The following is a 56211-nucleotide window of genomic DNA, read 5'->3' as shown; positions in this document are numbered from 1 at the left end:
GTATGATCTGTGATGATTTCATAGAGATGCATGGTGACAGAACAGTAAAAGACGATAAAGCCATTATTGGTGGTTTCGCGACTATTGCCGGTGAAACGGTAATGATCATTGGACATCAGAAAGGTAAAAATACCAAAGAACGTCAATATCGTAATTTCGGTATGGCTAATCCTGAAGGTTATAGAAAAGCATTGCGTTTAATGCGTCTTGCAGAAAAGTTCAATAAGCCAGTCATTTCCTTTATTGATACGATGGGTGCTTATCCAGGACTGGAAGCAGAAGAACGTGGACAGGGGGAGGCAATTGCGCGTAACCTATTAGAAATGTCGGTTCTAAAAGTGCCGATTCTTTGCTTTGTTATTGGTGAAGGTGCATCAGGTGGTGCATTGGGTATTGGTATCGGTGATCGTGTATATATGTTAGAGCATACCTGGTATTCTGTAATCTCTCCTGAATCTTGCTCGTCTATTCTATGGCGTAGCTGGGATTTCAAGGAAAAAGCAGCAGAATGTCTGAAATTGACTTCTGATGATATGTACAAAAATCAATTGATTGACGGCATCATTAAAGAGCCACTAGGCGGTGCGCACCAGAATCCTGAAGCCATGGGTGAAACGATCAAAGAACAGATCTTAAACGATCTAAAAGAGATTAAGAAACTAAAAACGGATGCCATGATCACCAAGAGAATTGATAAATTCTGTGCAATGGGTGTGGTAAACGAGTAAAATACCATCATATAGATAAAAAGAAAGGGTCGTAATTTTAATTACGACCCTTTCTTTTTATCCTGTTTATTTGATGTCTGGCTGGAGCATTAAAGATTAGTACAGCAATGATGACTATCATTGTAAAGGCTCAATATAGTTTGGTCATAAAAATGCCCCCAAAAAGTAAAACACTTTTATGGGGGCATTGTATTTTGAAACAGTTCTTTTACTAATTATTGTGCAGGGAAGAAAGGAGAGAATCTTGCTTCTAACAGATTAAACTTATCGGCTAGTTCCTTACTTAATTTTTCCTGTTTATTTTCAGCAGTAGTTCTGGCCATAGAATTCAGAAAGGATAGTCCTAACTGAACATTTTGTCCGCCTACAAACCTTTTCTTGCTTTCAGAAACATCAGCTAGATAAGTCAGTTCTTTCATGATGTAATCTGCTGATTTTTCTATTAATGCATTTGCTCTTTTGGTATCTTCCAATTGATATAGGTTTTCTGCCATGAAGTAAGCACCCATCATTGAGCGTATACCATAGAATTTCTCTGGCATTACTTCAAAATAACGGTTCACTACTTTTTGTGCATCTGCTTTTTTACCTTCTTTCAGTAATCCGCTAATGGTATTGTTGAATACATTGGTAAAGATAGAAATGTCATCTGCAGATTGTGGATCCAGATATTTCGCATTCTTCACATTACCCCACACAAATTTGTTCATCACATTGTTGTATAAGACTGGCGTGTTGATTAGTTCATTTCTAGAAACCGCAGTGTCTGCTTTTAAAGGCATTAAATGCAAAGCTAAACCTTCATTGTAAAGGTATTTATCCAAGCCATTGTATTGCTCTGAAGGCACTGTACTTGCGAAATAGATTGGTCTTTTCCAGTTGTTATGAACCAGAATGTCAAACATCGCTAATGTTCCTTTAGTCACATAGTTTTTGTTGAACGTCCATTCTAGTGCAGGGGCGATTTTTGCAGAATCAGCAGGGCTAACCACACCATTTTTAAGTACTGCTTCTTTATCAACTGTAATTTTAAAATTCTTAGTAGGAATGAAGTTTACCTTTCTACCATCATTTAATGGAAGTTTATCTTCGCTGTTTTCAGAAAGTAGCAATTCAAGAATATTCTTCAGTTCAATGTTTCCTGCGATATCCGCATTTTGGTAATACATCACATCTCTAACGCCCTGAACATACTGTGACTCGTTCATAGAGATCGGAAGGGGCTCAGATTCGTTCATTTTGCGTTTCATACCATTGATGTACCAATCGGTATCAAACAAACTAAGGTTAACTAATCTAATGTCAGGTCTGATATTTTCTACCTCTTGTGCATACCATAGTGGATAAGTATCATTATCACCATAAGTAAATAGGATGGCATTTGGGGCACAGGACTGCAGGTAATCTACTGCAATATCATGTGCTACCATTTTAGTAGAACGATCATGGTCATCCCATCCCTGAGCGGCCATAATTACTGGAGCGGCAAATAAACCGACAACAGTGGCTACAGCAGCACCGGTGGCAGGGTTAATTTTCTTAAATACCCATTCACGCAGGGCGAGTACACCAAATCCGACCCAGATGGCAAAGGCATAGAATGATCCCGCATAAGCGTAATCACGTTCCCTTGGTTCCATAGGTTTCTGATTCAGGTACAATACGATGGCCATACCGGTAAAGAAGAATAGTAAAGCTACAATTCCTGCATCTTTCTGGTTTCTTTTGAAATGCCAGATTGCACCTAACAAGCCCATAATTAGGGGAAGGAAGAAGAAACGGTTGTAAGCATTACTTTCTACAATGGAAGGAGGAAGGTTTTTCTGGCTACCAAGGTGGAGTGCATCAATTGGTTTAATACCACTTAACCACTGACCTTCATATAAGCTACCCTGTCCTTGGTCGTCATTCTGTCTACCTACAAAGTTCCATAGGAAATACCTCATGTACATTTGTCCGGTTTGGTACGACAACAAGAAACCTATGTTGTCAATTAAGCCTGGGAAATGATCATCACTAAAGCCCATCATGTCTTTATAGTAAGCCACATGTCCAGGATCATCACTATACATACGTGGGAAAGGCGTAATTCTATCATATTCGTAATCCGATTTCTTACCGGCTACTTCATACTTCTCTGCACCTTTTCTATATAATGTCTTTCCTTCTACTGAGTTTATAGCTTGTGAGTTATAGTTTGGACCGAATAATAAAGGTCTGTCTCCATACTGCTCTCTATTCAAGTATCCTAAGAAAGAGAATACATTGTCTGGGGCACTGTTGTTTAAGTTAGGATTTGCTTTTGCACGGATGATGATCATCGAGAAAGAACTATATCCAAAAAGAATTAGCACTGCGGAAAGCAAGGCCAGGTTAAGAATCTTTTTCTCATGTTTAATGGAATACCTGATTCCCCAAACAAAACCACCGATCAGTAAAATCGCAAAGAAAAGAACGCCTGTTCCAAATCCCATTCCTAAAGTATTCACGAAGAATAAATCGAAATAAGCACCAAATGACACGACATATTGGATGATACCATATTGAATTACGGCAAGAATCAAGATTCCTACGATACCTGCTTTAATTGTTCCTGCGGTAGTTGGATTTTTAGTTTTCTTGAAATAATAGACAAAGGCAATCGCTGGAATAGTTAATAAGTTTAAGAGGTGAATCCCGATGGATAGCCCCATAATATAAGCGATAAACAACAACCAACGGTCTGCACGAGGCTCATCCGCATGGGCTTCCCATTTTAAGATGGCCCAGAATACGATGGCAGTAAATAGAGAAGAAAGCGCATATACTTCAGATTCTACAGCTGAGAACCAGAAACTGTCGGAGAAAGTATAAGCTAAAGCACCTACTATACCTGCACCCATAATGGAGATCAGGTTAGATTTGCTTACTTCTTCATTTTCTTTAACCAGTACTTTTTTCGCTAGCGCGGTGATGGTCCAGAATAAGAATAAGATGGTTGCGGCACTGGCAATGGCCGAGCCTACATTCATAAAGTAAGCGACTTTACTAAGATCACCAAAAGCAAAAAGGGAGAAGAACCGCTGTATCATTAAGAATAGTGGGGCTCCCGGTTGGTGTACTACCTGCATTTTTAAGGCTGAGGCGATAAATTCACCGCAATCCCAAAAGCTTACTGAGGGTTCTAATGTTAGAATGTAAGTCACTGTAGCAATCAGAAAACAAAGCCAGCCGGTAAGGTTGTTGATTTTTGAATAATTCATTTCTTAATTAAATAGTTATTAAAGTCGCGCTAATTAAATGCAGCCGAAAATAAAGAATAAGATTGATAAACTCACAAAGTAAGGGGGAGTTTAACAAATTTAACACCGCATGATGTGGCGTCTTTTCAGTTTATCAAATTCTCTGCTACTATATATGTCGGTTTTCAGGTGTGGCGAATCTCTATATTTTACCCTATTTTAAAATAATTTATACTTGTCTAAGATAAATGCAGGTGCTTTTTTAGGAAATGACAAAGACACTCAAATTTTTTAAAAAAAAAAGTGATTTTTTTTATCCGGATCAACTTCCTCATTTTAAATAGTTTATTTCCTTTCTGAATTAAGTGGGCGATTTTTTTTAAACTTTTTTTGCGGCAGGATTTGCAGATATCAAAAATGTGCGTACATTTGCATCAGATTTCAGAGCAACAATTATCCGCTTCGAAATTAAAATTGAAAGATTGCCCGATAGTATAAAGGTAGTACAACGGTTTTTGGTACCGTTTGTCTAGGTTCGAATCCTGGTCGGGCAACAAAACATATTCGGATTGTGGTTTATTTCACAATCCGATTTTTTTTAACCAGCATTGATACACCTCTAATCATGCCATTGCAGTTCAATCCAGTTAAACTTTTTGCCGGAACAGGTACAAAAGACTTAGCAATCAAAATTGCCGAAAGCTACGGCAAGCCTCTAGGCGATGTCACCTTGAACAGGTTTAGCGACGGCGAATTCCAACCTTCTTACGATGAAACAGTACGAGGTTGCGATGTCTTTATCATCAATTCTACTTACCAACCAAATGATAACTTAATGGAGTTGTTGTTAATGATTGATGCGGCAAAACGCGCATCTGCTCATTACATCACTGCAGTAGTTCCTTATTATGGTTTGGCCAGACAGGATAGAAAAGATAAGCCACGTGTAGCGATAGGCGCTAAATTGGTTGCCAACTTGTTAAAATCGGCAGGTATCCACAGAATCATGACGATGGACCTTCATGCTGCTCAGATCCAAGGTTTCTTCGATATTCCTGTAGACCACTTAGATGGTTCAGTGATTTTCGTGCCTTATATCAAAAGCTTAGGCCTGGAGAATCTAACGATTGCTTCACCGGATATGGGTGGTTCTTACAGAGCGCGTACTTTTGCGAAGTTTTTCAATGCAGAGGTTGTAATTTGTGATAAGAGACGTAAACGTGCCAATGAAATTGAGTCGATGTCTATCATCGGTGATGTAGTTGGTCTGGATGTCGTTTTAATTGACGATATTTGCGATACCGCAGGTACCTTATCTAAAGCAGCAGCGCTGATTATGGAAAAAGGTGCGAAAAGTGTTCGTGCGGTATGTACGCACCCGGTGTTGTCAGGTAAGGCTTATGAAACGGTAGAAAACTCTATGTTAGCAGAGTTGATCGTTACAGATACCATTCCTTTGAAGCGTCAGAGTGATAAAATCAGGGTATTGAGTACTGCTGAGTTATTTGCAAAAGCAATTGCTAATGTAAATGAACACGGTTCTATCAGTGACCTGTTTAGAGTTTAATACTAATAATAAATATATATAAAATGAAAACAATCGCAATTAGCGGTTCTCCAAGAGAGAACGTAGGGAAACGCGATGCTAAAGAGCTTCGCTATGAAGGTAAAGTTCCTGCAGTATTGTATGGTGGTACAGAGCAAAAACATTTTGCTGTAATTACTACTGAATTAAAGGATGCTATTTACACTCCAGAAGCAAACTTTGTAGAAATTGACATTAATGGTACTAAAACTAAAGCTATCATTAAAGAATTACAATTTCACCCACTTACTGACCTATTATTACACGTAGATTTTCTTCAGTTATTTGATGACAAAGAAATCTTAATGGAAATCCCAGTTAAATTAACCGGTACTTCTCCAGGTGTTAAAATGGGTGGTAAATTAGTACAGAAATTACGTAAACTTCGTGTGAGATCACTTCCAAAAGATATGCCTCAAACAGTTGAAGTTAGCATTGCGAAATTAGAAGTTGGTAACTTGTTCCGTGTACGTGATATCGCGAAAGCTGATTACACAATCACTAACACTCCAGAAGACACTATCGTTTCTGTTGGAATGTCAAGAGCTTTAAAACAAGCTGAGAACGAAGCTAACAAGAAATAATTTCTTTTTAGTCCAATCTAGGAAAGCAGTATCGGTAACGGTACTGCTTTTTTTTGTGGAATAAAATGATTCAATAGCTGTTCTCAGCTAAACTATTATATTTGCAAGAGATGAAATACTTAATTGTTGGTTTAGGGAATATAGGTCCGGAATACGCGCATACCCGTCATAATATTGGTTTTGATATCGCCGATGAGCTGGTAAAAGAGCTTGATGGCTCATTTTCTAATGTCCGTTTGGCTTACTATTCGGAGGTTTCTTTCAAAGGGAAAAAGCTTCATGTGATCAAACCGACCACTTATATGAATCTGAGTGGAAAGTCTGTAAACTATTACATGAAGGAATTGAGGATTCCCTTGGAAAATGTATTGGTAATTGTAGATGATCTGGCTTTGCCTTTAGGTAAGCTTAGGCTGAAGATGCAGGGGAGTAGTGCGGGTCATAACGGCTTGAAAAGTATTGAAGAGCTTTGCGGTGGACAAGCTTACCCGAGGTTGCGTTTTGGTATCAGTGATAACTTCTCCAGAGGCAGGCAGGCGGACTACGTACTGGCTCCATTTGATAAAGATGAGCAGTTGGAGCTTCCGGCATTAATTGGTAAAAGCGTGGACCTGATCAAAAGTTTTGTGACCATCGGTCCAGCTTTAACAATGACTGCATTCAACAAATAAGTTATTCCTTATTAATTGCGTATTTCCTGATTTTTTGGTGGAGGACATCCAGCTCAAATGGCTTGCTGACCACATCATTTGCACCAGCATCAATGGCGGTTTGTTTGTCCGTTTCTAGAACTGCTGCAGAGAAGGTGATAATGGGAATGTTTTCTTTTCCTTTTACAAAGCCTTCACGAATGAGTTTTATGGCATCTAAACCGTTCATTACCGGCATGAAGGTATCCATCAAAATCAGGTCGTAATCTGCCTCCTTCAACTTTTCTAAGGCATCTTTTCCATTTTCTACAACGTCAGGAACCACTTGCCAGTCTTTTAATATTTTTACAATCAAAAACTTATTGATCGGATTGTCTTCCGCTACCAATATCCTTAAGCCTGAAAAGTCCTCTAATGTAGGTCTGATGGTTGTTTTAATTACTACCGTATCTTTTACCACTTCGTACCAATTACTAAAAGAGAAAGTGCTGCCGCTTCCTTCCTCACTGGAGACTTCCAGACTGCCCCCTTTTAGTTTTGCCAGGTTTTTGACAATAGATAGGCCCAGGCCAGTGCCACCAAACTTTACGGTAGTTTGTTCATCGGCTTGTTCGAATGTTTCAAATATCTTCTCAATATTATCTTTGGCAATGCCGATGCCCGTATCAATTACAGAGAACTTAATTTGTAGGTTATTTCCTTTTCTATCGATAATCTCAGTTTTCAAATGCACACTCCCCTGATTGGTAAATTTAATAGCATTTCCAATCAGGTTCATTAAGATCTGGTTCAAACGGAGAGAATCTGCCAATACGAAGTTTGGAAGGTCTGCATCCAAATCCATGGTCAGGCTGAGTTCTTTTTCCATGGCACGAATGCGCAGTAGGTTCACTACAGAATTACATATTTTAGAAAGGTCGGTTTCAGATCTATTGATTTTAAACTTTCCGGATTCAATTTTCGATAAATCAAGGATATCATTGATTACTCCTAAAAGAGAATCTGAAGAGATCTCCAGCAGGCTCAACATTTCCTTTTGTTCTGGGCTTAGGTCTGTTTTGGCGAGCAGGTTTGCCAATCCGATGATTCCATTTATTGGAGTCCGGATTTCATGGCTCATATTGGCCAGGAAATTTTCTTTAATACGTTTTCCTTGTTCTGCTTGTTCCTTAGCTTTGATCAATTCCTTTTGGTAATCCATCAATTCCTGATTCTTTCTTTTGATCTCCCGTTCCGTTCTTACCAGGCGAATAAAGGAATCTACTTTTGCAGAAGTTACATAGGGATCCAATGGTTTGTACAGATAATCTACGGCACCAGAATTCAATCCTTTTACAGCATACTTAGTTTCCTTGGATATTGCAGTTACAAATATGATCAGGATCTCTTTGGTCCGGGGATTACTTTTTAAGATTTCTACCAGCTCAAAGCCATCCATTTCCGGCATTTGAACATCCACCATTGCAATTGCAATATCCATTTCCCAGGATATCCTAAGTGCCTCATTTGGGTTGGTGGTGGTAATGATATTGATGTCTTGCCTTTGTAACAGTGCCTCGAGTGCAATGATATTCTCAGGTCGGTCATCAACAATTAATATATTAATCTTTTCCATATTAGGTCTTTGTGAGGGATAATTATAAAGGCCCTTAAGCTATTTTTTGGTAAATGTTATTCTTCTTATCTATGATCTTAAATCGACCGGTTTCGGTGCTTCTTAAGGTTTCTTTGGCTCCCAAACAGAGGAAGCCGAAATTTGCTAAACTGTTGTAAAATAATTCGATTACTTTTTTCTGTAAATCGGTATTGAAGTAGATGAGAACATTGCGACAGGAGATCAGTTGAAATTCATTAAACACCCCATCTGATGCCAGGTTATGTGCCGAGAACAACAGGTTCTTTTTTAAGGAATGATTGATGGATGCGGCTTCATATCTTGCGGTATAATAATCAGAAAGGGTATGGATTGCACCGGTCTTTTGATAGTTTTCGGAAAACTGCTTCATCTTTTGTAGATCATAAATGCCATTTTTTGCAAAATCCAGCACATCATTATTGATGTCTGTCCCATAAAAGAAACTCCGGTCATAAAGCTGCTCATCTGCAAAAAGAATGGCATAGGAATACACTTCTTCTCCTGTGGAGCAGCCCGCATTCCAAACCTTAATCCGCTGGTAAGAGCGTAGGTAAGGGATGATATTTTCTTTAACCGACCGGTAAAATGAAGGGTCTCTAAACATTTCAGTTACATTCACAGTAATTTCAATGAGAAAAGACTCAAAATAATCGTGGTCGTTTGTTAGCAAAGTACGTAAGTCAAAAAGACTTAGTTTTTGCAATTGCATAATTCTGGTCACCCGTCTTTTTAAAGAAGCTGGCGAATAATCGCTAAAATCAAAGCCATGAATGTTCTTTATAAAATCAATGAGTTCTGCCAACTGATCATAGCTCAGGTATTCTTCTTCTTCTTCTTTATCCATATTAACTTAACCAGACTCTTAACATTGATAACAGTTTGTCCATATCCACAGGTTTTGAAATGTAGTCGTTAGCTCCGGCTTCAATACAACGTTCCCGATCATTTTTCATTGCTTTAGCGGTGAGGGCAATAATTGGTAATTTGGCAAAGCGTTTTTCAGTTCTGATAGCTTTCATGGCTTCATAACCATCCATTTCAGGCATCATAATGTCCATTAATACCAGATCGATCTGTTCAGATTCTTCCAGTTTTTCTAAAGCTTCCCTTCCGTTATTTGCGATCACGATTTTAAGGTCATATACCTGTAAGGCGCTTGATAGTGCAAAAATATTCCGCATATCATCATCAGTGATTAGGATGGTTTTGTCTTTTAAAACCTTTTCCATTGTGGAGACACTTTTTCCTTTTCCAGGCTTAGGTTTTGCCGGGCCATCTTGTTTCAGCTTATTGATAAACAGGCTTACTTCATCAATCAGGCGGTCGTTAGACTTGTTTGATTTTAAAACCATCGCATCTGTATACCTCATGATGTGTGCCATTTTTTCCTGATCTAATTCCATAGCAGTATTGATAATGACTGGAATATGGGCATGCAAAGCTTGAGATTTAATCTTGTCTAGTAAGTCGAAGCCTGAAATGTCCGGAAGTTTTAAATCCAGGATGATACAATCAAAAACCTGATCATTTAAAAGATCAAGGGCTTCTTTTCCGGTAAATGCTTGTTTCACATCTACTCCTTTTTCCGTGAGTTGTTGTGTCAATTCCCTGCTTTGTAATTCCTGATCTTCGATCACAAGTACGCTCTTGAAATTGTACTTCAGGTATGCTGCACTTAATAAATTAAAGGCTTCATCTAATTGCTCTTTTTCCACGGGTTTTTTAAGGAAGCCAATTGCTCCTTCTTTTTTAGCTTTACTTGCTTTTTCATTTCCTGCCGACATCATGTGTACAGGGATATGTTTCGTTCTTGGATCCGCTTTCAGTTTTTTAAGGATCGTCCATCCATCCATTACAGGAAGCATAATATCCAGTACAATTGCATCCGGTAAGTGTTCAAATGCCATGGCCAAGCCTGTATCTCCGCTATGTGCAAGTATTGGGTGGAAACCTTTTTCTATGGCATAATCGTTTAATACATCGGCAAAGACCTCGTCATCTTCAATAATCAGGATAGTTTGCGATTCGTCTCCATGTTTTTCCTGCGGTTGTTGTGCTTCAAATGCTATTGCAGCAGGAGTAAAGGTTTCTTGTTGAACCGGGTTTACCTGGTCTGGAAGCTGAAAATCATTGTTTCTTGGAATATACAAAATGAAAGTGCTGCCTTCATTGGGTTTACTGCTCACCTGGATTTCTCCGCCCAGTAAGTAAGCAAGTTCCTTACTGATAGATAGTCCAAGACCAGTTCCACCGAATTTTCTGCTTGTAGAACCATCCGCCTGCTGGAAGGCCTCAAAAATGAGCCTTTGTTTGTCTTCAGGGATACCAATACCAGAATCTTTGACGGTAATACCGATAATCTCTTCCTTAGTATTTCTAAGACGTTCAGAAAAATACAGCACATCCTTAGCAGGTTTGCTCATGCTTAAGGTGATGTGGCCATATTCAGGAGTAAATTTAAAGGCATTAGAAAGCAGATTTTTCACAATTTGCTCTACCCTGGACTGATCGGTTACGATATCTTCCGGGAGATCTGTTGCTAATACAGTGCGGAAGTCAATTTTCTTACTTCTTGCGAGTTCGCTAAAGAGCGATTCCATACTCTGACTGATGGCAGCTGGTTTTACCTTTTCAATGCTTAGGTCTACTTTTCCAGATTCAATTTTTGATAAATCAAGAATATCATTGATCAGGCTCAGTAAGTCGTTGCCCGCATTGTGAATTACCCCAGCATATTTAATCTGGTCTTCATTTAAGTTTTCCGGTCTATTTTCTTTTAATATTCTTGCCAGGATGAGGATACTGTTTAAAGGTGTCCTGAGTTCATGACTCATATTGGCTAAAAACTCTGATTTGTACTTGCTGGATACTTCCAGTTCTTCAGCTTTTAAGCTGATGGCTTCCCTGGCCTGGTTGATCGAGATGTTACGTTCTTCCAGTTGTTGTGCTTTTTCTTCCAGTTCTGCATTGGTTTGACGTAATTCCTCTTGCTGCACTCGCAGTTCCTCTTCTGAAGATTGTAACTGATCTGTTTTATATATCAGTTCTTCATTGGTGGTTCTTAACTCTTCCTGCTGACTTTCCAGTTCTTCTGCCTGTTGTTGGGTTTGTTCAAATAAAGCTCTGAGTTTTACCCTTGCCACAGCACTGTTAACGGCCAGTCCGATACTTTCGCTGATGGTATTCAGGAACAGGATAGTTTTTTCATCAGGAGTCTCCTGTAGACCAAGTTCAATAACTGCCAATGTTTCTTCTTCAAACACGATTGGCACCAGATAAATACTTTGTGGAAGTGTACTCCCCAAACCAGAACGGATTTTCAGGTAGTCTAAAGGTACATTTTTGAATAATTTCGGTTGTTGTTCCACTGCAGTTTGTCCAACAAGACCTTCTCCCAAATGATATTGGCTAATTTCTCCTTTTTTAGGCTGATAGGCATAACCGCCAGTATAGCGGTATAGATTCCTTGATTTGCTGAGTAGGAAAAATGCAGCTACCGGAGCACCAATATAATTACTAATGCGTGTAACGATATTGGCCGATAGTTCTTCGACCTCTTGTTCTCCCCGCATGGCATCATTTACTTCAGCTGCACCGGAAAGGAGCCAGTTCTTTTGCTCATTATCTACGGATATTTTTTCCAGTTTCAGGTTGGACTCTCTAATATGTCCTTCTGTTTCTTTCTGTTGATCAAACGTCTTTTTAATGTAACTAAATAAGAATAAAATTAAGCCGAAAATGATCAGGGCGCTCAGTGAAATGATCAATGTACTCCGTTGACTGCTCACTAGAGTATTAGCTTTTCGCGAGGCCAGGAGTTTAACTTCCTGATCAATCATCTTTCTACTGAAGAATAGAATCTTGTCCTTATACAATTGGCCACCACCACCTAATACACGAGTAGCTGCTGCTGCCTGACCATCCTTGTCGTAAATCCGGATTACTTCCTGCATTTCTGCAACTTTCTTATGGGCATAGTAGTCCATGGAATCTGCTCGCTCCACCTGATCGATGTTATCGGAAATCAGTCTTTTTAAATCCTGAACAGTTTCCAATATCATTGGTGCATTCGTATTATATGGACGGAGATAGTCACTTTTCTGAGATAATATGAATCCCCTTAAAGAGCTTTCAGAATTCAATACCTGGATTTCTGTATTTTTTAGAAGGTTGATGACTTCATACGTATGACTTTGCCATTTAGTATCATCCTTCAATTTCTCGACACTGAGATAGGAGGTGATGGCGGATACCAGTACAAACAATAAGGAAACAGTAAATCCTGTTAATACCTGTTGTTTAAAAGTTAGCTTAAACATAAATTAGAACTATTAAGTATGGGGAAATTATCCGGAAGTGTAGGGAAGGTTGAGCTTGCAATTGGAATATAAGAAGTCCTTTATTGCTTATATTTCAAGCAAATAAGGCCACCGCCATGCGGTTCAACGTTGTTTTTTGCAAAATCATTTCACTCCCCCACAGAGCAAGATAAAATCAACACAATAATAACGATAATAAATTTTATTTTTGCGCTTATGATCATATACGGAATACCAAACTGTAACACAGTAAAAAAAGCAAGGACCTGGCTAGCAGATCAAGGATTTAGCCCTTTATTTCATGACTTCAAAAAGCAGGGGATTACGGCAGAAAAATTAGAGGAATGGTGCAGTGCTTTTGGATGGGAAAAGGTATTGAACAAAAAAGGAACTACCTGGAAAAAATTAAGTCCTGAGCAGCAAAGCAGCGTCGTAGATCAGGAAAGTGCAGTTCAAATCCTCTTGAACCATACGAGTGCAATTAAAAGACCAGTGGTTGAATTGGAGGGAAAAGCAGTGCTGATTGGCTTTGACGAAGAAGCTTATCAAACAATCTTAAAATTTTAAATCTTTTCCTGTTAATTTTTGTTAAACAGTTTCATATAGATACAAACAGTGTTACATTTGGCTATGGTTAAATATTTATTTTTATTCTTCGTTAGTATTGCTCCTCTAGGTCTGTGGGCACAAACATCCATCACAGGCGCGGTTTATGACTTCGATAACAAGTCTTTCCCGATGCAGAATGTGTTGGTAAGGAACCTGGACAATAAGAAGTCTATAAAAACAAAAGCTGCCGGACAGTTTAGCCTACCTGCTAAAGTGGGTGATTTAATCGAATTCTCTCATCCTGGTTACCATACTGATACTTTATATTTAATTGACCTGAAACCAAGGATGATCTATCTTCCGGTAAAGTCTACTGAATTAAAAGGAGTAGAAATTAAGAGCGCAAAGGTAAATCCTTCTGTATTGGTGGATGGATCGGGTAAACCGGTTAAAAGGATCATGACCGATGGCCTGGAAGGTAAAAAGAATACAGACAGAGCTGGAGGGGTAATTGTTAACCTCGGCTATGGTAAAATGAAAAGGGAAAGAGAAAAGGTTCGTTTCCTGGAAGAGCGTGATGCCTATGAAACCGAAATCAGAGAGAATTTCAATGAACAAACCATCACTGATTTAGTGAAATTGCAAGGTCAGGAATTGAAAGACTTTATAGTAATGTTCCGCCCAAATGTCGCCTTGGTAATGAGCGAACGTCCTTTTAATTATAAATACTACATCGCCAAAGCGTATAATAGCTGGAAAAAACTTCCTGTAGATCAGCGGAGATTGCCGCCGATGCCTAAGTTATACAAGAACTAATAAAACCGTTACAATGGTTTGGTATAAATATTCATTTTATATCTTTAGTTCGAATCTATAACCAATAAAATATGATGTTGAATAAGTTTACCTTATTAGGGGTATTGTTATGCGCATTTGGTTTCAGTTCCATGGCGCAACAAGCCGGTGGTAACTATGATCCTCATGCTGCATTTAACCCATTGTTTTACACCCAGAATGGAAATGAATTCCGTTCTGCAAGTGGCTATCCAGGACCAAAATACTGGCAGAACCGTGCCGACTATCAAATCACTGCAAACCTTGATGAAGCTAAAAATCAGGTAAGTGGTACGGTTACCATTACCTATAAAAATAACAGTCCTGATAAGTTGCCCTATCTATGGTTGCAAATGGATCAAAACCTCTTCGCGGAAAATTCCAGAGGAAATTCGCTGATTGCTGCTGGTAGTCGTTATGGTGCCAGAGGAGAGAAAGTGGAAGGAGGTTATAAAATTAACGGACTTAGCGTTGTTCAAAAAGCAAAGCCTGTTAAATTTTCTTCGATCACAGAAGACACCAGGATGCAAATTCGCCTTGATCAACCCTTGGCTGCAAATGGAGAGGTGATCACCATCAAAATGAATTTCTCGTTTATCATCCCGATTAATGGTTCCGACCGTATGGGTCATTTAACCACTAAAAACGGGGAGATTTTTTCGATAGCACAATGGTTCCCAAGGATGGCTGTTTATGACGATGTGATCGGATGGAACACCCTTCCATATTGGGGAGCAGGTGAGTTTTATTGTGAATATGGCGATGTTGATTTCGCGGTTACAGCTCCAGCAAATCATATCGTTATGGGATCTGGCGAACTGCTTAATCCTCAGGAAGTATTTACGGCGACAGAATTATCACGCTGGAATGCCGCCAAGCAAAGCGATAAAACGGTAACTATCCGTTCTGAAGAAGAAGTAACCAAATCTAATTCGCGTTCTGCAACAGGAAAGCTAACCTGGAAGTTTAAGATGAAAAATACACGTGATGTGGCTTGGGGTTCTTCGAAAGCATTCGTATTGGATGCGGCAAGAATTAACCTCCCAAGTGGTAAGAAATCATTGGCGATTTCTGCGCATCCTGTAGAAAGCAATGGTAAAGATGGTTACGGTCGTGGTGCCGAATATGTAAAAGCTTCTATTGAGCATTATTCTAATAAATGGTTTGAGTATCCTTACCCAATGGCGATTAATGTGGCCAGTAATGTAGGTGGTATGGAATACCCTGGGATTGTTTTTTGCGGTTGGAAAGCTAAAAATGGCAGTGCCTGGGGAGTAATCGATCATGAATTTGGACATACCTGGTTCCCAATGATTGTGGGCAGTAATGAACGTAAATATGGCTGGATGGACGAAGGTTTTAATACTTTCATCAATGGCCTGTCTACCGCCGAATTTAACAATGGAGAGTATAAACGTAAACCAGAAAACATGCAGGCGATTGGTAAATCTCTGGCCAATGATAAATTGGAATATGTGATGCTAACGCCGGATGCGATGAAAGAAGCCAATATTGGTATCAATTTATATTATAAACCAGGCTATGGTTTAAACATCTTAAGAAATCAGGTATTGGGTGCAGATCGATTTGATTATGCATTTAAGAAATATATCGAAAACTGGGCTTTCAAACACCCAACACCATTCGACTTTTTCCGTTCTATGGAAAATGGGGCAGGGGAAGATCTTTCCTGGTTCTGGAGAGGGTGGTTCCTGGAAAACTGGAAAACAGATCAGGCTATTGCTGATGTGAAAGAACTGACAAAAGATGGCGCAATTACCGGATACAATATTCAGGTTGCGAATCTGGAAAAAATGCCAATGCCTATCATTCTGGAAGTGAAAACGAAAAGTGGAAAGACAGATATCATCAAATTGCCTGTCGACATCTGGATGAGAAATAACAGCTGGACAGTCAACTATCCAACTACTGAAGAAGTGATTTCGGTGACTTTAGATCCTGAAAAGGTGCTTCCTGATGCTAATGATGCAAATAACAGCTGGAAGAAATAACCTGTATTAACTTTTATAAGCAATAATACCTTACCTTAAAAAGGGCTTCTGGAATTAAACCAGAAGCCCTTTTTTATTAGTTATCAGGGTTTAAAACCTCCATCTCATAGATCTGTAGATCGAAGTATTTAGCTGATGCCAGGAGGTGATCAAATATATCTGCCATGATATACTCATAATCGATCCATTTTGTAGTTCCGGTAAAAGCGTATATCTCTATTGGAAGACCCGTTGTTGTAGGCGCGAGCTGCCTCACCATCATGGTCATCTTTTTATGGATACCGCTATGGTTGGAGATATAGTTGTCGATATACTTCCGGTATAGGCCGGCATTGGTCAGGTTTCTTCCGTTGATCAGTAAGCTCTTATCAGCACCAACACGTTCATTGTTTTTATTGATGTCTTTTTGGCGATGGTCTATATAGGAGGTTAGCGATTGTATCTTTCTAAATTCTTCCAGTTCTTCTGGTGTAATGAAGCGAATGGTAGACTGTCGGATGAATATCGCCCGTTTAATCCTTCTACCTCCAGACTCGCTCATTCCTCTCCAGTTTTGAAATGAATCGGAGACTAAAGAATAAGTAGGAATGGTGGTAATGGTCTTGTCAAAGTTCTGCACTTTTACGGTAGTCAGGTTAATTTCCTTCACATCCCCATCTGCACCATATTTAGGCATCGTAATCCAGTCGCCAATCCGTACCGTATCATTGGTGCTGACTTGTATACTGGCTACAAATCCCATAATGGTATCTTTAAACATCAACAATAGCACTGCAGAGGCAGCACCCATTGCAGTAAAAGCTACGACAGGATCTTTTCCGGTAAGAATGGAAAAGATAATGACACTTGCAATCAGGTAAAATATGATACGGATTACCTGCAGGTAGCTTTCTATTGGTTTAGAGCGGAATGTTGCTCTTTTTCTTAAAGATTCTGCACCGGATTTGATCAGTGTCATGATCACCCAAATGATCAGAATCACTAAGTAAGCATCCGTTAGTTTAATCAGTATTTTTGTGAGTGTCGGGAAGGAGTGGAAAACAGCCTCAAGTGTATTTCTGATTAGGGAAACTGCAGCCAGTAAGGCAATATAGTGTGCAAACCGATTTTCCAACAGGTGCAGGAAGAAATCAATTCTTGTTGTTTTTACGATTCTGATTAAGGCAATTCTTAGCAAGCGTCTAAGCAAGTCGTGTAATAAATATACAGCGATGACCAGCACAGACAATAGCAGAAATAGGTTTAGAAAAGTGGCAAGACTTTCAGGAATCCCCCATTTTACAAGAATCTTGTAAGTACTGCGACTAATATCATCAAGGTCAAATTCGTAATCTTTAAAGTTCATTTCCGATAGTTTTACTGATTCAGGCAGGTTACAAAAAATATCTCGGAAAGACGAAATTCAGTCTTGAAAAATTATTTATCATAGTAAATTCTATAGACAAGGTTAGCAAAATCATCGGAAACCAATAGCGATCCGTCTTTTTGTTGTAGTACATCTGTAGGTCTGCCCCAGGCTTTTCCATCTTTAAGCCAACCGCTTGCAAAAGGTTCATAGCTGAGTACTTTGTTGCCATCCAGTTTTACAAGGGTAATCCGATAACCCATAGGTTCTTTTCTGTTCCATGAGCCATGTTCGGCAATAAATATTTGATTTTTATAAGCTTTAGGAAATTGATCACCGGTATAGAATTTCATCCCTAATGAAGCGGTATGTGCCGCAAGCTTGGCTTGAGGTGGGCTATAGTCCTTTGGGTCTTTCCCTTTTCCAAATTCAGGGTCTAGAATATCTCCGGCATGAACGAAAGGGTACCCGAAGTGCATACCTGCTTTTTCTGCACGGTTGAGTTCATCTGCAGGAATGTCTTCTCCTAACATGTCTCTTCCATTATCGGTAAACCAAAGTTCTTTAGTGCTTGGATTCCAATCGAAACCTACGGTATTTCTGACACCATTGGCGAAAATTTCAAAGCCTGTTCCATCTGGGTTCATCCTCGTGATGGAGGCATACCTTTTGTCCTTATTGGTATTGTCGCAAATATTGCAGGGTGCCCCAACGGGTACATATAATTTTCCATCCGGGCCAAAAGCAATGTATTTCCAGCCATGGTGCGTATCTGTTGGTAATTTATCATACACCAGAACGGGTGTTGGGGGATTGGCCAATCGGTTTTCAATCTGATCATAGCGCCATATTTTGCTGACTTCGGCCACATATAGGCTTCCATCTTTAAAGGCCACACCATTTGGCATGTCTTTTAAGCCTTGGGCAATGATATAGGTTTTTTCGGCGATACCATCTTTATTGTCGTCTACCAGGGCGTATACCTTATCGCCGTCGCGATTACCTACAAATACGGTTCCATTGGCTCCCAGTGCCATGGATCTTGGATTATCTACCTTTGCAAAGACTTCAATTTTGAAGCCTTCAGGTAGCTTGATGTCTTTAAGTCTGGGTTCATCTAGTTTTTCCATGGGGCGGTTACAAGTAACCGCCAGCAGTGGAATACATATCATAAGGCCGAAAACAGGGATTAAGTATTTCATCAGATTAAGGAATAGTGTTGAATGATAACGCTTTAATTCCTGCAATTGTTTGGTACTTAAGGCAGTTCCTTGCCTAATGCTTGAGGTTATCGGGCTTTAAAAAAGCTTTCTTTTAATTTTTCTGCATCAATTACTGCTTCGGCAGCATCGAGGCGAATCAGCCATCCTTTTTGTTTTAGCAGGGCGATGTCTACTTTGGCTACCGAAAGGTCTTTTCCTTTGATACGTTCCTGGTAAATGATTGGTGCTTTAGGCTGCACATTTGCCGGGGTATGGAATAAGATCTCCAGTCTAAACTTTGGCCAGATTTGGATATCTCCCAATTGCGCAGAGTAAATCTTTTTTGTAGTGTGGGCAGGAATGATTGCTGCAAATTCTCCTTTATAATGATCGCCTTTTTCAGTCGTTAAGCTAGCCAGTAATTGAAATGAGCTTTCATTTACCAGATGGAAATGTGCTACAGAGGTACTGTGCTGATCCGTGATCAGGCCAAGATAAACACCATCTTTAATAAACTCTGCTTCCGGAACTACTACTGCCGGACGGTTGGAAACGATGTCGTTTTCTGGGATCTCTCCATGAACCAAGGTTACTTTTGAAGCCAGTACAGGGATTTCAAAATCATTGGAATCGGTTACGCCAATTGTGTCTTTATCGATGATTCGGGTGATATAACCTTCTATATTTTCGTCTACGAAACGAACAAACTCTCCTAATTTAAATTGCATGAGGTAGAAATTAAGTAAAACTGAATAGGACAAATTTAGTCATTACTAATTAGAGTCTTTTTATCACGATGACATTTAGGAGCCGGAAATTCTTATTATTTTTGTGGCATGACAGAATCAGGACAGCCAAATAATCCTTTACATGGTAAAACATTGGAGTTTATTGTGAAACAATTGGTATGGCATTACGACTGGCCGGAATTGGGTAAGCTAATTCGCATCGAGTGTTTTTTAAATAACCCAAGTTTAAAGTCCAGCTTGAAATTTCTACGCAAAACAGATTGGGCAAGGAAGAAAGTGGAGAAGCTTTACCTGGACACTTTTCATTAATACCACAGCTGCTTGAAAAGGCGGCTGATTTTTTATAAGTACCTGCTGATTTGCAACTGTGCGGAGCTTTGCTGCTGTTGCAATTGAGCTGTAGGTTCAGTAGGACTTCGATTAGGGTTCAGAAGGGGTTCAGTTACCTAAACCCTATACCAACCCTAACCGAACCCTAAGCCAAGCCCTTCCGAACCCTATCTGAACCTGCCAGTCTTCCCGGACACAATTGCGATTCTTTTGTTCTCCGAAATTCTTTTTCTTGATTCTGGAATTGGTAATTCTACTTCAGATAACCCATCTGATCCTTTTGATTTTAGGCAATATTGTCTTAGAATTATTTTTGCGTTAACCACTTGATTTATAAAATGTATTATCCTACCTTTGCAGTCCCTTATTATAGGGGTAAAGTTTTTAAATATTAATAGAAAACAAAAAGAACAATGCCAACCATTCAACAATTAGTTAGAAAAGGTAGAGTAGCACTGGAGTTCAAGAGTAAGTCTCCTGCGTTGGACAGCTGTCCACAGCGAAGAGGTGTATGTACACGTGTATATACCACTACCCCTAAAAAACCAAACTCAGCAATGCGTAAAGTTGCCCGTGTACGTTTAACAAATGGTAAAGAGGTGAATGCCTATATTCCAGGTGAAGGTCACAATTTACAGGAGCACTCCATTGTATTGATCCGTGGTGGTCGTGTTAAAGATTTACCAGGAGTACGTTATCACATTATCCGTGGAGCTTTAGATACTTCAGGAGTTGCTGGTCGTAACCAACGTCGTTCAAAATATGGTACTAAACGTCCTAAGCCAGGACAAGTAGCAGCAGCTGCAGCACCAAAAAAAGGTAAAAAGAAATAATTAGGAGGAACAACAAATGAGAAAGTCAAAACCAAAAAAGAGAATTATCCTTCCTGATCCAAAATTTAACGATGTTCAGGTGACCAGATTTGTAAACAATATGATGTACGATGGAAAAAAATCTATCGCATATAGTATTTTTTATGATGCTGTTGAACTTGCTGAGAAAAAAGCTGGTGAGAACGGTCTAGAAGTGTGGAAACGTGCTTTAACAAATGTAATGCCTGCAGTAGAGGTTAAATCTCGTCGTGTAGGTGGTGCAAATTTCCAGGTACCTACAGAGGTAAGACCTGACCGTAAGATTGCTTTAGGCATGAAATGGTTAATTTCTTACGCTCGTAAACGTGGTGAAAAAACCATGAAAGAAAAATTAGCAGGTGAAATCGTTTCAGCAGCTAAAGGTGAAGGTGCAGCCGTTAAGAAAAAAGAAGATACGCATAAAATGGCTGAGGCTAACAAAGCGTTCTCTCACTTCCGTTTCTAATTTATAGAGGATTATAAAATGTCAAGAGATTTAAAATTTACAAGAAATATTGGAATCGCGGCTCACATTGATGCGGGTAAAACCACAACAACTGAGCGTATCCTTTATTACGCCGGAGTAAATCACAAAATTGGTGAAGTACACGAAGGTGCATCTACGATGGACTGGATGATACAAGAAGCTGAACGTGGTATTACTATCACGTCTGCAGCTACAACTGTATTCTGGCCTTACCGCGGTAATAAATATCAAGTAAACGTTATCGATACTCCAGGACACGTGGATTTTACCGTAGAGGTAAACCGTTCACTTCGTGTTTTAGACGGATTGGTATTCTTATTTTCAGCTGTTGATGGTGTTGAGCCTCAATCTGAAACTAACTGGCGTTTAGCTAACAACTATGCAGTTCCACGTATTGGTTTCGTTAACAAAATGGACCGTTCAGGAGCTGACTTCTTAAAAGTTGTGAAGCAAGTAAGAGAAATGTTGGGTAGCCATGCAGTTCCTTTACAATTACCAATCGGTGGTGAAGATAGCTTTAAAGGTGTAGTTGATTTAATCAACAACCGTGGTATCGTTTGGAATGAAGAAGATAAAGGTATGACCTTTACTGAAGTTCCAATTCCAGAAGATATGCTAGATGAGGTTGCGGAATGGAGAGAGAATTTATTAGAAGCTGTTGCTGATTATGATGAGTCCTTAATGGAGAAATTCTTCGAGGATCCAAACTCAATCACTGAGCGTGAAATTCTTGATGCATTGCGTAAAGCAACTCTAGATGCTAAAATCGTTCCTATGGTTTGTGGTTCATCTTTCAAAAACAAAGGTGTTCAAACCATGCTAGATTTAGTAATGGAATTGTTGCCTTCGCCAATGGATGTGGATGGTATCACTGGTACCAACCCAGAAACAGGTGAAGAAATCACTCGTCAACCAGATGTTAATGAGCCATTTGCAGCATTAGCGTTTAAAATTGCAACCGATCCTTTCGTAGGTCGTTTGTGCTTTATCCGTGTATACTCAGGTAACTTAGACGCTGGTTCATACGTTTACAATGCACGTTCTGAGAACAAAGAACGTATCTCTCGTATCTTCCAAATGCACGCGAACAAGCAAAACCCAATTCCTAATGTAGGTGCTGGTGATATTGCTGCAGTAGTAGGCTTTAAAGATATCAAAACAGGTGATACACTTTGTGATGAGAAACACCCAATTATTTTGGAATCAATGGATTTCCCAGAGCCGGTTATCGGTTTAGCAATTGAGCCTAAAACTCAAGCTGACATCGATAAATTAGGTATTGGTTTATCTAAATTAGCTGAAGAAGATCCTACATTTAGAGTTCAGACTGATCAGGAAACTGGCCAAACTGTAATCTCTGGTATGGGTGAGCTTCACTTAGATATCTTGATTGACCGCTTAAGACGTGAGTTTAAAGTAGAGGTTAACCAAGGTGCACCACAAGTTGCTTACAAAGAAGCAATTAATGGTACGGTTCAACACCGTGAGACTTACAAAAAACAATCTGGTGGTCGTGGTAAATTCGCGGATATCCAAGTTGTTATTTCTCCAATCGATGCGGATTACGAAAAAGGCGGTTTACAATTTGTGAATGAAATCACAGGTGGTTCAATCCCTCGTGAGTTTATCCCTTCAGTTGAGAAAGGTTTCGCAGCATCTATGTCTAATGGTGTATTAGCTGGTTACCCACTGCCTGATATGAAAGTTCGCTTAATTGATGGTTCATTCCACGCAGTCGATTCAGATGCTTTATCATTTGAACTTGCAGCTAAAATGGCTTACCGTGAAGCATTACCAAAATGTAACCCAGTATTGATGGAGCCAATCATGAAAATCGAGATCTTAACTCCTGAAGAAAACATGGGTGATGTAATCGGTGACATGAACCGTCGTCGTGGTCAACTTTTAGGTATGGACACTCGTAATGGTTCTCAAGTAATTAAAGCTACTGTACCTCTTTCTGAGATGTTCGGTTATGTGACTCAATTACGTACCATTACTTCAGGCCGTGCAACTTCTACAATGGAATTTGATCACTATGCACCAGCACCGAGAAACGTGCAGGATGAAGTAGTAGCAAAATCTAAAGGAAGAGTTAAATCTGCAGAATAATAATAATAAATCGGCAGCCGGTTATTAATAGCTCTAACCGGCAGCCTTAATACATATATAAGATGAGCCAAAGAATCAGAATTAAATTAAAATCTTACGATTACAACTTAGTAGATAAATCTGCTGAGAAAATCGTTAAGACTGTTAAACCTACGGGTGCAGTAGTTAGTGGACCAATTCCATTGCCTACAGAAAAGAAAATCTTCACTGTTTTGCGTTCTCCACACGTTAACAAAAAAGCACGTGAGCAGTTTCAATTATGCGCTTACAAACGTTTGTTAGACATTTATAGCTCTAACTCTAAAACAGTTGACGCTTTAATGAAACTTGAACTACCTAGCGGTGTTGAAGTTGAAATCAAAGTTTAACTTTTTAGACGAATAACAAAAAAGCCTTCTGAATTTATTTCGGAAGGCTTTTTTGTTATAGAAGCTTGTCAGGGAATTACTTCCCTTTGTTTTTATACTCATCCAGTTTATTACGCTCGTCCTGCAATTCTCTAGCTAATTTCTTCTCTTTATCATTTGCCTTCGTTTTATAGTTTTGGTATTCCTGAGCGATTTCTTCATATAATGAGCTTCTGTATTTTGCTTCATGCATGAATTTTGCAGAGCGTAAGATCACAATTGCCAATGCAGCAGCCAATACCAGGATCATACTCCATACGATCACATTATATTTACTTTTCGTAAAAGAGATCCCTAAAAAGCTGATCTCATCTAACTTTGCATTAGAGCTGGCTAAAGAGTTTTCGGCACCTGAGATCTGTGCTTTTAAAGCGGTAACGGCCTTCTCCTGTTCAGCGAGTTTGAGCTTAATATTGCTCAGCTGTTTGCGGTTTTGATTGATAGAATCCGATACGCTTTTCCAAAATCCAGCTAATCTGGCTGGATTAATCAGCTTGTAACCATTGATGGTTTTCGATTTTGATAGCATGAACTCATATTGTCCTCTTAAACTTGGATCGGCTTTCGCACTATCTACGGGCAATTGTGCCTGTGTGCTTAATTGGAAGAAGAGTACAGCTATAATGGCGAATATCAGTTTTTTCATAAATGTTTTTTTTAAGGAATTAGCTTTAGTGATGGGACGGAATATTTTTAGTAATCTAACATTCATTTGGTAATTTTATTGTGTTCCAGCGATAGATAGTATATTTGTAGCAATGTCGGTATTACTATTTACAATTATAGTTTTAGCAGGTGCTTTTTTAGCTGGATTGGTTGGCTCGCTGACTGGTTTAGGGGGCGGAGTCATTATCATTCCACTCTTAACACTTGCACTCGGTGTTGATATTCATTATGCTATTGGCGCCTCAATTGTATCTGTGATCGCGACTTCTTCCGGCTCTGCCGCGGCTTATGTGAAAGAAGGGATTACCAATATCCGCATAGGAATGTTTCTGGAAGTAGCCACTACCGTTAGTGCTGTTATAGGTGCTGTAATCACAGTTTATCTGAATCCTGGTTTTATTGCAGTTGTTTTCGGGCTGATTCTTTTGTTCTCTGCAGTAATGATGGTGATCAAGAAAGTTGACCGTTCAGATAACGATACTTCAGGGAAATTAGCCCTGTTTTTTAAGCTGAATGGTACTTATCCTACGGAAAACGGACCAAAAGATTATGCGGTTCATCGGGTTGCAGGAGGCTTTGTGATGATGTTTTTTGCAGGCATTATTTCCGGCTTATTGGGGATTGGCTCCGGAGCTTTGAAGGTAATAGCGATGGACAATATCATGAGAATTCCATTTAAGGTCTCCACTACGACGAGTAATTTCATGATGGGGGTAACAGCTGCTGCCAGTGCAATCGTTTACTTACACCGCGGCCAGATTGATCCAGGGATCGCGATGCCGGTCACTATAGGTGTACTAACTGGTGCTACAATAGGCTCAAAAATCCTGGTTCGTACCAAAACTGATAAGTTAAAAGTGGTATTTGCAGTAGTGGTAACCTTTCTTGCCTTACAAATGATTTATAACGGTTTATCAGGAAAGCTATGAGTTCGATACGAAAAAACTTCTTTGCGGATCGCGACATTCAATTCATTTTGGGGACTTTGCTCCGTGTTGGCGTGATCGCCTCCATGTCTGTAGTCCTGGTAGGAGGCTTTCTTTACCTCTTGTCGAATCATGCAGCGCCGATAGATTACCGTGATTTTAACCCAAACAAATCTGGATTATCCTCTATTCCAGCCATTTTTATCGGATTACGAGAATTAGATCCTAAAGCAATCATTCAATTCGGTACTTTATTATTGATTTTCACCCCTGTTGCCAGGGTAGTTTTCTCGATTTTCAGCTTTCTGGTGGAACGAGATTACTTATATGTTTTAATCGGGTCATTTGTTTTGATGGTGATCATGTATAGCCTGAGTGACAACTTGGTTGGTTAAAAACTAAATAGTGCTTTTTTGAAAAAATAATTAGCTAACTATTTGAAAATTAAGATTTCTTTCGTATTTTTGCCCTCCCTTAAAGGGAATTGTATCCACCTTGAACGAAGCCCTACTGCTTCGATGGGTGTTAAATTAAAAAAAGAAAATGTCAGGTATTATTGGAAAAAAAGTAGGAATGACCAGCATATTCGACGCCGATGGAAAGAACATTCCATGTACGGTGATTGAAGCTGGACCTTGTGTTGTTACACAGGTAAAGACCGAAGAGAAAGACGGTTATGTTTCCGTTCAGTTAGGTTTCGACGAAGCCAAAGAAAAGAACACTACCAAGCCTCTTAAAGGCCACTTTGCGAAAGCAAGCACAACCCCAAAACGTAAATTGGTTGAATTTGAACCGTTCGAAGAATCGTTAACCTTAGGTGATACGGTAACTGTGAACATTTTCAATGAAGGTGATTTCGTGGATGTTGTTGGTACTTCTAAAGGTAAAGGTTTCCAGGGTGTTGTAAAACGTCATGGTTTCGCTGGTGTTGGTGGACAAACTCACGGACAGCATAACAGAATGCGTGCGCCAGGTTCATTAGGTGCTGCTTCTTATCCAGCTCGTGTATTTAAAGGTATGCGTATGGCGGGTAGAATGGGTGGTGACAGAGTAAAAGTTCAGAACTTACAAGTTTTGAAAGTTTATGCTGATCAAAACCTTGTTGTAGTTAGTGGTTCCATTCCAGGAGCTAAGGGTTCTTACGTAATCTTAGATAAGTAAGCAGATGGAAGTTAAAGTATTAAACATTTCAGGAAAAGAGACAGGTGCAACAGTGCAACTTCCTGAGTCAGTATTTGGCATTACGCCTGTTGACCACGCGATCTATTTAGATGTAAAACAGTATTTGGCTAATCAACGTCAAGGTACTCACAAGTCTAAGCAACGTAATGAAATTGCAGGTTCAACCCGCAAACTTTACAAACAAAAAGGTACTGGTGGCGCTCGTGCCGGTAGTATTAAATCTCCATTGTTTAATGGTGGTGGTCGTGTGTTTGGTCCTCAACCACGTGATTATAGTTTCAAATTGAACAAAAAGTTAAAGCAACTTGCACGTAGATCAGCATTGAGCTACAAAGCAACTGATAACAACGTTGTTGTTTTAGAAGACTTTACTTTTGATTCTATCAAAACTAAAAACTACCTAGATTTAGTTAGCGCATTAAACATCGCTGGCGAAAAGACATTGTTGGTTTTACCTTCACAAAATAACAATATCTATTTATCAAGCAGAAACATCCAGAAAGCGAAAGTTATCACTGCAGATCAGTTGAATACATATGATGTATTAAACTGTGGCAAACTTTTGTTCACTGCTGATTCTCTTAAAACAATCGAGGAGGCATTTGCCAAGTAATATGGAATTTTTAAAGAAACCAATATTAACCGAAAAAGCTTCTGCATTAACAGAAAAGTCTAATCGCTTTACTTTTAAAGTAGAACACAAAGCAAATAAATTGCAGATTAAGCAAGCCATAGAGAAAATGTACAACGTTAACATTTTAGCCATTAATACAATGGTTGTAAATGGTAAAGTGAAGTCCAGAAACACTAAAGGTGGATTAGTTACGGGTCGTAGCCCAAAATACAAAAAAGCGATTGTAACCCTGGCAGCAGGCGAAACAATTGATTATTACGCGAATATTTAATAAAGTGAATAATTTATAACTATGGGCTTAAGAAAATTTAAACCAGTCACTCCGGGAACCCGCTTTAGAGTAGGTGCCAGCTTTTCGGAGATTACAGCAACCAAGCCCGAAAAATCATTGGTTGTATCTTCTAAGAAATCAGGAGGACGTAACAATACAGGAAAGATGACTATGCGCTACATGGGTGGTGGTCACAAAAAATCTTACCGTTTAATTGACTTTAAACGTGATAAGTTTAACATTCCTGCAACAGTAGCTACTGTTGAGTACGATCCAAACCGTACCGCTCGTATTGCATTATTGCATTACGCAGATGGAGAGAAGCGTTACATTATTGCACCGGAAGGATTGCAAGTAGGACAAACAGTAGTTTCGGGTGATACAGCAACTCCAGAAGTTGGAAATGCTTTAACATTATCAAACATCCCATTGGGATCGATTGTACATAACATTGAAATTCAACCAGGTCGTGGTGCTCAAATGGCACGTAGCGCAGGTGCTTACGCTCAATTAGCAGCACGTGATGGTAAATATGCAACTGTTAAAATGCCATCAGGTGAAGTAAGATCTATCTTAGTTACTTGTTTAGCAACAATCGGAGCTGTTTCGAACTCGGATCACGCAAATGAAGTATTAGGTAAAGCAGGTCGTAAACGTTGGTTAGGACGTCGTCCTAGAACTCGTCCGGTAGCGATGAACCCAGTCGATCACCCAATGGGTGGTGGTGAGGGTCGCTCATCAGGAGGTCAACCTCGCTCAAGAAACGGATTGTATTCGAAAGGATTCAAAACTCGTTCACTTAAAAAATACTCAAATCGTTTCATCATAGAGAAAAGGAAGAAATAATGGCTCGTTCGATAAAAAAAGGACCGTATATTGACCATAACGTAGAGAAGAAAGTAGTATCTATGAATGAATCAGGTAAGAGGTCTGTAATTAAAACTTGGTCTCGCAGATCAATGATTTCACCAGATTTCGTGAATCATACATTTGCAGTTCATAACGGAAATAAATTTATTCCGGTATACGTAACAGAAAACATGGTTGGTCACAAGCTGGGAGAGTTTGCTCCAACCAGAACATTTAGGGGTCACTCTGAAAAGAAAAAATAATTAAGAGATGGAAGCAGTAGCGAAATTAAACAATTGTCCAACCTCACCACGTAAAATGCGTTTGGTTGTAGATCTTATCAGAGGTGAGCGTGTAGAGAAAGCTTTAAGCATTTTAAAGTTTACCAATAAAGAAGCAGCAATCAGAGTTGAAAAACTTTTATTGTCAGCTATCAAAAACTGGGAAACTAAAAATGAAGGTTCTCGCCCTGAAGAAAACCAGTTATACGTGAAAACGATAATGGTAGGCGGTGGTCGTCAATTAAAAAGACTTAGACCAGCACCTCAAGGACGTGGTTACAGAATCCGTAAGCGTTCTAACCATGTAACTTTGGTAGTAGATAGTAAAAACGTTGAAACTCAAACTAATTAACAGAAATGGGACAAAAAGCACATCCAATAGGAAACAGGTTAGGAATCATCAAAGGTTGGGATTCTAACTGGTTCGGTGGCAACAACTATGCTGATAAATTAGTTGAGGACGAAAAAATAAGAAAATACCTTTCTGTACGTATCGCAAAAGGCGGTGTAGCGAAAGTAGTAATCGAGCGTACGTTAAAACGTATCACGGTAACTATCCACACTGCACGTCCAGGTATTGTGATCGGAAAAGCAGGAGCTGAGGTTGACAAGATCAAAGAAGAGTTGAAGAAATTGACTAAAAAGGAAATTCAAATCAACATTTTTGAGATCAAACGTCCTGAGCTTGATGCACAACTAGTTGCAGAAGGTGTTGCAAAACAATTAGAAGCAAGGATCTCATTCCGTAGAGCAATGAAATCTACTATTGCATCAACGATGCGTATGGGTGCTGAAGGTATCAAAATTATGACCTCTGGTCGTTTAGGTGGTGCTGAAATGGCTCGTAGCGAACAGTATAAAGAAGGAAGAATTCCTTTGCATACTTTCCGTGCTGACATTGACTATGCATTAGCAGAAGCTTTAACTACTTATGGTAAAATAGGTGTTAAAGTATGGATCTGTAAAGGTGAAGTTTACGGTAAACGTGATCTTTCTCCAAACATCGGTTCTGTGAGCAATGCTCCAGGTAAAGGTGGCAGACCAGAAGGTGCTTTCGGTGGTGGAAGAGACAGAGATAACCGTGGCGGTGGCGACAGAAGAAACGACAATAAAGGTCGTGGCGGAAGAGGTCCAGGTCAAGGCGCTCCTGGTGCAGGAAGAGATAATAGAGGCGGAAATACTCCTAACAGAGGTCCTCGTAAATAATTAGTTAACAGATCGTTTAACGATAATATTAGAATAAGATGTTACAGCCAAAAAGAACGAAGTTCAGAAAGATGCAAAAAGGCAGAATGAAGGGTTTAGCAACACGTGGTGCTGAATTGTCATTCGGGTCTTTCGGGATCAAATCTTTAGAGTCGACTTGGATTACAAGTCGCCAGATAGAGGCAGCCCGTATTGCGGTAACTCGTTTCATGAAACGTGAAGGCCAGGTGTGGATTAGAATTTTCCCGGACAAACCGGTAACTAAGAAACCAGCTGAAGTTCGTATGGGTAAAGGTAAGGGTGCTCCAGAATACTGGGTTGCCGTTGTTAGACCTGGACGTATTATTTTTGAAGCCGAAGGTGTTCCTCTAGCAGTAGCTAAAGAAGCAATGAGATTAGCGGCTCAGAAATTGCCGATTCAAACAAAATTTGTAGTACGTAGAGATTACGTAGAAGCATAAAAAAAGTTCTTGGGTTCAATGTTGTAAGTAACTTGTTATTACAACCGCTAGACCCAAGGCATTAAAATTAATAAAATGAAGAACTCAGAAATCACAGGGCTTTCAAAAGAAGAACTAGTAGCCAGGATTGCAGAAGAAACTGAAAATTTAGTAAAGTTGAAATTTGCACATACAATTTCGGCTATCGAAAATCCTACCCGTATTAAAAAGGTAAGAAAAGATATCGCCCGATTAAACACTGAAGTGACGAAGCGCAAATTAGCTGAGTCTGCTACTGAAACAAAATAACTTTAGAGTCGAAATGGAAAGACAATTAAGAAAAACAAGAACCGGGTTGGTAGTAAGCAACAAAATGGATAAATCTATTGTTGTAGCGGTTGAACGTAAAGTGAAACACCCGATCTATGGTAAGTTTGTTAAAAAAACTACCAAATTTATGGCTCATGACGAGAAAAACGATTGCGGTATTGGTGATACAGTACTGATCATGGAGACTCGTCCGCTGAGTAAGAACAAGAACTGGAGATTAGTGGAAATTTTAGAAAGAGCTAAATAACATGGTACAACAGGAATCAAGATTAAACGTAGCCGACAATAGCGGCGCTAAAGAAGTATTGGTTATCCGTGTGCTTGGTGGTACTGGAAAGAGATACGCTTCTATTGGTGACAAAATCGTTGTAACCGTTAAAAGCGCGTTGCCTTCTGGTAACATCAAGAAAGGAACAGTTTCTAAAGCAGTAGTTGTAAGAACGAGAAAAGAGATCAGACGTAAAGATGGTTCTTACATCCGTTTCGACGACAATGCAGCAGTATTATTAAATGCACAAGATGAGCCGCGTGGTACACGTATTTTCGGCCCGGTAGCAAGAGAACTGCGTGAAAAACAATTCATGAAAATTGTGTCATTAGCACCGGAGGTATTATAAAATGAAAAATAAAGTAACTACACCAAAGATTAAAATCCGTAAAGGAGATTTAGTAAAGGTAATCGCTGGCGATTCAAGAGGCCAACAAGGCACTGTGCTTTCTGTATTAATTTCTAAAAGCAGAATTCTTGTAGAAGGTGTGAACCTTGTATCAAAACATACAAAACCAAATGCTGCTAATCCAAACGGAGGTATCATTAAAAAAGAGGCTGCTCTTCATATTTCTAACGTAGCATTAGTTGATCCTAAAACAGGTGCAACTACTCGCGTTGGCAGAAAGCTTAATGCTGATGGGAAATTAGTTAGGGTTAGTAAAAAATCAGGAGAGGAGATCAAATAATGACTTACGTACCAAGATTAAAAAGTAAATATAAAGAGGAAATCGTAGCTGCACTTAAAGATAAGTTCAACTATAAAAGCGTAATGCAAGTTCCTAAGTTAGAGAAAATCGCGATCAACCAAGGTGTTGGACGTTTCTCTGTTACTGACAAGAAGATTATGGACAGCTCTATTTTAGAGATGACTACTATCGCTGGTCAGCAAGCAGTAGGCGCTAAGTCTAAAAAAGATATCTCAAACTTTAAATTACGTAAAGGTATGCCAGTAGGTGTACGTGTTACTTTACGTGACAACAACATGTATGAGTTCTTAGATCGTTTAATTTCTGTAGCTTTACCTCGTATCCGTGATTTCAAAGGTATCAATGATAAAGGTTTTGATGGAAAAGGTAACTACACATTAGGAGTTACTGAGCAAATCATCTTCCCAGAGATCAACATCGACAAAATCAGCAAGATTTTAGGTATGGATATTACATTTGTTACTAGTGCAACTACTGATGTTGAAGCATTAGAACTTTTAAAGCAGTTCGGATTACCATTTAAAAACCAAAATAACACAAATTCATAATGGCAAAAGAAGGTGTAAAAGCTCGCGAAATTAAGCGCCAAAAATTGGTAGCTAAGTATGCTGACAAACGTGCAGAACTTAAAGCTGCTGGTGATTATGAAGGATTAGATAAGTTACCAAAAAACTCATCTGCAGTACGTTTACACAATCGTTGTAAATTAACTGGTCGTCCTCGTGGTTACATGCGTACTTTCGGTATATCAAGGGTATTGTTCCGTGATATGGCATTAGCAGGTAAAATCCCTGGAGTAAGAAAAGCAAGCTGGTAAAACAGCTTTCTTTATGCTAAGGGCTCAGTCCCAAGGCTAGAAACAAAAAAATTAACCGATGGAAGGTCGTCCCGAATGAAATAGGAAGGAAACCACCGTCACAATTAAATAAAAATGAATACAGATCCAATAGCAGATTACCTTACAAGAGTAAGAAATGCCATCAAGGCAAATCACAGAATTGTAGAAATTCCTGCATCAAACCTTAAAAAAGAAATCACTAAAGTTCTTTTTGACAAAGGTTACATTGCTAATTACAAGTTTGAGGACACTACGGTTCAAGGAACGATTAAAATCGCTTTGAAATATAATGCGATCACTAAAATTCCTGCAATCCGTACATTAACTCGTATCAGCAAACCAGGTTTAAGGCAATATGCCGGCGTAGAAAATATGCCAAGAGTATTAAACGGTTTAGGTATCGCAATCTTGTCTACATCTAAAGGTGTTATGACAGATAAAGAAGCAGCCAAACTGAACATTGGTGGCGAAGTTTTGTGTCACGTTTATTAATTAAAGGAGGATAACAAAATGTCAAGAATAGGAAAAGCCCCAATTAATGTACCTTCAGGTGTAACAATTACTGTATCTAACGATAACGTAGTAACTGTTAAAGGACCAAAAGGAGAATTGACTCAAGCAGTTGATTCTGATATCACTGTAAGTCAAGAAGAAGGCGTAGTTACTGTAACTCGTCCTTCAGAGCAGAAAAGACACAAAGCTTTGCACGGTTTATACCGCTCATTGCTAAACAATATGGTTATTGGTGTTACAGAAGGATATAAGATTTCTCAAGAATTAGTAGGTGTTGGTTACCGTGCTACAAACACAGGAAACACTTTAGATCTAGTTTTGGGTTACTCTCACCACTATGTATTCCAATTACCGGAAGAAATTAAGGTAACAACAACCTCAGAAAAAGGTCAGACTCCTAAAATCATTTTAGAAAGTATTGACAAACAATTGATCGGTCAAGTAGCAGCAAAAATCCGCTCGTTACGTACTCCTGAGCCTTACAAAGGTAAAGGTATCAAGTTTGTAGGTGAAGTGTTAAGAAGAAAAGCAGGTAAATCAGCTTCTAAAAAATAATCAAAATGGCAGGAAAAAAATTATCTCGTAGAGATCGTATAAAAAAAGGAATCAGAAAAAGATTAACAGGTTCTGAAAGCCGTCCACGTCTATCGGTATATAGAAGCAATAAAGGAATTTATGCTCAAATCATTAACGACGTAACCGGTAATACAATTGTATCAGCTTCGTCTTTGTCAAAAGACTTTTCTGGAACTGGAAACAAATCTGAGCAATCATTAGCTGTAGGTAAATTAGTAGCTGAAAAAGCTATTGCAGCTGGGATTAAAGAAGTAGTTTTCGACAGAAATGGTTATTTGTACCATGGACGTGTTAAATCGTTGGCAGAAGGTGCTCGCGAAGCTGGTTTAGTATTTTAATCTGAAAATAGGATAAGAATGTCAACTATCAATATAAAAAGAGTTAAGACTAGCGAGATCGAATTAAAAGATCGTTTAGTTAGCATACAACGTGTTGCCAAAGTAACCAAAGGTGGACGTACTTTCAGCTTCTCAGCCATCGTGGTTGTTGGAGATGAAAACGGAATCGTAGGTTACGGATTAGGTAAAGCAAAAGAGGTAACTGAAGCAATCGCTAAAGGTATCGATGATGCTAAAAAGAACTTAGTAAAAGTTCCTCTATTAAACGGTACTGTTCCTCATGAGCAAATCGGTAAATTCTCTGGTGGTTTTGTATTAATCAAACCAGCTGCAGTAGGTACAGGTGTTATTGCTGGTGGTGCAATGCGTGCAGTATTAGAGAGTGCTGGTGTACACAACGTATTAGCAAAGTCTAAAGGTTCATCAAATCCTCACAACGTGGTAAAAGCAACAGTAGATGCTTTAACTAAGATGCGTGATGCTTATACCATCGCTCAACAACGTGGTATTGATTTAAATAAAGTTTTTAACGGATAATATTATGGCTAAGATCAAAATAACCCAGGTAAAAAGCATTATCGATAGAAGTGAACGCCAAAAAAGAACGATGAAAGCATTAGGTTTAACTAAAATGAACCAAAGTGTAGAAGTGGAAGCTAACGCTGCCATCATCGGTATGGTGAGAAAAGTGAATCACTTAATTGCTATAGAGAGTATATAAATTTTTAAAGGTTGTAAATGTGGTTTATATAATTACATTTGCAACCTTTAAATATGTTTAACCGTTGTCCCTGATTAGTGAAAGCGAAGGGCAACATAAGTTTCAAAAAATGAACTTAAGTAATCTGAAACCTGCAAAAGGTTCTACAAAGAATGTTAAAAGAATTGGTCGTGGTACTGGTTCTGGACGTGGTGGTACTTCAACCCGCGGTCACAAAGGTGCTGGATCTCGCTCTGGTCACAAAACCAAAATTGGTTTTGAGGGTGGACAGATGCCATTACAACGTCGTGTACCTAAGGTTGGTTTCAAACCTATTAACCGCGTAGAATACGTAAGTGTAAACTTAGACGTAATTCAAGCATTAGCTGAGAAATTTAACTATACTACAGTGGATTTTGCTACATTGCAAAACCATGGTTTAGCGCACAAAAATGACCTGGTAAAAGTACTAGGCCGTGGTGAAGTTAAATCTAAGTTAGAAGTTAAAGCTCATGCCTTTTCTGCTACCGCACAACAAGCTATTGAGGCTGTTGGAGGCTCAATCGAAAAATTGTAATTAATTGTAATTAATGAAGAAGCTGTTTACTACTTTAAGTAATATTTGGAAAATTCAAGAATTGAAAGAGCGTATTGTATTTACGCTCATGATTCTTTTGGTTTATAGATTTGTATCTCATGTGGTGCTACCAGGTGTTGACGCAACTCTTTTAGGCAATAATGAAAAGTCTGGTCTTTTAGGTCTCTTGGATATGTTTGCCGGAGGTTCGTTTTCACGGGTATCTATCCTTGCCTTGGGTGTTATGCCTTATATTTCTGCCTCAATTGTAGTTCAGCTATTAGGTATTGCTGTTCCTTCATTCCAGAAAATGCAAAAGGAGGGTGAAAGTGGCAGGAAGAAACTAAATCAGATTACACGTTATCTAACCGTAGCCATTACCGCTGTTCAAGCTGTTGGTTATGTTAAAACACAAGTTCCTACAGAAGCAATCGTTATTGATCATACTTTATTTTATGTGATGGCAACATTCGTGTTGGCAGCAGGTACTTTATTTGTGATGTGGTTGGGTGAGAAAATCACCGATAAAGGTATTGGAAATGGTATTTCACTAATCATCATGGTTGGTATTATCGCCAGATTGCCAATCGCTTTATACCAGGAGATTACTTCAAGGTTCGTTGGGGACGGTGGCTTAATCGCCCTTGTTCTTGAGATTGTGGCTTTATTTGCAGTAGTGATGTTTACCATCATGATTGTTCAAGGTGTACGTAAAGTACCAGTTCAATATGCAAAAAGGATTGTTGGTAACAGACAATTTGGTGGGGTAAGACAGTACATTCCTTTAAAAGTGAATGCTGCCGGTGTAATGCCGATCATCTTTGCTCAGGCATTGATGTTTATCCCTGGATTCATTCCTCAGTTCTTTCCTTCTTTACAGAACACCTGGTTGATTCAGTTCAGTGACTATACTTCATTAGCGTATAGCTTAACTTTTGGATTTTTAATTATTGCATTTACATTCTTTTATACTGCAATTACCGTTAACCCTACTCAAATGTCGGACGACATGAAGAAGAACGGTGGATTCATTCCTGGTATCAAACCAGGTCTGGCTACCTCAAGCTTCATAGATGATGTAATTTCGAAGATCACCTTCCCAGGTGCAGTTTTCCTTGCCATCATTGCAGTACTTCCTTCAGTAGCCGTTAAATTCGGTATCAAATCAGAATTTGCCCATTTCTATGGCGGAACTTCTTTGTTGATCCTGGTAGGTGTGGTATTAGATACTTTGCAACAAATTGAAAGTTATTTGTTAATGCGTCATTATGATGGTTTAATGAAAACAGGTAGAGTTACCGGTCGCACAGGAATTCCTGCTGCAACGGCTGGTAGCAACGCAGTGATCTAAAATATAGTATGTCTAAGATCTATTACAAATCTCCTGAGGAGATCGAGTTAATAAGAGAGAGTTCTTTACTCGTATCTAAAACTTTAGCTGAAGTAGCTAAGGTGATTGGTCCGGGCATCACTACAAAAAAATTGAATGACCTGGCTGAAACGTTTATCAAAGACCACGGAGCAATCCCAGCTTTTTTAAACTATAACGGCTTCCCGTATTCACTATGTATTTCGCCAAATGAGCAGGTTGTTCATGGCTTTCCAGGTGAATATGTGATACAGGAGGGAGACTTGATCTCTGTCGACTGTGGGGTCATTCTAAATAAATACTTTGGCGACTCTGCTTATACTTTCTCCATCGGAGAAATAGACGCAGAAAAGCAAAAGTTAGTAGAGGTGACTAAAGAGTGCTTAAGACTTGCCATAGAGAAGGCTGTCGTAGGATCAAGGATCGGAGATGTAGGCTATGCTGTACAGGCGCATGCGGAGGCGAATGGATTTGGTGTAGTGAAGGAATTAGTAGGTCACGGAGTTGGGGTTCAATTGCATGAAAAACCTGAAGTACCAAATTATGGTAAACGCGGGATTGGAATTAAACTGGAAGAGGGAATGGTGATCGCTATAGAGCCTATGATCAATGCAGGTACAGCGGGTGTTAAGTTCTGGTCAGACGGCTGGACAGTAACCAGTAAGGACAATAGGCCATCAGCTCATTTCGAGCATACGGTGGCAGTTAAAAAGGGTAAAGCAGACGTTTTATCGACTTTTTCAGTTATTGAAGAAGTTTTAAATAAAAAAAGGTAATTAATTAAATTTTTTTATTTAATTTTGCAACCCTGTTTAGTAGCAGCTAATTAAGTAAATATCAATATTATATGGCTAAACAAGCCTCAATTGAACAAGACGGTGTAATAAGAGAAGCACTATCCAATGCCATGTTCCGAGTGGAACTAGAGAATGGTCATGAGATAATAGCTCATATTTCGGGTAAAATGAGGATGCACTACATCAAAATTTTACCTGGAGACAAAGTCAAATTAGAGATGTCGCCTTACGATTTATCAAAAGGCAGGATTACTTATAGATATAAATAAAATGAAAGTTAGGTCATCAATTAAAAAACGTAGCGCTGATTGCAAGATTATTCGTCGTAAAGGTAAACTTTTCGTGATTAACAAGAAAAATCCAAAATATAAGCAACGTCAAGGTTAAGAAATTATTGATTGTGATGAAGATTGAATGTACAGGATACTCAATCTCGTTCATTCAGTTAATCAAACATTTAGTACAAATATGGCAAGGATATCAGGTATTGATTTACCAAGAAACAAAAGAGGCGAAATTGGTCTAACGTACATCTTCGGAGTAGGTAGATCAACTGCTCAACGTATTTTAACGGAAGCAGGTATCGATTTTAACAAGAAAGTACAGGATTGGTCTGACGATGAGTTGTCGGCTATCCGTACCATCATCAACGACGGCGTAAAAGTAGAAGGTGCTTTGCGTTCAGAAGTTCAGTTGAACATTAAACGTTTAATGGATATCGGTTGTTACCGTGGATTACGTCACAGAAAAGGTTTGCCGGTACGTGGACAACGTACTAAGAACAACTCTCGTACACGTAAAGGCAAGAGAAAAACAGTTGCTAACAAGAAAAAAGCTACTAAATAAAATTAGTACTGAATAAGAATTATGGCTAAGAGTAAAAAAGTTACCAAAAAGCGTATTGTTGTAATTGAGCCTGTTGGTCAGGCGCACATCAATGCTACTTTTAACAATATCATTGTTACTTTAACAAATAACAACGGTCAAACTATTTCATGGTCTTCTGCAGGTAAAATGGGATTCAAGGGTTCTAAAAAGAACACTCCTTATGCAGCAGGTCAAGCAGCATCTGATTGCGGTAAAGTAGCATTTGACTTAGGTCTTCGTAAAGTAGAAGTTTTTGTTAAAGGTCCAGGTTCAGGTCGTGAGTCAGCAATTAGAACATTGCAGATCTCTGGTATCGAAGTAACCTCTATCAAAGATATCACTCCGCTTCCGCACAACGGATGTCGTCCTCCTAAAAAGAGAAGAGTATAATTATTAATTTTTAAAGCTAAGAGTCTGTAGCTTAAGGCTACACGATACTTTAAATCAAAGAACAATGGCAAGATATACAGGACCAAAGTCCAAAATCGCCCGTAAATTCAGAGAGCCAATTTTCGGCCCTGATAAGGTATTAGATAGAAAAAATTATCCTCCTGGACAGCACGGTGCTTCCAAAAGAAGAGGTAAACAATCCGAGTACGCAGTACAGTTAATGGAAAAACAGAAAGTTAAATATACTTATGGTGTATTAGAACGTCAGTTCCGTAACTTATTCACCAAAGCATCTTCTCGTGAAGGTATTACTGGTGATAACTTATTGCAATTATTAGAAGCTCGTTTAGATAACACAGTATACAGATTAGGTATTGCTACAACACGTTCAGCTGCACGTCAGTTAGTTAGCCATAAACACGTAACAGTTAACGGTGAAGTAGTAAACATTCCTTCATATCAATTAAAAGCTGGTGATGTTGTTGCAGTTCGCGAAAAGTCTAAGACTTTAGAAGCGATTACTAATTCAGTAGCAGGCAGAGTAATCAATAAATTCAATTGGTTAGACTGGAATGCAAGTGAATTGTCAGGTAAGTTCTTAACTTATCCTAACCGTGATGAGATCCCAGAAAATATCAAAGAGAACCTTATAATAGAGTTATACTCTAAGTAATATATTTAGTGAATTGCCTTCTGGGCAATTCACTTTATTTCATTACATAATTTTAATAACGATCTAAAAACATTATAAATGGCAATTTTAGCATTTCAGAAACCCGATAAGGTAATCATGCAGAAATCAACAGATTTCGATGGTATATTTGAATTTCGTCCTTTAGAGCCCGGTTTCGGTGTAACAATTGGTAATGCCCTAAGAAGAATTTTACTTTCTTCTTTAGAAGGTTATGCCATTACAAGTATTCGTTTTTCTGGCGTATCTCACGAGTTTTCTACAATGAAAGGTGTTGTAGAAGATTTGACGGAAATCATCCTTAACTTGAAACAAGTACGTTTTAAGAAAGTTGGTGATTCTGGTGATTCTGAAAAAGTTTTCATTTTAGTAAACGGGCAAGATCAGTTTACCGCTGGAGATATTACAAAATTCTCTAACAACTTCGAGGTTCTTAACCCTGATTTCGTTATTTGTAACATGGAAAAAACAGTGACTTTAGAGGTAGAATTAACTATCAATAAAGGACGCGGTTATGTTCCAGCTGAAGAAAATAAAATCAATGATGCTGTAGTTGGTGTAATCGCAATCGATTCGATTTTTACCCCAATGAAAAATGTAAAATACTCGATTGAAAATTATCGTGTTGAACAAAAAACAGATTATGAAAAATTAATTCTAGATATCTCTACAGATGGATCTATCCACCCTGAAGAAGCACTAAAAGAAGCTGCGAAAATCTTAATCCAGCACTTTATGTTGTTCTCTGATGAGAATTTAGTATTAGAATCTCAAGCTAAAGAAGAAACTAAAGAAGTTGATGAGGAAATTTTACATATGCGTAAAATCCTTAAAACTGAATTGGTTGATTTAGATCTTTCTGTACGTGCATTAAACTGCCTTAAAGCAGCTGATATCCGTACTTTAGCTGACCTGGTTTCTTATGATGTTGCTGATATGTTAAAATTCAGAAACTTCGGTAAAAAATCATTGACTGAGATTCAGGAATTGGTGAAATCTAAAAGCTTATCTTTCGGTATGAACTTATCGAAATTCAAACTTGACGAAGAGTAAACCAATACTACCCCTAAATAACAATATTGTTAATCGTGTATAATTCCCTCAGATAAACATCAAAGAGACGGTATACACTGAATAAAATCAAAATGAGACACGGTAAAAAAAATAACCACTTAGGAAGAACAGATTCACATCGTAAAGCGATGTTGGCTAACATGGCTTCATCGTTAATTAAGCACAAGAGAATTCAAACTACTTTAGCTAAAGCAAAAGCTTTGCGTATGTATGTTGAACCTCTTTTGACTAAATCTAAAACTGATACTACACACTCTCGTCGTATCGTTTTCAGTTACTTACAAGATAAAGAAATCGTTACTGAATTGTTCCGTGATGTTGCAGCTAAAATTGCAAACCGTCCAGGTGGTTACACAAGGATCATTAAATTAAACAACCGTTTAGGTGATAATGCTGAAATGGCATTAATCGAATTGGTTGATTACAATGAAGTTTACGGTAAAGAAGTGGAATCTGCTGAGAAGAAAACTACACGTCGTGGTAGAACTAAAGCTAAAAAAGCTGACGATACTACAGTTGAAGCTGCTCCAGTTGCTGAAGAAGCTCCAGTTGAAACTAAAGCTGAAGATAAAGGCGAATAATTTATTCCCTCATCATTATAAGGAAAACCCTGTCCATTTTGGATGGGGTTTTTTCTTTATAGAGGGATTTCTAATTGCTCCGGGCCTGATTGACAATAGTAATGCCTCAACACATTCCAAGTACTGCCATCATGCTTTAGTAAGCTGAAGTGATTCACTTCGAACATTGCATGGAAAGTTTTACTTTGATAGTAATCCAATATTTCCTGATATTTGGCCTCGTTAACATCTCGGTAAGCAATGGTAAGATGCGGGGTTAAGGAGTCATGGAGATCCTTGCCATAGGATTTCGTAAGGACTTTTATCTGCTGGTATAAACGGTCAATTTGCTTGTTTTTTGTGCCGGCTATATAGACTGCTCGGGCATTTTGAAAACCCGAAAAATTCTCCAGTTCCTGTATGAAGGGTTTGAAATTTCTAGCCCCGTTAAGGCTGCTGATTAATTGTGCTTCATAACTTTCCTCCAGGCTTCCAATAAACCTTAAGGTGAGGTGGACTGGCGGTCTCAGTGCTTTATAAATCTGAAATGTTTGGGAACACTCCCTTCGAATTTGATCAATCGCTATACTCAGCCCCTTTGGTGGAAGCATGGCAATTAAATAACGCTGTTTCATAAAGCTAATTTACTATTCCTTTTACAAAAGGGTATCTTTGCAGCGTAATCCAATTTCATGTCAAATCAACTCCAGTTACAGCGTTTTCAAGAACAACTCGCTGAAAGTATTTCTTTGAATACTTTTCTAAAAGTTTCCCTGGGTAATTATCAGGGAAATGATAAAGAATTAAAAAATGTTTATGTCCGCAGGGTGAAGATCAAAAGAGCAGATATGCTGTCTTTTACCTATCGAAACAAAACCAGAGATATCGTGAAGAATTTCCCTATTCCTGAGGGAATCACCATGGTCTCTCATTTTATCAGTAATGATTTTAAAGCCTGTACTTTATTTACCACTGAAAAGGAAGTGATACTGGAGCATGGTAAAAATCATGTGATTGCAGTTCGTGAAAGAATACTGACCGGGGACGGTAAAGCTGTGCCTACATTAGCGCATAACAAAGAGAAAAAGCGACTGATTCAGCCTGCTGGGAAGCCTTATTTGCAAGAGTTGAAAATCACCGATGCTGAAGGTAATGTGTTCAAAAATGCCCAGGATAAGTACAAACAGATCAACCAATATGTAGAGATTCTGAGTTCTTTAATTAAAGAATTGCCGGAAAATAGCATTAGAAAAGTAGTGGATATGGGCTCCGGAAAAGGATATCTGACTTTTGCTTTATATGATTACCTGCATCAGGTACTGAAACTGAATACGAAAGTAACAGGGGTGGAGTATAGAGATGACCTGGTAAGTTTATGTAACGGGATCGCAAAAAGCTCAGGTTTTAATGGGCTTGATTTTGTACCTGGAACGATTCAGGATTATCAGGTAGATGCAATTGATCTACTGATCGCTTTGCATGCTTGTGATACTGCAACTGATGATGCTATTTTTAAAGGGATTAAGGCCAATGCCAGTTTAATTGTTGTAGCTCCTTGCTGTCATAAACAAGTCAGACGTGAAATGGATAAAGCTAAGGTTAAAAACGAAGTTTCGGTGCTAACCAAATATGGCATCTTTATGGAACGCCAGGCAGAAATGGTTACTGATGCGATCCGTGCATTGATTCTGGAATACTTTGGCTATAAGACTAAAGTATTTGAATTTATTTCTGATGCGCATACCCCAAAAAATGTATTGGTGGTTGGTGTAAAGTCAGCAAAGCTTTCAGGTAAAGCCTTGGAACAGAAACAAACAGAGATTAAGCAGAAGTTGGCTGAGACGAAAGCTTATTTTGGAATTGGCTACCATCATTTAGAGCGTTTATTGAAGTTGGACCAGTAAAAGCCGCAGTAATTCTGTCATCCTGTCACATTTTTGTAACAAGATTCGGACAGAAAATTACTTTATGATTGGAAAATAGCAAAATTTTCTGCCAAAACTCAATTGGCACATTGCTTGTTAAACAAGAAATAATAAGAAATAAATAATAAGATTCATAAACATAAACAGAGATAAATAGCATGTCAAAAATTATTGGTATAGACTTAGGAACAACAAACTCTTGCGTATCCGTAATGGAAGGTAACGAACCTGTAGTTATAGCCAACAGTGAGGGTAAGCGTACTACGCCATCCATTGTTGCTTTTGCAGAAAATGGTGAGCGCAAGGTAGGTGAGCCGGCAAAACGCCAGGCAATTACTAACCCAACAAAAACAATTTATTCGATCAAACGCTTTATGGGCAGCAGCTTCGCTGAGGTTTCTAAAGAAATTGGTCGTGTACCTTATAAAGTAGTTAAGGGCGACAACAATACACCACGTGTAGAAATTGACGACCGTAAATACACACCACAAGAACTTTCTGCAATGATTTTGCAGAAAATGAAAAAAACAGCTGAAGACTTTTTAGGTCATGAGGTAACTGAAGCAGTTATTACTGTTCCTGCTTACTTCAATGATGCACAACGTCAAGCTACTAAAGAAGCTGGTGAAATCGCTGGTTTAACAGTGAAACGTATCATCAACGAGCCAACTGCAGCTGCATTAGCTTACGGTTTGGATAAAGCACAGAGAGACATGAAAATTGTTGTGTTTGACTGTGGTGGTGGTACTCATGACGTTTCAGTATTGGAATTAGGTGATGGCGTATTCGAAGTAAAATCAACTGACGGTGATACTCACTTAGGTGGTGATGACTTTGACCACGTAATTATCGATTGGTTAGCAGCTGAATTCAAAAACGAGTATGGTATGGACTTGAACCAAGATCCAATGGCTTTACAACGTTTGAAAGAAGCAGCTGAGAAAGCTAAAATTGAGCTTTCAAGCACTACTTCTACTGAGATCAACTTGCCTTACATCACTGCTGATGCAACTGGTCCTAAACACTTGGTTAGAAATTTAAGCCGTGCTAAATTTGAGCAATTGGCAGCTGATTTAATCAAACGTACTATTGACCCATGTAAATCAGCATTGAAAAATGCAGGTTTGAAAACTAGCGATATCGATGAGATTATCTTAGTTGGTGGTTCAACTCGTATGCCTGCTATCCAGGAAGCTGTTAAAGCTTTCTTCGGTAAAGAGCCTTCGAAAGGTGTTAACCCTGATGAGGTAGTAGCTATCGGTGCTGCAATCCAAGGTGGTGTATTAACAGGTGAAGTTAAAGATGTATTGTTATTAGATGTTACTCCTCTTTCATTAGGTATTGAGACTATGGGTGGTGTAATGACTAAATTAATTGAAGCCAATACAACTATTCCTTCTAAAAAAGCAGAAACTTTCTCTACAGCAGCTGATAACCAGCCTTCAGTAGAGATCCATATCTTACAAGGAGAGCGTCCAATGGCTGCTCAAAATCGTACGATTGGTCGTTTCATCTTAGATGGTATTCCACCAGCTCCAAGAGGAGTTCCTCAGGTAGAAGTAGCATTTGATATTGATGCAAACGGTATCTTACACGTAAGTGCTAAAGATAAAGCTACTGGTAAAGAGCAAAAAATCCGTATTGAAGCTTCTTCTGGCTTAACTGAAGAAGAAATCAAAAGGATGAGAGAAGAAGCAGAACAAAATGCAGACGCTGATAGAATCGCTAAAGAAGAAGCGGAAAAAATCAACGGTGCTGATGCTTTAATCTTCTCAACTGAGAAACAATTGAAAGAATTCGGTGAGAAAATCTCAGCTGATAAAAAAGCGCCAATCGAAGCAGGTTTGCAAAAACTGAAAGATGCGCATGCAGCTAGAAGTTTCGCTGATATCGATGCAGCTCAAGAAGAATTACAGAATGCATGGAATGCAGCTTCTGAAGAAATGTACAAAGCAGGACAAGATGGTGCACAACCAGAAGGCGCTGCTGGTGCTTCTCAAGATGCGCAGCCTGCAGGTGGTGACGACGTTACCGATGTAGACTTCGAAGAAGTGAAAGACGATAAAAAATAAGCGTTAAGCTCATTTAAAAATAAAAAGGTGTTCTGTTAATTCAGAACACCTTTTTTTATGCCACTTGAAGGCGACTTGAATGTACGATGGTCAGAAATTTAGTAGCTCATGCCTATAAACAAGAAAGGGATCCACAATTGTGAATCCCTTTCTTGTTTTAATTATATCTGGTACCTTAGTTCCATAGATCTGATGGATAGGCGCCGTCTTTGATCAATTGATCAATGCTAGCCTGTACAATTGGTTTATCTTCTTTATAAGTTACACCGAACCATTGGCTGTCAGTAGGAATTACTTTAAAATCAGCAATCCTTGATTTCACCAGATATTCAGCTACCAATGGAATGAAAAACTCTGATTTAGGATTCTCTTTATTTTGAACAGCGAAATCTCTGAATAACTCTTCAGTAATTTTGAATACAGCAGGAGTAAAGCCCCAGAAATTCATCGATACGCGTGTATCTGGTGTTAATGGATACTGAGTGTCGCCTTCTTCGAAAACAATCGCGTCACCGTTCTTTAATACCTTTGTACGTTCTACAACTTCTTCAAGGATGCCATTTTCGTTCACCTGACAAACACCTCTGGAAACAGATCCATATTCTGACAATGTTTTGCCGATTTCGTATCCGATCATTGAATAGTTGCTGTCGCTAACTTCTGTAGTTAAAAACTTAACCATTTTCTGGTAAGCATCTAAGCCATAGAAATCATCCGCGTTGATCACACAGAAAGGCTCATTTATAGCAGTTCTACCCGCAAGGATCGCATGTGCAGTTCCCCATGGTTTTGATCTTTCAATTTCGATATCTACACCGAATTGCTTAATGTTGAAGTCCTGGAAAACGTAATCTGTCTCGATTTTACCGTTTAACTTCGCTTCGAAAATTTCTTTGAAATCCTCTAGAAACTCTTCTTTAATAATAAATACAACTTTACCGAATCCGGCTTTTATAGCATCATATATAGAGTAATCAATAATAGTTTCGTTGTTCGGGCCGAACCCGTCAATTTGTTTCATGCTGCCGTAGCGACTTGCCATCCCAGCTGCTAAGATTAATAAGGTTGGTTTCATGGGACTAAAATAATTAATATGTTTAAATTCAAGGTAAAATAATAGGTGTTTTTTGCAATTTAAACAGCAATATCCCGAATTATAGGTAGAATACCATGGATTTAGAACCCAAATATTCCTTTTCCTCCAGTATTTCGGGTTTTCCTGCCGGTTAACATTCCGAACAGGCCCCGTACAATTTCCTTGCCAATCTGCCTGGTGATGGTCGCGCCCATTACTTGCTCTATAATACTTTTTCCTTGTGGCCTGGGCTCCGCCTTTGTAGATTCAGTCGGTGCTGCTCCATCAGCCAATTGCTCATTGAGCCTTTTGGTTAAAATTTCATAAGCACTTTCCGGATCAATAGTGGTTCCGTACTTTTTGTTCATAGGACAGGATTGGATTAATTTTTCGTAATCCACTGCATTTAAAGGCCCCATTAAGGCTTTAGGCGGGGTCAACATCGTGGCCGTTACCTCAGTAGGTATCCCTTTTTCATTTAATACCGTGATGAGTGCTTGCCCGGTGCCCAGAGCGGTCAATACCTTATCTATTTTATAGAAAGTAGAAGTGGGGTATGTATTAACTGTTTTCTTTAAAGCGTCGGCATCATTTGGTGTAAATACCCGTAGCGCGTGTTGAATACGGTTACCCAATTGAGAGAGTACGCTCTCCGGAATATCTGTTGGCGACTGCGTGCAAAAGAAGACGCCTACGCCTTTGGATCTGATGAGCCTGATGATGGTTTCAATCTGTTCTAGAAATGCTTTTGAGGAGTCTTTAAATAGTAAATGCGCCTCATCAATAAAGAAGACTAGTTTCGGTTGATCCAGATCGCCTACTTCCGGCAGGTTATAAAAAAGCTCAGCCAGTAAGCTGAGTAAATAAGTAGAATATAGTTTGGGTTGATTCTGTACATCTGAAATATTCAAAAGAGATATGGTTCCCTTTCCATCTGTTCTGAGCATGAGGTCTTCTATCTCAAAAGAGGGTTCGCCAAACATTTCGCTTAATCCTTGTTGCTCAATGGTAACAATTTTTCTAAGAATAGTTCCTGAAGTAGAAGAGGAGATGCTGCCATAATCGGCTTTTATTTCGTCCTTTCCAGGACCGTCAGATAAGTAGGAGATGAGTTTTTTTAGGTCATTGAGGTCGATGAGCGGGAGCTTATTGTCGTCAGCATATTTGAAAATAACTGATAATACACCTGTCTGTGTGTCATTGAGGTCTAAGATCTTTGCAAGTAGGGTGGGTCCAAATTCGAGGATGGTTGCCCTCATTTGTGCCCCTAATTTCCCCGAGAGTGAATATGGAGTTATAGGATATCCGGTAGGAACGAAGGGTTTATTTAACATTTTTGCCCTTTCCTCTATTTTTGAGTTGCTTTCCCCAGCCTGGTATAGCCCGGAAAGATCCCCTTTTACATCTAACATAAAAACAGGAACACCGGCATCAGAAAGTTGCTCTGCAAGGAGTTGTAAGGTTCTGGTTTTTCCGGTACCAGTAGCACCTGCTACCAGTCCATGACGGTTCATCATGTGTAAATAGAGGTTTACTTCGGCATCTGCCAGTACTTCGCCTTCTAAAATTCCAGCACCTAGGTAAATATAGGCCCCTTTGGGTGGATATGCCGCTTTGACTTTTTCTATAAAACTTTGGGTTTGATCGCTCATAAAAGGAAAATTTATAGGTTTTGAGCTGGAGATGCTCATCTTACTTTCCTAAAAATAGGAAATTAAAAGCAAAATAAAAGGGTGTCTGGTTTTAGCAGACACCCTTTAGAATTCGCACAGATGATGCGGAATTTATTTAGAATATTTAAAATCGTGGTCTTTCTCGATGCTTAATAAAGAATGGTAAATCAAACTGATCACATTGTCTACATCTTCTTTATGAATCATTTCTACTGTAGTGTGCATATAGCGCAATGGCAGAGAGATCAAAGCGGAAGGAACACCACCGTTTGAATATGCAAAGGCATCTGTATCTGTACCGGTAGACCTTGATGAAGCTTGACGTTGGAATGGAATATCATTCTTCTCAGCAGTTTTAATCAGTAATTTATTTAAATTGGTTTGTACCGCTGGCGCGTAAGAAACCACAGGTCCCTTACCACAAGCTAAATCACCCTGCGTAATTTTATTGATCATCGGAGTACTAGTGTCGTGTGTAACGTCTGTAACAATAGCTACATGAGGTTTAATTCGATGAGCGATCATTTCCGCACCACGTAAACCGATCTCTTCCTGGACAGAGTTTACAATGTATAGAGCAAAAGGCAGTTTTTGTTTGTTTTCTTTCAACAAGCGGGCAACTTCTGCAATCATGAAACCACCAGCTCTGTTGTCTAATGCTCTTCCCACATAGTAACGGTCGTTTAATACCATGAATTCGTCTTCATAAGTGATGACACAACCTACGTGGATACCTAATGCTTCTACTTCGTCTTTAGAAGTACATCCGCAGTCCAGGAAAATGTTTTTTAAAGCCGGGGCTTCTTCTTTTTCCCCGCTTCTGGTGTGAATTGCTGGCCATCCAAACACCGCTTTCACCATTCCCTTATCGGTATGGATATTTACTCTCTTTGAAGGCGCGATTTGATGATCAGATCCACCATTACGGATGACATAGATTAATCCTTCCGGAGTAATATAATTTACAAACCAGGAAATTTCATCAGCATGGGCTTCAATAACTACTCTATATTCTGCTTTAGGATTGATTATACCTACTGCAGTACCATAATTATCAATGAAACTTTCATCGATATAAGGCTTCAGATAATCCAACCATAACTTCTGACCAGGATATTCAAAGCCAGTTGGAGATGGATTATTGATATATTCTTCAAAAAATTGGAGTGACTTTTTAGTAACTACAGAAACGTGTTTCTGTTTATCGTCTTTCTTTTTTGCCATTTGATGTTTCTTTAAGACTTAATAATAAGCTGTATTTTGCTTTACCCGAACAAATATATAAACTAGGCTGGAAGCAACAAGTTAATTGTTGAGTTGTAACTGCATGATGACAAATTCTAAGTCGGTTTGAGTAAATCTTTGATCAGTTTCTGAAAAGCCAAACTTTGCATAAAAAGGGATGGCTGTACTACGAGCATTACACCAAAACATGGTGGCTCCTAAAGCGTTTACATAATTGATCAGGTGCTGGAGTAGTAAACTGCCATAGCCCTTACCCTGAAATTCTGGGATGGTGGCAAACTTCCTAAATTGATAAATCGTTCCTTCATTAAATAAGGAAACCACGGAAACTAGCTGATCGCCGGCAAACAAACCAAAGTGTAAGCCATCGGGATCATTTTTGAGCTTTACAATGTCATAAGGTTGATCGGGATACATAGTGGTATGCCTGATTCGCCAGGTAAGGTCTGGTCTGATTTGTTCAATATGAACTTTTTCCATTAGGATTTAGCGGTTGACTTTGTTGCTGTGAAATTTATAAATGCAAATGTTGAGCAGTATTATCGCCGTGGTTCCAAGGCAAAATAAAGGCCATTGTCCTTTATCCCATAGCCATAATCCAAGCGCAGATCCCACAGCAGCACCTACAAAACTTACAGACATAAAAACAGTATTCAGGCGGTTTCGAGCTTCCGGGACTAATGCATAAATTCGCGTTTGGTTGGTTACATGGATTGCCTGTTGGCCAATATCGATTAAAATAATTCCGGTAATAAATAAGTAAAGCTGGCTGCCAGTAAAATAAAAAGCAGCAATGCTGATGACTTGTAAAATCAAACCGATCAATATGTTTTTACGTGGATTTGTACCGCTACTCAACTTACCAACCAATGGGGCAGCTAATGCGCCAGCCGCGCCGGCAATCCCGAACAAGCCAATTTGTAGGGTTTGAAAATTGAAGGGTGGATTGGCCAGAAATAGGACCATAGTGGTCCAGAATGCGCTGAGTACACCGAAAGCCAGGAAGTTGATTATGGCCGCCTCCCTCAATACAGGTTGTGTTTTTACATAATGCCACATCGAAGCCATTAATTCACCGTAAGTCCCTTTAAAAGAAGGGCGGCTTAAAGGGAACCGTTTTGCCATTAGAAGCATTAATAGAGCGCAAATACCTGCTGCGATAAAATACATGGTTCTCCACCCCCATAAAAATCCAATGCTGCCACTAATGGACCTGGAAGCTAGAATTCCGATGAGTAAGCCACTCGTAATGATGCCTATAGTTTCTCCGCGTTTTTCGTCGGAACTCAGATTAGCAGCCATTGGTAAGATCAATTGGGGAACTACAGAGCTTGCACCAATTAATACACTTGCAATTTGTAGCAACAAAAAACTATGAGACATGGCCGCAAGTAATAACGAGGCGACGGCCAGTCCGGTAATCATTAAGATCTGTTTACGGCGTTCAAACATGTCGCCAAGTGGAACCACTAAAAATAAACCCAGTGCATAACCTGCTTGGGTAAGGTAAGTGACCATACCGGCATGACTTTCTGTGACCTTAAATTCTTGGGCGACTAATATCACCAATGGCTGACAATAATAGATGTTTGCTACAATAAGACCAGTACAAAAGGCCATGAGCATTACATCTGTACGACTCAGTTTCATGTCTTATAAAGGGATATTTCCGTGTTTTCTACGTGGTGCATTCACCACCTTATTTTCCAGCATTTTAAAGGCTTTGATTAATTTTATTCTGGTTTGTGCAGGCTCAATGACCTCATCTACGAAACCACGTTCTGCAGCGCGGTAAGGATTGGCAAAAGTATCTGAGTATAGCTTTTCTTTTTCTAACCACTTTTCTTCCGGGTTTTCAGCAGTAGAGATTTCTTTCTTGAAAATGATCTCTGCAGCTCCTTTAGCACCCATTACTGCAATTTCGGCAGTAGGCCAGGCATAATTCATATCTGCACCAATATGTTTGGAGTTCATCACATCATAAGCCCCGCCATATGCTTTTCTAGTGATAACCGTAATCCTTGGAACAGTAGCCTCACTAAAGGCATACAATAATTTCGCGCCATTATTAATGATGCCATTCCATTCCTGATCAGTACCTGGAAGGAAACCGGGAACGTCTTCAAATACCAGTAATGGGATGTTGAAGCAATCGCAAAAGCGAACAAAACGAGCTGCTTTCGTGGAAGCATGGTTGTCCAGTACACCAGCAAGATAGGCAGGTTGATTGGCAACAATGCCAATACTTCTTCCCGCAAGACGTGCAAAGCCGACCACTATATTTTCCGCATATTCTCTATGTACTTCTAAAAAGCTACTGGAATCTACCACCTCATCAATTATAGTCCTGACATCATAAGGCTGATTGGCATTGACAGGCATTAAGGTATTTAAAGAAATACGTTCTTCATTCGCAGCTTCGTAGGGAAGTAGAACAGGTGTTTCTTCACAATTCTGAGGCATGTAGCTCAGTAATTTTTTAACATGATTGATGGCATCGAGCTCATTTGCACAAGCAAAATGTGTGACACCAGATTTGGTGGCATGGGTAGATGCACCGCCTAGTTCTTCGGAGGTCACGACTTCGTGTGTTACTGTTTTTACCACATTAGGGCCGGTTACAAACATGTAAGAGGTGTTTTCTACCATCAAAATGAAGTCAGTGATGGCCGGGGAGTATACTGCTCCACCAGCGCATGGACCCATAATTGCCGACAATTGTGGGATCACGCCTGAAGCCTGTACATTCCTGTAAAAGATGTCCGCATAGCCCCCAAGTGAAACAACACCTTCTTGAATACGCGCGCCACCACTATCATTTAAGCCGATCACTGGAGCCCCATTTTTCATAGCCATATCCATGATCTTACAGATCTTTTCGGCATGAGTTTCTGAAAGTGAACCGCCAAATACAGTAAAATCTTGTGAAAATACATAGACTAGTCGGCCATTGATGTTTCCATATCCTGTAACTACGCCATCACCAAGATATATCTCCTTTTCCATACCAAAATCGGTACTTCTATGAGTGACCATCATACCGATTTCTTCAAAAGAGTTTTCATCCATTAAAAAATGAATCCTTTCCCTTGCAGTCAGTTTTCCTTTTTTATGCTGGCTTTCGATTCTAGCTACACCACCACCGGTATGAGCCTGTCTAACTTTATCCTGAAGTAACTCTATTTTGGTTTTCATTAGAATATTTTGGTTTTTCTATGGTTGATTGTCCTTTTGGTTAGCCCGGAAAGCACAATCTCAGTTAAATGTAGATTTTAAGGCCATCATTTAACTGAGATTGATTTCCGCTATAATGATTTCGTAAAATAGCAATATTTATTAAATAGATCCTAATTACCAGCGATACTGAAGTCTCGCAGTAAATACGTCATCCTTAATGTCTTTAGTGTATTGAGGTAATTGTGTATCATCATTAACCACATGTTCATTATATAGGGTTAGTTTTAAACGTCCATTCATCATATAAGTAAGGCCATACCCTAAGGTGCTGAACTTAATATCTCCGGATGTGGTATTACTGTTCGGCGCACCAATTTCTTTTTCAGACACATGAACATTAGGATCATAAACATCATATGCCAGTAACGCGTTAAACTTAGATTTTCCTATTCGTTGAGTTAACCAGAAATAATATCCGTTAAAATCACGAAGATAAAGGTCCGTTGTTGGTTGAGCAGAGAAGCTCATACTGGCAGCTGGACCTGCAATTTTATCAGAACCGGCAATCCCAGGCTGTTTTCCAGCTACGTATTCTGCTTTAAACAAGGTGGTGCCGAAAGAATTGTCATATTGTAATTGCAGGTTTGCACCATAATAATCGCGGTTGGCATAATCATTCACATGACTTGGGTTGGTGTCTTTTACATAACCATTGCCATTCCTGATAAAAAGTGTTTCTGTGTCACTACGTACGTAACCCTTATAATAAGAAGCGCCAAAACCAAGGTGTAATTTCTTATTGGAAAGGCTGTCAAATTTGAAGCCTAGGTTGGCAACAATGTCTTTTTTTGAATCATAATCTCTAGCAGTTAGTCCGCTTCCATTGATTACAGCAATATCAGCAGTCAGAAAACTTAAAGGCTTATAATCAGGCTTAAAAGTAATCATAGCACCGAGGTCACGCTCTCTGGGCATCAACGTTTGAAACACCCTTGCACGCTCTGGAAAATCCCTGTATCCAGAAGAATATACAATAGAATGGCCAAAAGGACGGTTAAACAATCCAGCAGTAAAAAGGAATTGTTTTGTGTTTTCCTGATGAAACTGAATAAATGCATCCATTAATTGTACGCCATTTTGTGTGGCATCAATTTGAAAGACAATACTTGAATATTTATCAGCACGGTCTATCTTTAAGCGGCCTCTTCGGATCATAAAGCGAGAGTCAGAATTTTTCGTGAAATCTCCTCCTGAAAAAGAACTGATTCCTGCAGATTCCGCCCATTGGAATTGTGTTTGAAGATACCCGGTGATGTTAATTTCATGCGGGGCATAAGAAGAGGGGGCGTTATTGCTTTGTGCCAGAACCGTGAAAGGAACGAGCATGACGATGAATAGTAATAATTTTCTCATGAATAAAATAAGAGGATTTTGAATCGCCTAAATTACGGTTAATGCTTCATTTTTCGATGGAATCCCTTGTTTTTTAAATTTAATTCATTGTTTTTGAGTCAGATATGAAGTAAATTACATTTTTTTTACATGACAATTTGCTAGTTCGGCTTTTTTGGAGCTATTTTTGACCAGTTAAGAATGAACTAAATAATCAGAATGTCATTACGGAAATACCGTCTTTTAATCATTTTCACCTTTCTAGGCATCTTTTGTGTAAAGATGATGATTTCTGGCGCACCCGTATTTTTTAGCGATATCCAAAAGGAAAGCATTCAACTGGTGATCATGCAGATCGAAGTTGAGCATAGTGCCGACAGTGATAGTGGTAAATCTAAAGTGAACTTATTGGATTATAAAATGATCGATTGCCATTACGAGATGGACTTTAATGCTGTTCTTAGCCATTTTGGTATCAGCAATAGTTATATCGATCACTTCAAGAGGCATGTTGATCCTTTCCATCCCTCTGTACCTACTCCTCCTCCAAACCAGTGCTAATTTATTCGCATAACTAAATCCGTTATAGGGATAGCTGTGCAATTTTTTAAATTAGTTTACAAGAATTAAAACATTGTTTTATGCAAAATAGTAACTCAATCTTTTCAAGATTGGAAGTGAAGAAGTATATCTTAAAAAAGAACTTAAAGCGTGATTTGCCCTCCAGTATTGTGGTGTTTTTGGTGGCATTACCTTTATGTTTGGGTGTGGCCCTGGCCTCAGGAGCGCCGTTATTTGCCGGTTTAGTAACCGGTATTGTAGGAGGTATTGTAGTTGCAAGTCTTAGTGGTTCTCAATTGAGTGTGAGTGGTCCTGCCGCAGGACTTACCGCAATCGTGCTTGGTGCGATTGGTCAACTTGGCGGTTATCAAACATTTTTACTGGCAGTAGTACTTGCAGGTGCCATGCAGATGATCTTGGGCTTATTGAAAGGTGGAATGATCGGTAATTATTTCCCCTCCAGTGTAATTGAAGGAATGCTAGCAGCGATTGGGGTGACCTTAATCCTGAAACAACTTCCTCATGCATTAGGGGTAGATTCAGATTTTTTTGGGGATGAAAGCTTTTTTCAGGCGGACAACCAAAATACATTTTCTGCTATAGGAAATGCCTTTAGTCATTTTACTCTGGCTGCAATTATCATCAGTGGATTATCTATTGCGGTACTATTGTACTGGCCGAAATTGAAAAAAGTAAATGTAATTCCGGCACCATTGGTTGTTGTGGCTTTGGGTATTATCCTAAGTATCGCATTTCAGGGAACAGGATACGCATTGAATGCAACGCAAATGGTAGAAATTCCGGTAGTTAATGGATGGTCAGAATTGACTGGCTTATTTACTATGCCTAATTTCGAGGCCATTACCGATAGTAAAGTATGGGTAGTTGCTGCAACAATTGCTGTAGTGGCGAGTTTGGAGACTTTACTAAGTATTGAAGCGGTAGATAAAATCGACCCGATTAAAAGAGTCTCTCCAACAAATAGAGAGTTAATGGCACAGGGCGTTGGTAATATGGCCAGTGGTATGCTGGGTGGATTACCCCTGACTTCCGTAATTGTAAGGAGTTCTGCAAATGTAAATGCAGGAGGAAGAACTAAAATGTCTGCGATTTTTCATGGAGTTTGGTTACTTTTGTCTTTCTTATTTATCCCGGGTGTGATCAATATGATTCCGTTGGCCTGTTTGGCAGCTATCCTATTGGTAACCGGTTATAAATTGACACGTATTGCTTTATTCCAACATATGTACCATAAAGGCTGGGACCAGTTTGTACCGTTTGTGATCACGATTATTGCGGTATTATTGACCGACCTGTTAAAAGGTGTGGCTGTAGGGATGTTATTCTCCATCTTCTACCTGTTGCGTACCAATATGCGTAATCCATTCTTTTACAAAATTCAGGAAGAAGGAAACAAGAAAAATCTTCGTATTAAATTAGCTGAAGAGGTTTCATTTTTAAACAAAGCAGCCATTCAGGTGATGCTGACTAATATCCCTAAAGAAACAAATGTCATTATTGATGGAACAAACTCTAGGTATATCGATCCCGACGTATTGGAGACCATTTTCAACTTTAAGCACAATGCTTATACGAAAGGAACAATAGTGATATTAGAGAACATTAAGAAACAATATACTGTGCCAAAATTGGACAGTAAAATTATAGAAGAAATTAATAATTAGATTATTATGTGCGCAAAATTAGAAAAACAAGATAGAGACCAAATTACATACGAAGGATTATTACAAGGAAACAAAGACTGGGTGGCCTCCACTTTAGCGGAGGATCCTAAGTATTTTGAGCGCTTATCTGCTGGACAAAAGCCACCGATCTTATGGATTGGTTGTTCAGACAGTCGTGTTCCTGCAAACCAGATCACGAATACCAACCCTGGAGATATCTTTGTTCACCGCAACATTGCCAATGTAGTAGTTCATACTGATATGAACATGCTGAGTGTACTTGATTATGCGGTAAATGTATTAGAAGTGGAACATGTAATTGTATGCGGTCACTATGGCTGTGGTGGTGTAGAAGCTGCCATGGGTAATAAACAATATGGAATTATTGACAACTGGTTGAGAAATATTAAAGATACTTACAGATTACATTATCATGAATTGGATAGGATCTCGGATAAAAAGAAGAGAAGTGAAAGATTGGTGGAGCTGAATGTAATTGAAGGTGTATTTAACCTGACCAAAACCTCTATCGTTCAAAATAGATGGGCTAATGGTAAGAAATTAAGCTTACATGGCTGGGCTTATAGCCTGGAAAATGGTTTTATTTCAGACCTGGGGGTTACTTGTGAAAACAATAGTACTTTGAATTCTGTCTTTAGAATGGATGGAATTGATAAAGCAAAATAATAAAACATGATATAAAAGATTGTAATGAGCAATCATCTTTAAACCAAAAAGCGGAGGTCCAAAAT

64 protein-coding genes and 1 tRNA gene (1 of these 65 only partly in view) are annotated in these 56211 nt (G+C 39.0%); 49 read left to right on the top strand and 16 right to left on the bottom strand.

Annotated features, from left to right (window positions below; genetic code table 11):
- Window positions 1-728 carry the 3' portion of an acetyl-CoA carboxylase carboxyltransferase subunit alpha gene (locus tag R2S10_RS23510; RefSeq protein WP_316842843.1) on the top strand. 235 nt of this gene lie to the left of the window's left edge, so 728 of the gene's 963 nt are visible here — the last part of the coding sequence; its start codon lies off the left edge, out of view; its stop codon occupies window positions 726-728.
- A gap of 215 nt (window positions 729-943) precedes the next feature.
- Here the strand turns inward: R2S10_RS23510 and R2S10_RS23505 are convergent, their stop codons facing one another.
- Window positions 944-3970 (bottom strand): DUF2723 domain-containing protein, encoded by a 3027-nt coding sequence (locus R2S10_RS23505; protein WP_316842842.1) that lies wholly within the window; start codon window positions 3968-3970, stop codon window positions 944-946.
- Between the two features lie 462 nt (window positions 3971-4432).
- Here R2S10_RS23505 and R2S10_RS23500 point away from each other — a divergent pair.
- The 4 genes from R2S10_RS23500 to pth all read left to right on the top strand — a co-directional run bounded on the left by R2S10_RS23500 (window position 4433) and on the right by pth (window position 6789).
- Window positions 4433-4503 (top strand) — tRNA-Gln (locus R2S10_RS23500).
- A 71-nt stretch (window positions 4504-4574) separates the two neighbouring features.
- On the top strand, window positions 4575-5516 hold the full coding sequence (locus tag R2S10_RS23495; protein ID WP_316842841.1) for a ribose-phosphate pyrophosphokinase: 942 nt from the start codon (window positions 4575-4577) through the stop codon (window positions 5514-5516).
- Between the two features lie 23 nt (window positions 5517-5539).
- Entirely contained in the window at window positions 5540-6118 is a 579-nt protein-coding gene (locus tag R2S10_RS23490) for a 50S ribosomal protein L25/general stress protein Ctc (protein ID WP_182957382.1), read from the top strand.
- A gap of 110 nt (window positions 6119-6228) precedes the next feature.
- A complete protein-coding gene (gene pth / locus R2S10_RS23485) occupies window positions 6229-6789 on the top strand; it encodes an aminoacyl-tRNA hydrolase (RefSeq protein WP_316842840.1) in 561 nt (186 codons plus the stop codon).
- Between the two features lies 1 nt (window position 6790).
- Here pth and R2S10_RS23480 read toward each other — a convergent pair whose 3' ends face one another.
- The 3 genes from R2S10_RS23480 to R2S10_RS23470 are packed head-to-tail and all read right to left on the bottom strand — an operon-like array spanning window position 6791 to window position 12723.
- The gene (locus R2S10_RS23480; RefSeq protein ID WP_316842839.1) at window positions 6791-8383 is read right to left on the bottom strand and encodes a response regulator; all 1593 of its coding nucleotides are present in this window, start codon (window positions 8381-8383) and stop codon (window positions 6791-6793) included.
- A gap of 34 nt (window positions 8384-8417) precedes the next feature.
- Complete coding sequence (locus tag R2S10_RS23475; protein WP_316842838.1) at window positions 8418-9248, bottom strand: protein-glutamate O-methyltransferase CheR; 831 nt, start codon at window positions 9246-9248, stop codon at window positions 8418-8420.
- A 1-nt stretch (window position 9249) separates the two neighbouring features.
- Complete coding sequence (locus R2S10_RS23470) at window positions 9250-12723, bottom strand: response regulator (protein WP_316842837.1); 3474 nt, start codon at window positions 12721-12723, stop codon at window positions 9250-9252.
- A gap of 216 nt (window positions 12724-12939) precedes the next feature.
- Here R2S10_RS23470 and R2S10_RS23465 point away from each other — a divergent pair, with 216 nt between their 5' ends.
- From R2S10_RS23465 to R2S10_RS23455, 3 genes are all read left to right on the top strand, one after another.
- Complete coding sequence (locus R2S10_RS23465) at window positions 12940-13290, top strand: arsenate reductase (protein WP_316842836.1); 351 nt, start codon at window positions 12940-12942, stop codon at window positions 13288-13290.
- A 63-nt stretch (window positions 13291-13353) separates the two neighbouring features.
- Window positions 13354-14088: a hypothetical protein gene (locus R2S10_RS23460; RefSeq protein WP_316842835.1), complete on the top strand. Its 735-nt coding sequence runs from the start codon at window positions 13354-13356 to the stop codon at window positions 14086-14088.
- A gap of 71 nt (window positions 14089-14159) precedes the next feature.
- On the top strand, window positions 14160-16118 hold the full coding sequence (locus R2S10_RS23455; protein WP_316842834.1) for a M1 family metallopeptidase: 1959 nt from the start codon (window positions 14160-14162) through the stop codon (window positions 16116-16118).
- A 76-nt stretch (window positions 16119-16194) separates the two neighbouring features.
- Here the strand turns inward: R2S10_RS23455 and R2S10_RS23450 are convergent, their stop codons facing one another.
- The 3 genes from R2S10_RS23450 to R2S10_RS23440 form a co-directional block, all read right to left on the bottom strand.
- Complete coding sequence (locus R2S10_RS23450) at window positions 16195-17463, bottom strand: mechanosensitive ion channel family protein (RefSeq protein ID WP_316842833.1); 1269 nt, start codon at window positions 17461-17463, stop codon at window positions 16195-16197.
- A 71-nt stretch (window positions 17464-17534) separates the two neighbouring features.
- Window positions 17535-18593: a sorbosone dehydrogenase family protein gene (locus R2S10_RS23445; RefSeq protein WP_316842832.1), complete on the bottom strand. Its 1059-nt coding sequence runs from the start codon at window positions 18591-18593 to the stop codon at window positions 17535-17537.
- A gap of 158 nt (window positions 18594-18751) precedes the next feature.
- Window positions 18752-19393, bottom strand: a complete 642-nt coding sequence (locus R2S10_RS23440; protein WP_316842831.1) for a hypothetical protein — start codon at window positions 19391-19393, stop codon at window positions 18752-18754.
- Between the two features lie 108 nt (window positions 19394-19501).
- Here R2S10_RS23440 and R2S10_RS23435 point away from each other — a divergent pair, with 108 nt between their 5' ends.
- The 5 genes from R2S10_RS23435 (at window position 19502) to rpsJ (ending at window position 23562) form a co-directional block, all read left to right on the top strand.
- Window positions 19502-19723, top strand: a complete 222-nt coding sequence (locus R2S10_RS23435; protein WP_316842830.1) for a VF530 family protein — start codon at window positions 19502-19504, stop codon at window positions 19721-19723.
- A 434-nt stretch (window positions 19724-20157) separates the two neighbouring features.
- The gene (gene rpsL / locus R2S10_RS23430; RefSeq protein ID WP_062550445.1) at window positions 20158-20577 is read left to right on the top strand and encodes a 30S ribosomal protein S12; all 420 of its coding nucleotides are present in this window, start codon (window positions 20158-20160) and stop codon (window positions 20575-20577) included.
- 16 nt (window positions 20578-20593) lie between these two features.
- Window positions 20594-21061, top strand: a complete 468-nt coding sequence (gene rpsG, locus R2S10_RS23425; protein ID WP_062550444.1) for a 30S ribosomal protein S7 — start codon at window positions 20594-20596, stop codon at window positions 21059-21061.
- A gap of 18 nt (window positions 21062-21079) precedes the next feature.
- Window positions 21080-23194, top strand: a complete 2115-nt coding sequence (gene fusA, locus R2S10_RS23420) for an elongation factor G (RefSeq protein ID WP_316842829.1) — start codon at window positions 21080-21082, stop codon at window positions 23192-23194.
- Between the two features lie 62 nt (window positions 23195-23256).
- On the top strand, window positions 23257-23562 hold the full coding sequence (gene rpsJ / locus R2S10_RS23415; protein ID WP_008244591.1) for a 30S ribosomal protein S10: 306 nt from the start codon (window positions 23257-23259) through the stop codon (window positions 23560-23562).
- A gap of 76 nt (window positions 23563-23638) precedes the next feature.
- On the opposite strand, the gene R2S10_RS23410 is transcribed toward rpsJ, so the two are convergent.
- Window positions 23639-24247 (bottom strand): hypothetical protein, encoded by a 609-nt coding sequence (locus tag R2S10_RS23410; protein ID WP_316842828.1) that lies wholly within the window; start codon window positions 24245-24247, stop codon window positions 23639-23641.
- Window positions 24248-24359: 112 nt separating this feature from the next.
- Here R2S10_RS23410 and R2S10_RS23405 point away from each other — a divergent pair, with 112 nt between their 5' ends.
- The 31 genes from R2S10_RS23405 to rplQ all read left to right on the top strand — a co-directional run bounded on the left by R2S10_RS23405 (window position 24360) and on the right by rplQ (window position 40675).
- A complete protein-coding gene (locus R2S10_RS23405) occupies window positions 24360-25196 on the top strand; it encodes a sulfite exporter TauE/SafE family protein (RefSeq protein ID WP_316842827.1) in 837 nt (278 codons plus the stop codon).
- Window positions 25193-25588 (top strand): DUF1634 domain-containing protein, encoded by a 396-nt coding sequence (locus R2S10_RS23400; RefSeq protein WP_316842826.1) that lies wholly within the window; start codon window positions 25193-25195, stop codon window positions 25586-25588. Before R2S10_RS23405 ends, R2S10_RS23400 begins: the two co-directional genes overlap by 4 nt.
- 148 nt (window positions 25589-25736) lie before the next feature.
- On the top strand, window positions 25737-26354 hold the full coding sequence (rplC, locus tag R2S10_RS23395) for a 50S ribosomal protein L3 (RefSeq protein WP_316842825.1): 618 nt from the start codon (window positions 25737-25739) through the stop codon (window positions 26352-26354).
- A 4-nt stretch (window positions 26355-26358) separates the two neighbouring features.
- On the top strand, window positions 26359-26988 hold the full coding sequence (rplD, locus tag R2S10_RS23390; protein WP_316842824.1) for a 50S ribosomal protein L4: 630 nt from the start codon (window positions 26359-26361) through the stop codon (window positions 26986-26988).
- A 1-nt stretch (window position 26989) separates the two neighbouring features.
- Window positions 26990-27280 carry a 50S ribosomal protein L23 gene (gene rplW / locus R2S10_RS23385; RefSeq protein WP_062550438.1) on the top strand — a complete coding sequence of 97 codons (291 nt, stop codon included), beginning with the start codon at window positions 26990-26992 and terminating at the stop codon, window positions 27278-27280.
- Between the two features lie 21 nt (window positions 27281-27301).
- Window positions 27302-28126 carry a 50S ribosomal protein L2 gene (rplB, locus tag R2S10_RS23380; protein ID WP_182957306.1) on the top strand — a complete coding sequence of 275 codons (825 nt, stop codon included), beginning with the start codon at window positions 27302-27304 and terminating at the stop codon, window positions 28124-28126.
- Window positions 28126-28392: a 30S ribosomal protein S19 gene (gene rpsS, locus R2S10_RS23375; RefSeq protein WP_182957304.1), complete on the top strand. Its 267-nt coding sequence runs from the start codon at window positions 28126-28128 to the stop codon at window positions 28390-28392. Before rplB ends, rpsS begins: the two co-directional genes overlap by 1 nt.
- 7 nt (window positions 28393-28399) lie before the next feature.
- Entirely contained in the window at window positions 28400-28762 is a 363-nt protein-coding gene (gene rplV / locus R2S10_RS23370) for a 50S ribosomal protein L22 (protein ID WP_062550435.1), read from the top strand.
- Between the two features lie 5 nt (window positions 28763-28767).
- Window positions 28768-29616 carry a 30S ribosomal protein S3 gene (gene rpsC / locus R2S10_RS23365; protein ID WP_062550434.1) on the top strand — a complete coding sequence of 283 codons (849 nt, stop codon included), beginning with the start codon at window positions 28768-28770 and terminating at the stop codon, window positions 29614-29616.
- 38 nt (window positions 29617-29654) lie between these two features.
- A complete protein-coding gene (gene rplP, locus R2S10_RS23360) occupies window positions 29655-30077 on the top strand; it encodes a 50S ribosomal protein L16 (RefSeq protein WP_265840681.1) in 423 nt (140 codons plus the stop codon).
- A 75-nt stretch (window positions 30078-30152) separates the two neighbouring features.
- On the top strand, window positions 30153-30365 hold the full coding sequence (rpmC, locus tag R2S10_RS23355) for a 50S ribosomal protein L29 (RefSeq protein ID WP_182957301.1): 213 nt from the start codon (window positions 30153-30155) through the stop codon (window positions 30363-30365).
- Between the two features lie 13 nt (window positions 30366-30378).
- Window positions 30379-30633: a 30S ribosomal protein S17 gene (gene rpsQ / locus R2S10_RS23350; RefSeq protein ID WP_048907439.1), complete on the top strand. Its 255-nt coding sequence runs from the start codon at window positions 30379-30381 to the stop codon at window positions 30631-30633.
- A 1-nt stretch (window position 30634) separates the two neighbouring features.
- Window positions 30635-31003, top strand: a complete 369-nt coding sequence (gene rplN, locus R2S10_RS23345; protein WP_062550431.1) for a 50S ribosomal protein L14 — start codon at window positions 30635-30637, stop codon at window positions 31001-31003.
- 1 nt (window position 31004) lies between these two features.
- Window positions 31005-31343 carry a 50S ribosomal protein L24 gene (rplX, locus tag R2S10_RS23340; RefSeq protein ID WP_202986093.1) on the top strand — a complete coding sequence of 113 codons (339 nt, stop codon included), beginning with the start codon at window positions 31005-31007 and terminating at the stop codon, window positions 31341-31343.
- Window positions 31343-31912 carry a 50S ribosomal protein L5 gene (gene rplE, locus R2S10_RS23335; protein WP_182957299.1) on the top strand — a complete coding sequence of 190 codons (570 nt, stop codon included), beginning with the start codon at window positions 31343-31345 and terminating at the stop codon, window positions 31910-31912. Before rplX ends, rplE begins: the two co-directional genes overlap by 1 nt.
- Entirely contained in the window at window positions 31912-32181 is a 270-nt protein-coding gene (rpsN, locus tag R2S10_RS23330; RefSeq protein ID WP_055130472.1) for a 30S ribosomal protein S14, read from the top strand. Before rplE ends, rpsN begins: the two co-directional genes overlap by 1 nt.
- Before the next feature lie 114 nt (window positions 32182-32295).
- Complete coding sequence (rpsH, locus tag R2S10_RS23325) at window positions 32296-32694, top strand: 30S ribosomal protein S8 (RefSeq protein ID WP_062550428.1); 399 nt, start codon at window positions 32296-32298, stop codon at window positions 32692-32694.
- Window positions 32695-32712: 18 nt separating this feature from the next.
- Window positions 32713-33270, top strand: coding sequence for a 50S ribosomal protein L6 (rplF, locus tag R2S10_RS23320; RefSeq protein ID WP_316842823.1), 558 nt, complete (start codon window positions 32713-32715; stop codon window positions 33268-33270).
- A 5-nt stretch (window positions 33271-33275) separates the two neighbouring features.
- Window positions 33276-33629: a 50S ribosomal protein L18 gene (rplR, locus tag R2S10_RS23315; RefSeq protein WP_316842822.1), complete on the top strand. Its 354-nt coding sequence runs from the start codon at window positions 33276-33278 to the stop codon at window positions 33627-33629.
- An 18-nt stretch (window positions 33630-33647) separates the two neighbouring features.
- Complete coding sequence (rpsE, locus tag R2S10_RS23310; RefSeq protein ID WP_062550425.1) at window positions 33648-34166, top strand: 30S ribosomal protein S5; 519 nt, start codon at window positions 33648-33650, stop codon at window positions 34164-34166.
- Between the two features lie 4 nt (window positions 34167-34170).
- On the top strand, window positions 34171-34350 hold the full coding sequence (gene rpmD, locus R2S10_RS23305; protein WP_316842821.1) for a 50S ribosomal protein L30: 180 nt from the start codon (window positions 34171-34173) through the stop codon (window positions 34348-34350).
- A gap of 109 nt (window positions 34351-34459) precedes the next feature.
- On the top strand, window positions 34460-34906 hold the full coding sequence (gene rplO / locus R2S10_RS23300) for a 50S ribosomal protein L15 (protein ID WP_316842820.1): 447 nt from the start codon (window positions 34460-34462) through the stop codon (window positions 34904-34906).
- Window positions 34907-34919: 13 nt separating this feature from the next.
- On the top strand, window positions 34920-36257 hold the full coding sequence (secY, locus tag R2S10_RS23295) for a preprotein translocase subunit SecY (RefSeq protein WP_316842819.1): 1338 nt from the start codon (window positions 34920-34922) through the stop codon (window positions 36255-36257).
- Between the two features lie 8 nt (window positions 36258-36265).
- A complete protein-coding gene (map, locus tag R2S10_RS23290) occupies window positions 36266-37051 on the top strand; it encodes a type I methionyl aminopeptidase (RefSeq protein WP_187665847.1) in 786 nt (261 codons plus the stop codon).
- 71 nt (window positions 37052-37122) lie between these two features.
- Window positions 37123-37341, top strand: a complete 219-nt coding sequence (gene infA, locus R2S10_RS23285) for a translation initiation factor IF-1 (RefSeq protein ID WP_008244555.1) — start codon at window positions 37123-37125, stop codon at window positions 37339-37341.
- Window position 37342: 1 nt separating this feature from the next.
- Window positions 37343-37459, top strand: coding sequence for a 50S ribosomal protein L36 (gene rpmJ / locus R2S10_RS23280; RefSeq protein WP_073232286.1), 117 nt, complete (start codon window positions 37343-37345; stop codon window positions 37457-37459).
- Window positions 37460-37540: 81 nt separating this feature from the next.
- The gene (gene rpsM / locus R2S10_RS23275) at window positions 37541-37918 is read left to right on the top strand and encodes a 30S ribosomal protein S13 (RefSeq protein WP_062550421.1); all 378 of its coding nucleotides are present in this window, start codon (window positions 37541-37543) and stop codon (window positions 37916-37918) included.
- Between the two features lie 21 nt (window positions 37919-37939).
- The gene (gene rpsK, locus R2S10_RS23270; RefSeq protein WP_041878538.1) at window positions 37940-38329 is read left to right on the top strand and encodes a 30S ribosomal protein S11; all 390 of its coding nucleotides are present in this window, start codon (window positions 37940-37942) and stop codon (window positions 38327-38329) included.
- A gap of 64 nt (window positions 38330-38393) precedes the next feature.
- The gene (gene rpsD / locus R2S10_RS23265; RefSeq protein ID WP_062550420.1) at window positions 38394-39002 is read left to right on the top strand and encodes a 30S ribosomal protein S4; all 609 of its coding nucleotides are present in this window, start codon (window positions 38394-38396) and stop codon (window positions 39000-39002) included.
- A 78-nt stretch (window positions 39003-39080) separates the two neighbouring features.
- Complete coding sequence (locus R2S10_RS23260; RefSeq protein ID WP_062550419.1) at window positions 39081-40073, top strand: DNA-directed RNA polymerase subunit alpha; 993 nt, start codon at window positions 39081-39083, stop codon at window positions 40071-40073.
- Window positions 40074-40165: 92 nt separating this feature from the next.
- Entirely contained in the window at window positions 40166-40675 is a 510-nt protein-coding gene (gene rplQ / locus R2S10_RS23255) for a 50S ribosomal protein L17 (RefSeq protein ID WP_316842818.1), read from the top strand.
- 56 nt (window positions 40676-40731) lie between these two features.
- Here rplQ and R2S10_RS23250 read toward each other — a convergent pair whose 3' ends face one another.
- Entirely contained in the window at window positions 40732-41289 is a 558-nt protein-coding gene (locus R2S10_RS23250) for a 2'-5' RNA ligase family protein (RefSeq protein ID WP_316842817.1), read from the bottom strand.
- Window positions 41290-41346: 57 nt separating this feature from the next.
- Here R2S10_RS23250 and R2S10_RS23245 point away from each other — a divergent pair, with 57 nt between their 5' ends.
- The gene (locus R2S10_RS23245; protein ID WP_316842816.1) at window positions 41347-42558 is read left to right on the top strand and encodes an SAM-dependent methyltransferase; all 1212 of its coding nucleotides are present in this window, start codon (window positions 41347-41349) and stop codon (window positions 42556-42558) included.
- 179 nt (window positions 42559-42737) lie between these two features.
- A complete protein-coding gene (gene dnaK, locus R2S10_RS23240) occupies window positions 42738-44651 on the top strand; it encodes a molecular chaperone DnaK (RefSeq protein ID WP_316842815.1) in 1914 nt (637 codons plus the stop codon).
- A gap of 175 nt (window positions 44652-44826) precedes the next feature.
- Here dnaK and R2S10_RS23235 read toward each other — a convergent pair whose 3' ends face one another.
- The 7 genes from R2S10_RS23235 to R2S10_RS23205 all read right to left on the bottom strand — a co-directional run bounded on the left by R2S10_RS23235 (window position 44827) and on the right by R2S10_RS23205 (window position 53234).
- Window positions 44827-45726: an NDP-sugar synthase gene (locus tag R2S10_RS23235; RefSeq protein ID WP_316842814.1), complete on the bottom strand. Its 900-nt coding sequence runs from the start codon at window positions 45724-45726 to the stop codon at window positions 44827-44829.
- 101 nt (window positions 45727-45827) lie between these two features.
- Window positions 45828-47378 (bottom strand): helicase HerA-like domain-containing protein, encoded by a 1551-nt coding sequence (locus R2S10_RS23230; RefSeq protein ID WP_316842813.1) that lies wholly within the window; start codon window positions 47376-47378, stop codon window positions 45828-45830.
- Between the two features lie 132 nt (window positions 47379-47510).
- Window positions 47511-48623: a M42 family metallopeptidase gene (locus R2S10_RS23225; RefSeq protein ID WP_316842812.1), complete on the bottom strand. Its 1113-nt coding sequence runs from the start codon at window positions 48621-48623 to the stop codon at window positions 47511-47513.
- A gap of 81 nt (window positions 48624-48704) precedes the next feature.
- On the bottom strand, window positions 48705-49124 hold the full coding sequence (locus R2S10_RS23220) for a GNAT family N-acetyltransferase (protein ID WP_316842811.1): 420 nt from the start codon (window positions 49122-49124) through the stop codon (window positions 48705-48707).
- A gap of 6 nt (window positions 49125-49130) precedes the next feature.
- Window positions 49131-50294, bottom strand: coding sequence for an MFS transporter (locus R2S10_RS23215; RefSeq protein WP_316842810.1), 1164 nt, complete (start codon window positions 50292-50294; stop codon window positions 49131-49133).
- 3 nt (window positions 50295-50297) lie between these two features.
- Entirely contained in the window at window positions 50298-51839 is a 1542-nt protein-coding gene (locus tag R2S10_RS23210) for an acyl-CoA carboxylase subunit beta (protein ID WP_316842809.1), read from the bottom strand.
- A gap of 156 nt (window positions 51840-51995) precedes the next feature.
- Window positions 51996-53234 carry a porin gene (locus R2S10_RS23205; protein WP_316842808.1) on the bottom strand — a complete coding sequence of 413 codons (1239 nt, stop codon included), beginning with the start codon at window positions 53232-53234 and terminating at the stop codon, window positions 51996-51998.
- Window positions 53235-53432: 198 nt separating this feature from the next.
- On the opposite strand from R2S10_RS23205, the gene R2S10_RS23200 reads away from it, so the two are divergent.
- The 3 genes from R2S10_RS23200 (at window position 53433) to can (ending at window position 56146) form a co-directional block, all read left to right on the top strand.
- A complete protein-coding gene (locus tag R2S10_RS23200; RefSeq protein WP_316842807.1) occupies window positions 53433-53774 on the top strand; it encodes a hypothetical protein in 342 nt (113 codons plus the stop codon).
- Between the two features lie 80 nt (window positions 53775-53854).
- The gene (locus R2S10_RS23195) at window positions 53855-55459 is read left to right on the top strand and encodes a SulP family inorganic anion transporter (RefSeq protein WP_316842806.1); all 1605 of its coding nucleotides are present in this window, start codon (window positions 53855-53857) and stop codon (window positions 55457-55459) included.
- A gap of 6 nt (window positions 55460-55465) precedes the next feature.
- Window positions 55466-56146, top strand: a complete 681-nt coding sequence (can, locus tag R2S10_RS23190) for a carbonate dehydratase (RefSeq protein WP_316842805.1) — start codon at window positions 55466-55468, stop codon at window positions 56144-56146.
- The last annotated feature ends 65 nt before the right edge of the window (window positions 56147-56211 follow it).

This window comes from Pedobacter gandavensis, from assembly GCF_032678745.1.
Classification (GTDB): Bacteria; Bacteroidota; Bacteroidia; order Sphingobacteriales; family Sphingobacteriaceae; genus Pedobacter; species Pedobacter gandavensis_C.
This window is presented reverse-complemented; position numbering and strand designations above follow the sequence as displayed.

Excerpts from the sequence above, each read along its gene's own strand:
- rplO (WP_316842820.1), top strand. The coding sequence starts at position 34,460 with ATGAACTTAAGTAATCTGAAACCTGCAAAAGGTTCTACAAAGAATGTT.
- R2S10_RS23195 (WP_316842806.1), top strand. The coding sequence starts at position 53,855 with ATGCAAAATAGTAACTCAATCTTTTCAAGATTGGAAGTGAAGAAGTAT.
- infA (WP_008244555.1), top strand. The coding sequence starts at position 37,123 with ATGGCTAAACAAGCCTCAATTGAACAAGACGGTGTAATAAGAGAAGCA.
- R2S10_RS23505 (WP_316842842.1), bottom strand. The coding sequence starts at position 3,970 with ATGAATTATTCAAAAATCAACAACCTTACCGGCTGGCTTTGTTTTCTG.
- rpmC (WP_182957301.1), top strand. The coding sequence starts at position 30,153 with ATGAAGAACTCAGAAATCACAGGGCTTTCAAAAGAAGAACTAGTAGCC.
- R2S10_RS23475 (WP_316842838.1), bottom strand. The coding sequence starts at position 9,248 with ATGGATAAAGAAGAAGAAGAAGAATACCTGAGCTATGATCAGTTGGCA.
- R2S10_RS23400 (WP_316842826.1), top strand. The coding sequence starts at position 25,193 with ATGAGTTCGATACGAAAAAACTTCTTTGCGGATCGCGACATTCAATTC.
- R2S10_RS23225 (WP_316842812.1), bottom strand. The coding sequence starts at position 48,623 with ATGGCAAAAAAGAAAGACGATAAACAGAAACACGTTTCTGTAGTTACT.
- map (WP_187665847.1), top strand. The coding sequence starts at position 36,266 with ATGTCTAAGATCTATTACAAATCTCCTGAGGAGATCGAGTTAATAAGA.
- R2S10_RS23480 (WP_316842839.1), bottom strand. The coding sequence starts at position 8,383 with ATGGAAAAGATTAATATATTAATTGTTGATGACCGACCTGAGAATATC.
- rplE (WP_182957299.1), top strand. The coding sequence starts at position 31,343 with ATGACTTACGTACCAAGATTAAAAAGTAAATATAAAGAGGAAATCGTA.
- R2S10_RS23260 (WP_062550419.1), top strand. The coding sequence starts at position 39,081 with ATGGCAATTTTAGCATTTCAGAAACCCGATAAGGTAATCATGCAGAAA.
- R2S10_RS23470 (WP_316842837.1), bottom strand. The coding sequence starts at position 12,723 with ATGTTTAAGCTAACTTTTAAACAACAGGTATTAACAGGATTTACTGTT.
- R2S10_RS23220 (WP_316842811.1), bottom strand. The coding sequence starts at position 49,124 with ATGGAAAAAGTTCATATTGAACAAATCAGACCAGACCTTACCTGGCGA.
- rpsN (WP_055130472.1), top strand. The coding sequence starts at position 31,912 with ATGGCAAAAGAAGGTGTAAAAGCTCGCGAAATTAAGCGCCAAAAATTG.
- rpsG (WP_062550444.1), top strand. The coding sequence starts at position 20,594 with ATGAGAAAGTCAAAACCAAAAAAGAGAATTATCCTTCCTGATCCAAAA.
- rpsC (WP_062550434.1), top strand. The coding sequence starts at position 28,768 with ATGGGACAAAAAGCACATCCAATAGGAAACAGGTTAGGAATCATCAAA.
- R2S10_RS23250 (WP_316842817.1), bottom strand. The coding sequence starts at position 41,289 with ATGAAACAGCGTTATTTAATTGCCATGCTTCCACCAAAGGGGCTGAGT.
- rplN (WP_062550431.1), top strand. The coding sequence starts at position 30,635 with ATGGTACAACAGGAATCAAGATTAAACGTAGCCGACAATAGCGGCGCT.
- R2S10_RS23460 (WP_316842835.1), top strand. The coding sequence starts at position 13,354 with ATGGTTAAATATTTATTTTTATTCTTCGTTAGTATTGCTCCTCTAGGT.
- rplW (WP_062550438.1), top strand. The coding sequence starts at position 26,990 with ATGGAATTTTTAAAGAAACCAATATTAACCGAAAAAGCTTCTGCATTA.
- R2S10_RS23230 (WP_316842813.1), bottom strand. The coding sequence starts at position 47,378 with ATGAGCGATCAAACCCAAAGTTTTATAGAAAAAGTCAAAGCGGCATAT.
- R2S10_RS23410 (WP_316842828.1), bottom strand. The coding sequence starts at position 24,247 with ATGAAAAAACTGATATTCGCCATTATAGCTGTACTCTTCTTCCAATTA.
- R2S10_RS23445 (WP_316842832.1), bottom strand. The coding sequence starts at position 18,593 with ATGGAAAAACTAGATGAACCCAGACTTAAAGACATCAAGCTACCTGAA.
- dnaK (WP_316842815.1), top strand. The coding sequence starts at position 42,738 with ATGTCAAAAATTATTGGTATAGACTTAGGAACAACAAACTCTTGCGTA.
- rplF (WP_316842823.1), top strand. The coding sequence starts at position 32,713 with ATGTCAAGAATAGGAAAAGCCCCAATTAATGTACCTTCAGGTGTAACA.
- rpsQ (WP_048907439.1), top strand. The coding sequence starts at position 30,379 with ATGGAAAGACAATTAAGAAAAACAAGAACCGGGTTGGTAGTAAGCAAC.
- pth (WP_316842840.1), top strand. The coding sequence starts at position 6,229 with ATGAAATACTTAATTGTTGGTTTAGGGAATATAGGTCCGGAATACGCG.
- rpsD (WP_062550420.1), top strand. The coding sequence starts at position 38,394 with ATGGCAAGATATACAGGACCAAAGTCCAAAATCGCCCGTAAATTCAGA.
- R2S10_RS23465 (WP_316842836.1), top strand. The coding sequence starts at position 12,940 with ATGATCATATACGGAATACCAAACTGTAACACAGTAAAAAAAGCAAGG.
- rplC (WP_316842825.1), top strand. The coding sequence starts at position 25,737 with ATGTCAGGTATTATTGGAAAAAAAGTAGGAATGACCAGCATATTCGAC.
- rpsK (WP_041878538.1), top strand. The coding sequence starts at position 37,940 with ATGGCTAAGAGTAAAAAAGTTACCAAAAAGCGTATTGTTGTAATTGAG.
- R2S10_RS23405 (WP_316842827.1), top strand. The coding sequence starts at position 24,360 with ATGTCGGTATTACTATTTACAATTATAGTTTTAGCAGGTGCTTTTTTA.
- rpsM (WP_062550421.1), top strand. The coding sequence starts at position 37,541 with ATGGCAAGGATATCAGGTATTGATTTACCAAGAAACAAAAGAGGCGAA.
- R2S10_RS23440 (WP_316842831.1), bottom strand. The coding sequence starts at position 19,393 with ATGCAATTTAAATTAGGAGAGTTTGTTCGTTTCGTAGACGAAAATATA.
- rplB (WP_182957306.1), top strand. The coding sequence starts at position 27,302 with ATGGGCTTAAGAAAATTTAAACCAGTCACTCCGGGAACCCGCTTTAGA.
- secY (WP_316842819.1), top strand. The coding sequence starts at position 34,920 with ATGAAGAAGCTGTTTACTACTTTAAGTAATATTTGGAAAATTCAAGAA.
- rpmD (WP_316842821.1), top strand. The coding sequence starts at position 34,171 with ATGGCTAAGATCAAAATAACCCAGGTAAAAAGCATTATCGATAGAAGT.
- rpsL (WP_062550445.1), top strand. The coding sequence starts at position 20,158 with ATGCCAACCATTCAACAATTAGTTAGAAAAGGTAGAGTAGCACTGGAG.
- can (WP_316842805.1), top strand. The coding sequence starts at position 55,466 with ATGTGCGCAAAATTAGAAAAACAAGATAGAGACCAAATTACATACGAA.
- R2S10_RS23455 (WP_316842834.1), top strand. The coding sequence starts at position 14,160 with ATGATGTTGAATAAGTTTACCTTATTAGGGGTATTGTTATGCGCATTT.
- rplP (WP_265840681.1), top strand. The coding sequence starts at position 29,655 with ATGTTACAGCCAAAAAGAACGAAGTTCAGAAAGATGCAAAAAGGCAGA.
- rpmJ (WP_073232286.1), top strand. The coding sequence starts at position 37,343 with ATGAAAGTTAGGTCATCAATTAAAAAACGTAGCGCTGATTGCAAGATT.
- R2S10_RS23495 (WP_316842841.1), top strand. The coding sequence starts at position 4,575 with ATGCCATTGCAGTTCAATCCAGTTAAACTTTTTGCCGGAACAGGTACA.
- R2S10_RS23435 (WP_316842830.1), top strand. The coding sequence starts at position 19,502 with ATGACAGAATCAGGACAGCCAAATAATCCTTTACATGGTAAAACATTG.
- R2S10_RS23200 (WP_316842807.1), top strand. The coding sequence starts at position 53,433 with ATGTCATTACGGAAATACCGTCTTTTAATCATTTTCACCTTTCTAGGC.
- rplV (WP_062550435.1), top strand. The coding sequence starts at position 28,400 with ATGGAAGCAGTAGCGAAATTAAACAATTGTCCAACCTCACCACGTAAA.
- rpsE (WP_062550425.1), top strand. The coding sequence starts at position 33,648 with ATGTCAACTATCAATATAAAAAGAGTTAAGACTAGCGAGATCGAATTA.
- rplX (WP_202986093.1), top strand. The coding sequence starts at position 31,005 with ATGAAAAATAAAGTAACTACACCAAAGATTAAAATCCGTAAAGGAGAT.
- R2S10_RS23215 (WP_316842810.1), bottom strand. The coding sequence starts at position 50,294 with ATGAAACTGAGTCGTACAGATGTAATGCTCATGGCCTTTTGTACTGGT.
- rpsH (WP_062550428.1), top strand. The coding sequence starts at position 32,296 with ATGAATACAGATCCAATAGCAGATTACCTTACAAGAGTAAGAAATGCC.
- R2S10_RS23245 (WP_316842816.1), top strand. The coding sequence starts at position 41,347 with ATGTCAAATCAACTCCAGTTACAGCGTTTTCAAGAACAACTCGCTGAA.
- R2S10_RS23205 (WP_316842808.1), bottom strand. The coding sequence starts at position 53,234 with ATGAGAAAATTATTACTATTCATCGTCATGCTCGTTCCTTTCACGGTT.
- rplR (WP_316842822.1), top strand. The coding sequence starts at position 33,276 with ATGGCAGGAAAAAAATTATCTCGTAGAGATCGTATAAAAAAAGGAATC.
- R2S10_RS23235 (WP_316842814.1), bottom strand. The coding sequence starts at position 45,726 with ATGAAACCAACCTTATTAATCTTAGCAGCTGGGATGGCAAGTCGCTAC.
- fusA (WP_316842829.1), top strand. The coding sequence starts at position 21,080 with ATGTCAAGAGATTTAAAATTTACAAGAAATATTGGAATCGCGGCTCAC.
- R2S10_RS23490 (WP_182957382.1), top strand. The coding sequence starts at position 5,540 with ATGAAAACAATCGCAATTAGCGGTTCTCCAAGAGAGAACGTAGGGAAA.
- rpsJ (WP_008244591.1), top strand. The coding sequence starts at position 23,257 with ATGAGCCAAAGAATCAGAATTAAATTAAAATCTTACGATTACAACTTA.
- rplQ (WP_316842818.1), top strand. The coding sequence starts at position 40,166 with ATGAGACACGGTAAAAAAAATAACCACTTAGGAAGAACAGATTCACAT.
- rpsS (WP_182957304.1), top strand. The coding sequence starts at position 28,126 with ATGGCTCGTTCGATAAAAAAAGGACCGTATATTGACCATAACGTAGAG.
- R2S10_RS23210 (WP_316842809.1), bottom strand. The coding sequence starts at position 51,839 with ATGAAAACCAAAATAGAGTTACTTCAGGATAAAGTTAGACAGGCTCAT.
- rplD (WP_316842824.1), top strand. The coding sequence starts at position 26,359 with ATGGAAGTTAAAGTATTAAACATTTCAGGAAAAGAGACAGGTGCAACA.
- R2S10_RS23450 (WP_316842833.1), bottom strand. The coding sequence starts at position 17,463 with ATGAACTTTAAAGATTACGAATTTGACCTTGATGATATTAGTCGCAGT.